Annotated in this window: 50 protein-coding genes and 1 pseudogene (2 of these 51 cut by a window edge); 42 read left to right on the forward strand and 9 right to left on the reverse strand. The window is 45.7% G+C overall.

The features are described from left to right. From B5G11_RS05280 to B5G11_RS05295, 4 genes are all read left to right on the forward strand, one after another. Positions 1 to 653, forward strand: partial view of a glutamine synthetase family protein gene (locus B5G11_RS05280; RefSeq protein WP_087252433.1) — the 3' portion only. Its footprint begins 637 nt before the window's first position; the window shows 653 of its 1,290 coding nt (coding positions 638-1,290); the start codon falls outside the window, past its left edge; its stop codon occupies positions 651 to 653. A gap of 21 nt (positions 654 to 674) precedes the next feature. Continuing rightward, positions 675 to 1,229 (forward strand): ANTAR domain-containing protein, encoded by a 555-nt coding sequence (locus tag B5G11_RS05285; protein ID WP_087168132.1) that lies wholly within the window; start codon positions 675 to 677, stop codon positions 1,227 to 1,229. Positions 1,230 to 1,321: 92 nt separating this feature from the next. After that, entirely contained in the window at positions 1,322 to 2,557 is a 1,236-nt protein-coding gene (locus B5G11_RS05290) for a 6-phosphofructokinase (RefSeq protein WP_087168131.1), read from the forward strand. Between the two features lie 18 nt (positions 2,558 to 2,575). Further along, positions 2,576 to 3,436, forward strand: coding sequence for a sugar nucleotide-binding protein (locus tag B5G11_RS05295; protein ID WP_087252434.1), 861 nt, complete (start codon positions 2,576 to 2,578; stop codon positions 3,434 to 3,436). Between the two features lie 253 nt (positions 3,437 to 3,689). Here B5G11_RS05295 and B5G11_RS05305 read toward each other — a convergent pair whose 3' ends face one another. Beyond that, the gene (locus tag B5G11_RS05305) at positions 3,690 to 4,910 is read right to left on the reverse strand and encodes a 6-phosphofructokinase (RefSeq protein ID WP_087252436.1); all 1,221 of its coding nucleotides are present in this window, start codon (positions 4,908 to 4,910) and stop codon (positions 3,690 to 3,692) included. A 143-nt stretch (positions 4,911 to 5,053) separates the two neighbouring features. Between B5G11_RS05305 and B5G11_RS05310 the strand changes: the two genes are divergently transcribed. The 4 genes from B5G11_RS05310 to B5G11_RS05325 all read left to right on the forward strand — a co-directional run bounded on the left by B5G11_RS05310 (position 5,054) and on the right by B5G11_RS05325 (position 9,731). Then, positions 5,054 to 6,070 carry a glycosyltransferase family 2 protein gene (locus B5G11_RS05310; RefSeq protein WP_087252437.1) on the forward strand — a complete coding sequence of 339 codons (1,017 nt, stop codon included), beginning with the start codon at positions 5,054 to 5,056 and terminating at the stop codon, positions 6,068 to 6,070. Positions 6,071 to 6,137: 67 nt separating this feature from the next. Continuing rightward, entirely contained in the window at positions 6,138 to 6,749 is a 612-nt protein-coding gene (gene rbr / locus B5G11_RS05315) for a rubrerythrin (RefSeq protein ID WP_087252438.1), read from the forward strand. Positions 6,750 to 6,768: 19 nt separating this feature from the next. Continuing rightward, positions 6,769 to 8,511: a S8 family peptidase gene (locus tag B5G11_RS05320; RefSeq protein ID WP_087252439.1), complete on the forward strand. Its 1,743-nt coding sequence runs from the start codon at positions 6,769 to 6,771 to the stop codon at positions 8,509 to 8,511. 182 nt (positions 8,512 to 8,693) lie between these two features. Continuing rightward, entirely contained in the window at positions 8,694 to 9,731 is a 1,038-nt protein-coding gene (locus B5G11_RS05325; RefSeq protein ID WP_242958947.1) for a PTS sugar transporter subunit IIC, read from the forward strand. 68 nt (positions 9,732 to 9,799) lie between these two features. On the opposite strand, the gene B5G11_RS05330 is transcribed toward B5G11_RS05325, so the two are convergent. Continuing rightward, a complete protein-coding gene (locus B5G11_RS05330; protein ID WP_087168120.1) occupies positions 9,800 to 10,651 on the reverse strand; it encodes a response regulator in 852 nt (283 codons plus the stop codon). Positions 10,652 to 10,653: 2 nt separating this feature from the next. Beyond that, on the reverse strand, positions 10,654 to 11,925 hold the full coding sequence (locus B5G11_RS05335; RefSeq protein ID WP_087252441.1) for a sensor histidine kinase: 1,272 nt from the start codon (positions 11,923 to 11,925) through the stop codon (positions 10,654 to 10,656). A gap of 92 nt (positions 11,926 to 12,017) precedes the next feature. Here B5G11_RS05335 and B5G11_RS05340 point away from each other — a divergent pair, with 92 nt between their 5' ends. Beyond that, on the forward strand, positions 12,018 to 12,266 hold the full coding sequence (locus B5G11_RS05340; RefSeq protein ID WP_087252442.1) for a hypothetical protein: 249 nt from the start codon (positions 12,018 to 12,020) through the stop codon (positions 12,264 to 12,266). Between the two features lie 70 nt (positions 12,267 to 12,336). After that, positions 12,337 to 12,924: an adenylyltransferase/cytidyltransferase family protein gene (locus B5G11_RS05345; protein ID WP_087168117.1), complete on the forward strand. Its 588-nt coding sequence runs from the start codon at positions 12,337 to 12,339 to the stop codon at positions 12,922 to 12,924. Positions 12,925 to 13,014: 90 nt separating this feature from the next. Here the strand turns inward: B5G11_RS05345 and arcC are convergent, their stop codons facing one another. Further along, a complete protein-coding gene (gene arcC, locus B5G11_RS05350; protein ID WP_087252443.1) occupies positions 13,015 to 13,950 on the reverse strand; it encodes a carbamate kinase in 936 nt (311 codons plus the stop codon). Positions 13,951 to 14,230: 280 nt separating this feature from the next. Between arcC and nrdD the strand changes: the two genes are divergently transcribed. From nrdD to B5G11_RS05370, 4 genes are all read left to right on the forward strand, one after another. Then, positions 14,231 to 16,357 carry an anaerobic ribonucleoside-triphosphate reductase gene (gene nrdD / locus B5G11_RS05355; RefSeq protein WP_087252444.1) on the forward strand — a complete coding sequence of 709 codons (2,127 nt, stop codon included), beginning with the start codon at positions 14,231 to 14,233 and terminating at the stop codon, positions 16,355 to 16,357. A 29-nt stretch (positions 16,358 to 16,386) separates the two neighbouring features. After that, positions 16,387 to 16,980, forward strand: coding sequence for an anaerobic ribonucleoside-triphosphate reductase activating protein (gene nrdG / locus B5G11_RS05360; protein ID WP_087168114.1), 594 nt, complete (start codon positions 16,387 to 16,389; stop codon positions 16,978 to 16,980). Positions 16,981 to 17,355: 375 nt separating this feature from the next. Beyond that, positions 17,356 to 17,796 carry a MarR family transcriptional regulator gene (locus B5G11_RS05365; RefSeq protein WP_087168113.1) on the forward strand — a complete coding sequence of 147 codons (441 nt, stop codon included), beginning with the start codon at positions 17,356 to 17,358 and terminating at the stop codon, positions 17,794 to 17,796. Next, positions 17,786 to 19,099 (forward strand): MATE family efflux transporter, encoded by a 1,314-nt coding sequence (locus tag B5G11_RS05370; protein ID WP_087252445.1) that lies wholly within the window; start codon positions 17,786 to 17,788, stop codon positions 19,097 to 19,099. The genes B5G11_RS05365 and B5G11_RS05370 overlap by 11 nt, the downstream gene beginning before the upstream one ends. 26 nt (positions 19,100 to 19,125) lie before the next feature. On the opposite strand, the pseudogene B5G11_RS05375 reads toward B5G11_RS05370, so the two are convergent. Then, positions 19,126 to 20,114: pseudogene (locus B5G11_RS05375) on the reverse strand (hypothetical protein). Positions 20,115 to 20,192: 78 nt separating this feature from the next. On the opposite strand from B5G11_RS05375, the gene B5G11_RS05380 reads away from it, so the two are divergent. From B5G11_RS05380 to B5G11_RS05400, 5 genes are all read left to right on the forward strand, one after another. Next, the gene (locus tag B5G11_RS05380; RefSeq protein WP_255396394.1) at positions 20,193 to 20,462 is read left to right on the forward strand and encodes a UTRA domain-containing protein; all 270 of its coding nucleotides are present in this window, start codon (positions 20,193 to 20,195) and stop codon (positions 20,460 to 20,462) included. A gap of 129 nt (positions 20,463 to 20,591) precedes the next feature. Next, positions 20,592 to 21,131, forward strand: coding sequence for an RNA polymerase sigma factor (locus B5G11_RS05385; protein WP_255396392.1), 540 nt, complete (start codon positions 20,592 to 20,594; stop codon positions 21,129 to 21,131). Continuing rightward, complete coding sequence (locus tag B5G11_RS05390; protein ID WP_087252448.1) at positions 21,119 to 21,892, forward strand: hypothetical protein; 774 nt, start codon at positions 21,119 to 21,121, stop codon at positions 21,890 to 21,892. The genes B5G11_RS05385 and B5G11_RS05390 overlap by 13 nt, the downstream gene beginning before the upstream one ends. Before the next feature lie 12 nt (positions 21,893 to 21,904). After that, positions 21,905 to 22,777, forward strand: a complete 873-nt coding sequence (locus tag B5G11_RS05395) for an ABC transporter ATP-binding protein (RefSeq protein ID WP_087252449.1) — start codon at positions 21,905 to 21,907, stop codon at positions 22,775 to 22,777. Then, a complete protein-coding gene (locus B5G11_RS05400; RefSeq protein ID WP_087252450.1) occupies positions 22,774 to 23,892 on the forward strand; it encodes an ABC transporter permease subunit in 1,119 nt (372 codons plus the stop codon). Before B5G11_RS05395 ends, B5G11_RS05400 begins: the two co-directional genes overlap by 4 nt. 54 nt (positions 23,893 to 23,946) lie before the next feature. Here B5G11_RS05400 and B5G11_RS05405 read toward each other — a convergent pair whose 3' ends face one another. Both B5G11_RS05405 and B5G11_RS05410 read right to left on the reverse strand, forming a co-directional pair. Further along, entirely contained in the window at positions 23,947 to 25,128 is a 1,182-nt protein-coding gene (locus tag B5G11_RS05405) for a metallophosphoesterase (protein WP_087168106.1), read from the reverse strand. A gap of 54 nt (positions 25,129 to 25,182) precedes the next feature. Then, positions 25,183 to 25,731 (reverse strand): prolyl-tRNA synthetase associated domain-containing protein, encoded by a 549-nt coding sequence (locus B5G11_RS05410; protein ID WP_087252451.1) that lies wholly within the window; start codon positions 25,729 to 25,731, stop codon positions 25,183 to 25,185. A 165-nt stretch (positions 25,732 to 25,896) separates the two neighbouring features. On the opposite strand from B5G11_RS05410, the gene B5G11_RS05415 reads away from it, so the two are divergent. The 8 genes from B5G11_RS05415 (at position 25,897) to truA (ending at position 34,053) form a co-directional block, all read left to right on the forward strand. Continuing rightward, positions 25,897 to 27,654, forward strand: coding sequence for an ABC transporter ATP-binding protein (locus B5G11_RS05415; RefSeq protein WP_087168104.1), 1,758 nt, complete (start codon positions 25,897 to 25,899; stop codon positions 27,652 to 27,654). Further along, entirely contained in the window at positions 27,647 to 29,383 is a 1,737-nt protein-coding gene (locus tag B5G11_RS05420) for an ABC transporter ATP-binding protein (protein ID WP_087252452.1), read from the forward strand. Before B5G11_RS05415 ends, B5G11_RS05420 begins: the two co-directional genes overlap by 8 nt. Positions 29,384 to 29,677: 294 nt before the next feature. Beyond that, positions 29,678 to 30,466: an ABC transporter ATP-binding protein gene (locus B5G11_RS05425; RefSeq protein ID WP_087252453.1), complete on the forward strand. Its 789-nt coding sequence runs from the start codon at positions 29,678 to 29,680 to the stop codon at positions 30,464 to 30,466. 1 nt (position 30,467) lies between these two features. After that, positions 30,468 to 31,661 (forward strand): ABC transporter permease, encoded by a 1,194-nt coding sequence (locus tag B5G11_RS05430; RefSeq protein WP_087252454.1) that lies wholly within the window; start codon positions 30,468 to 30,470, stop codon positions 31,659 to 31,661. A 132-nt stretch (positions 31,662 to 31,793) separates the two neighbouring features. Continuing rightward, positions 31,794 to 32,051, forward strand: coding sequence for a YlmC/YmxH family sporulation protein (locus B5G11_RS05435; RefSeq protein WP_087168100.1), 258 nt, complete (start codon positions 31,794 to 31,796; stop codon positions 32,049 to 32,051). Between the two features lie 76 nt (positions 32,052 to 32,127). Continuing rightward, positions 32,128 to 32,583 (forward strand): transcriptional regulator NrdR, encoded by a 456-nt coding sequence (gene nrdR / locus B5G11_RS05440; RefSeq protein ID WP_087168175.1) that lies wholly within the window; start codon positions 32,128 to 32,130, stop codon positions 32,581 to 32,583. Between the two features lie 160 nt (positions 32,584 to 32,743). Next, positions 32,744 to 33,307, forward strand: coding sequence for a TetR/AcrR family transcriptional regulator (locus tag B5G11_RS05445; RefSeq protein WP_087252455.1), 564 nt, complete (start codon positions 32,744 to 32,746; stop codon positions 33,305 to 33,307). Beyond that, positions 33,304 to 34,053, forward strand: a complete 750-nt coding sequence (truA, locus tag B5G11_RS05450; RefSeq protein ID WP_087252456.1) for a tRNA pseudouridine(38-40) synthase TruA — start codon at positions 33,304 to 33,306, stop codon at positions 34,051 to 34,053. Before B5G11_RS05445 ends, truA begins: the two co-directional genes overlap by 4 nt. A gap of 43 nt (positions 34,054 to 34,096) precedes the next feature. On the opposite strand, the gene B5G11_RS05455 is transcribed toward truA, so the two are convergent. Further along, positions 34,097 to 34,540 (reverse strand): GNAT family N-acetyltransferase, encoded by a 444-nt coding sequence (locus B5G11_RS05455; RefSeq protein ID WP_087252457.1) that lies wholly within the window; start codon positions 34,538 to 34,540, stop codon positions 34,097 to 34,099. Between the two features lie 117 nt (positions 34,541 to 34,657). On the opposite strand from B5G11_RS05455, the gene B5G11_RS05460 reads away from it, so the two are divergent. From B5G11_RS05460 to B5G11_RS05510, 11 genes are all read left to right on the forward strand, one after another. Continuing rightward, the gene (locus tag B5G11_RS05460) at positions 34,658 to 35,413 is read left to right on the forward strand and encodes an exodeoxyribonuclease III (RefSeq protein WP_087252458.1); all 756 of its coding nucleotides are present in this window, start codon (positions 34,658 to 34,660) and stop codon (positions 35,411 to 35,413) included. 9 nt (positions 35,414 to 35,422) lie between these two features. Next, complete coding sequence (locus B5G11_RS05465) at positions 35,423 to 37,180, forward strand: DUF4037 domain-containing protein (RefSeq protein ID WP_087252459.1); 1,758 nt, start codon at positions 35,423 to 35,425, stop codon at positions 37,178 to 37,180. Then, positions 37,155 to 37,769 (forward strand): DUF4125 family protein, encoded by a 615-nt coding sequence (locus B5G11_RS05470; protein ID WP_204229570.1) that lies wholly within the window; start codon positions 37,155 to 37,157, stop codon positions 37,767 to 37,769. The genes B5G11_RS05465 and B5G11_RS05470 overlap by 26 nt, the downstream gene beginning before the upstream one ends. A gap of 41 nt (positions 37,770 to 37,810) precedes the next feature. Then, positions 37,811 to 38,341 carry an isochorismatase family protein gene (locus B5G11_RS05475; protein WP_087168094.1) on the forward strand — a complete coding sequence of 177 codons (531 nt, stop codon included), beginning with the start codon at positions 37,811 to 37,813 and terminating at the stop codon, positions 38,339 to 38,341. A gap of 213 nt (positions 38,342 to 38,554) precedes the next feature. Continuing rightward, positions 38,555 to 39,442 (forward strand): sugar ABC transporter permease, encoded by an 888-nt coding sequence (locus B5G11_RS05480; protein WP_330677477.1) that lies wholly within the window; start codon positions 38,555 to 38,557, stop codon positions 39,440 to 39,442. Positions 39,443 to 39,445: 3 nt separating this feature from the next. Further along, positions 39,446 to 40,321 (forward strand): sugar ABC transporter permease, encoded by an 876-nt coding sequence (locus tag B5G11_RS05485; protein WP_087168093.1) that lies wholly within the window; start codon positions 39,446 to 39,448, stop codon positions 40,319 to 40,321. Positions 40,322 to 40,351: 30 nt separating this feature from the next. Then, on the forward strand, positions 40,352 to 42,289 hold the full coding sequence (gene pulA, locus B5G11_RS05490) for a type I pullulanase (protein WP_087252460.1): 1,938 nt from the start codon (positions 40,352 to 40,354) through the stop codon (positions 42,287 to 42,289). Positions 42,290 to 42,299: 10 nt separating this feature from the next. After that, positions 42,300 to 44,228: an amylo-alpha-1,6-glucosidase gene (locus B5G11_RS05495; protein WP_087252511.1), complete on the forward strand. Its 1,929-nt coding sequence runs from the start codon at positions 42,300 to 42,302 to the stop codon at positions 44,226 to 44,228. Positions 44,229 to 44,254: 26 nt separating this feature from the next. Next, a complete protein-coding gene (locus B5G11_RS05500; protein WP_087252461.1) occupies positions 44,255 to 46,513 on the forward strand; it encodes a glycogen/starch/alpha-glucan phosphorylase in 2,259 nt (752 codons plus the stop codon). Positions 46,514 to 46,542: 29 nt separating this feature from the next. Beyond that, positions 46,543 to 47,997: a 4-alpha-glucanotransferase gene (gene malQ, locus B5G11_RS05505; RefSeq protein ID WP_087168089.1), complete on the forward strand. Its 1,455-nt coding sequence runs from the start codon at positions 46,543 to 46,545 to the stop codon at positions 47,995 to 47,997. 6 nt (positions 47,998 to 48,003) lie between these two features. Further along, a complete protein-coding gene (locus tag B5G11_RS05510) occupies positions 48,004 to 49,764 on the forward strand; it encodes a glycoside hydrolase family 13 protein (RefSeq protein WP_087252462.1) in 1,761 nt (586 codons plus the stop codon). Positions 49,765 to 50,000: 236 nt separating this feature from the next. Here B5G11_RS05510 and B5G11_RS05515 read toward each other — a convergent pair whose 3' ends face one another. After that, a complete protein-coding gene (locus B5G11_RS05515; protein WP_087252463.1) occupies positions 50,001 to 51,452 on the reverse strand; it encodes a hypothetical protein in 1,452 nt (483 codons plus the stop codon). Between the two features lie 195 nt (positions 51,453 to 51,647). Here B5G11_RS05515 and B5G11_RS05520 point away from each other — a divergent pair, with 195 nt between their 5' ends. The 4 genes from B5G11_RS05520 to B5G11_RS05535 all read left to right on the forward strand — a co-directional run. Beyond that, a complete protein-coding gene (locus tag B5G11_RS05520) occupies positions 51,648 to 53,903 on the forward strand; it encodes an Ig-like domain-containing protein (protein ID WP_087252464.1) in 2,256 nt (751 codons plus the stop codon). A 77-nt stretch (positions 53,904 to 53,980) separates the two neighbouring features. Next, a complete protein-coding gene (locus tag B5G11_RS05525; RefSeq protein WP_087252465.1) occupies positions 53,981 to 55,345 on the forward strand; it encodes a dockerin type I repeat-containing protein in 1,365 nt (454 codons plus the stop codon). Positions 55,346 to 55,377: 32 nt separating this feature from the next. Beyond that, a complete protein-coding gene (locus B5G11_RS05530; RefSeq protein WP_087252466.1) occupies positions 55,378 to 57,108 on the forward strand; it encodes a leucine-rich repeat protein in 1,731 nt (576 codons plus the stop codon). 239 nt (positions 57,109 to 57,347) lie between these two features. Next, positions 57,348 to 57,671: the start of a leucine-rich repeat protein gene (locus tag B5G11_RS05535; protein WP_158099218.1), read on the forward strand. Its footprint extends 807 nt past the window's final position; 324 of the gene's 1,131 nt are visible here — the first part of the coding sequence; the start codon lies at positions 57,348 to 57,350; the stop codon falls past the right edge of the window.

Genomic DNA, 57,671 nt, shown 5'->3' on the forward strand with positions numbered 1-57,671 from the left:
TCCGCTCCACGGTACGAACGATTGCCCAGAGACACGGCCTGCACGCGACATTTATGCCAAAGCCGAGGACAGACCTTCCGGGCTCCGCATTGTCTTTAAATATTTCCGGATTCCGGGACGGAAAAAACATGTTTGCGGATCCTCAGGCGGAGAACGGATTGAGTCAGGAAGCCTACTCTTTTATTGCCGGACTTCTGTCACATATGAATGGAATGGCTGCAATCGCCAATCCGATTGTCAATTCATATAAGAGACTGAAACCGGGATTTCATGCCCCGACCGAGTTGTTCTGGTCCCTCAATGATTACCGTGCCCCGATCCGGGTAGTGAAAGGGAAAGAAGGAGACACGCACATTGAGTGGACGCTGCCGGACGGAGCGGCAAATCCGTATCTTCTGATTGCGATGGTTGTCGCGTCCGGCCTGAACGGGATTCAGGAAAAGATGATTCCACTGAAAGCGGATGAAAAGGCAGGGGCTCTTCCGGGTACCTTGAAGGAATCTTTGACCGCGCTGGAAAAAGATGAATTTTTAAGAAATGTCTGCGGAGAGAACTACGTCAGAACCTATTTAAAGGAAAAGACAAAAGAATGGGAACTCTATACACAGGAAGTCACTGACTGGGAGCTGAAAGAGTATTTACACAGATTTTAACAGACAGCAGGGGGAAAGAAAATGGGAAGTATTATCATCGCACTTCCGCGGCAGGAAACCGCGAGAAAAATCAAAGAAATACTTCTGCGCCATGGTTTCGGAGATACCATTGTCGTATCAACGGCGGCAGCGGCGCTTCAGGAAATCGGGCGTCTTTCCCACGGAATTGTGATCAGCGGGACGAAGCTTCCGGATATGGATTATACCGATTTGCTGGACTGCCTGCCACGGTATTTTGATCTGCTTCTGCTGGATACGACACAGAATGTCAGTCACAGAAGGCAGCCGGGGCTGGTGGCCGTGACTATGCCGGTGAAAGCATATGAATTTATCGATACGGTCAACATGATGCTCCAGAATCTGGACCGGCAGGTAGTAAAGCGGAAAGATAAGAAGCCAAAACGGACGGAAAAGGAGGAAAACTATATCCGGAATGCCAAGTACGTCCTGATGGAACGGAACCATATGACGGAGGAGGAAGCATTCCGCTACATTCAGAAAAGCAGTATGGATACCGGAAGAAATATGGTAGAGACAGCGCAGATGATACTGACACTGATCTATAATGAGATTTAAAAATGACGAAAAAACGGAAAAAACATAGACAATTATATACAAATGTACTAAAATAAACGTATTGGCATTATGACAAATACGGAGGTAGTAATATGAAAGGAAATGTAATTGTTGGACAGTCAGGAGGTCCGACAGCGGCGATCAATTCAAGTCTGGCTGGTGTTTACCGTACGGCAAAGGACAGAGGGGCAAACAAAGTGTATGGAATGCTTCATGGAATTCAGGGGCTGATGGAGGAGAAATACATTGACCTGTCAGAACATATCACAAACGATCTTGATGCGGAGCTTTTAAAGAGAACTCCGGCTGCATATCTGGGATCCTGCCGGTACAAACTTCCGGAAATTCATGAAAACAGAGAAGTATATGAAAAGATCTTTGAAATTCTGGACAAGCTGGATATTGAAGCATTTATCTATATCGGAGGAAATGACTCCATGGATACGATCAAAAAGCTTTCCGACTACGCGATTGTGATGGGATATCCGACAAGATTTATCGGATGCCCGAAAACAATTGACAATGACCTTGCTCTGACGGATCACACACCGGGATACGGAAGCGCGGCAAAATATATTGGAACATCTGTAAAAGAGATTATCCGTGACAGCTTCTGTCTGGAGTACAGCAAGGGACTTGTCACGATCGTTGAGATCATGGGAAGAAATGCCGGATGGCTTACCGGAGCGGCGGCTCTTGCGAAAGGAGAGGACTGTTCGGGACCGGATCTGATTTATCTTCCGGAGCTGACATTTGATCTTGACAATTTCATGGAAAGAATCAAAGATCTGCTGAAAAAGAAAACTTCTGTTGTTGTAGCGGTTTCCGAAGGAATCCATCTGGAAGATGGAAGATATGTCTGTGAACTTGGAGCAAATGTAGATTTTGTAGATGCGTTTGGACATAAGCAGCTCACTGGAACAGCAGCTTATCTTGCACAGTATGTAGCAAATGAGATCGGATGCAAGACCCGCGCCATCGAATTGAGTACGCTGCAGAGATCCGCGTCTCACTGCGCGTCCAGAGTAGATATTCTGGAAGCGTCTCAGGTAGGCGGTGCTGCAGTAAAGGCGGCGGATGAGGGAGATAACGGAAAGATGGTTGTGCTCAAGAGAATTTCCGATGATCCGTATCAGTGCAGCACAGAAGTAAAAGATGTGCACAAGATTGCAAATGACGAAAAACTTGTGCCGAGAGAATGGGTCAATGAAGACGGTACTTATGTAACAGATGAGTTTGTTGCATATGTTAAACCGCTGATTCAGGGAGATGTATCTCCGGTTATGGTGGATGGTATTCCAAGACATCTGTATAAACCACATCATTAATATTTGAAGAAGGGATCAATGGTGAAGATCGGTGTAACAGGAGCGGACGGATTTCTCGGAAGCAGAATTCTCCGCTTCTATCAGGATAAATTTGATATGACGGGATACCGTCATACGGACATGGACTTTACGGATCCGGAAGAGGCAGAGGCGGTCCTGAAAAAGGACCGCCCTGATATTTTGATCCATACAGCAGCGGTCTCTGATGTGGGCGCATGTGAACAGGATTCGGAACGGTCGGAAAAAGTCAATGTGGACGGAGTCAGAATTCTGGCAAAGATCTGCCGGGAGATCGGGGCGCGGCTGATTTTCTGCAGCTCCGATCAGGTTTATGTGGGAAATGGAGAAAGAGAGCCCCACAGAGAAGAAGAGAGGATCGCTCCACCGACTGTGTACGGCAGGCAGAAGATCCGGGCGGAAGAGCTTGCGCTTAAAGCCCAGCCGGACACGGTGGCACTGCGCTTAAGCTGGATGTTTGCTGTCGACTTCCGGGAGGGACAAGAGCATGGGAATCTGATTTCGACGGTCTGCAAGGCCAGGGAATCAGGAGACCGGATCAGGTATCCGGTCTACGATCTCCGGAGTATCACGGATGTATGGGAAGTAGTTGAAAATCTGGAAATCATGTTTCATGCACCGGCAGGAATCTACAACTTCGGAAGTGAAAACGACAGGAGTACGTATGAAGTGGTGAAAGAGTTTCTGGAAAGTGCCGGAGCGGGATCAGAAAATCTGGAAAAGAATGAGGAAGCCTTCCGGGATCATCCAAGAAATCTGCGGATGAATATCGAAAAAGTGAAAAAACTGGGAGTCCGGTTCCTTACGACAGAAGAAGCATTGAAAAAGGCAGGAACGCGGTGGAAACACGATCCTGCATAAAAAGAAAATCCCCCGTAAAAGGGAGGATGCCGGGTGATCATCGGCTGATCCCCGGCATTTATTATGAAAAAGTTTATTCAAAAAGTATTTACTTGACAGCGTCTTTATCAGTTCTGTTTTGTTTTCTTTTTGATGATTTTAGTATACCTGTTATTCGTGAAAAAAAAGTGTTCTACAAATCAACATTTAAAAAACAAAAAATGAACAAAATATGAACGTAAAGACGGATGTTGTGCAGATTGTACACTTTCTCTTATTTTCTATAGATGAAATGTGGCAGGCCGTCTTTCTGAGGCACTTCCACCTGTCCCTGAATCAGCGGACGGACATAGTTCAGGAACGATTCTGTAACATCGGATCCATCTGCAGTGATCCAGTCGGAAGGAACAACTTTCTCTTCATTGCAGATCTGATTGACATCAGCAGTCCCTGGAACCATCTCGTAGGAATCCCCAGCCTGTCTCTCAAAGGTGATCATAACGCCGGTTTTCCCATCCATGGCACAGTCAACTCCATAAGAACCTGCACAGACTGCTTCTTCCAGATCAGTGCCAGACAGGCAGGAAGAAGAGCAGCGCTGGGAGACATTGAGTTCCACAGAGCGTACTTTAATACCAAGTGTATCTTTTACAAGGTTTTCCAGATATTTTCCGGAACCTGTCAACATTTTGTGACCAAAGGTATCGGTGCCGACTTCGCTTGCGTATTCACAGATAAAGGTGCCTTCGGCATCGTGAATTCCTTCGGAAATACAAACGACAAGGTTCGTAGTCTTCTTCAGGGCATCCTGTACCTGGGAAAGGAAACGGTCTTTGTCAAATGCAGTTTCCGGCAGGTAAATCAGTACCGGATTGTCTCCTTCAAACTTTCTTGCAAGAGCAGAAGCGGCAGTCAGCCATCCCGCATGTCGTCCCATAATCTCTACGATCGTAACGGAAGGCTTGTTGTCATATACTGATGCATCGACAGCGATTTCACGGACTGTGGATGCCACATATTTTGCAGCGCTTCCAAAGCCTGGTGTATGGTCTGTCATGACGAGATCATTGTCGATGGTTTTCGGAATACCGATAAAGCGGATGCTGCTTTCATTTTTGGCTGCATAGCGTGAGAGCTTGCTGACCGTATCCATGGAATCATTTCCGCCGATATAGAAGACGGACTGAATCTCATATTCCGCAAATTTTGCAAACAGCTGCGGATAAACCGGATCGAAGAGATCTTCCGGAAGCTTGTAACGGCAGGAGCCAAGATAGGCACCCGGTGTTGTCTTCAAAAGAGGAAGCGTGCCGTTTTCTTCCAGAGTACGCATATCCATCATGTTTCCATTTAAAAATCCCTCAATTCCATTGACCATTCCGTAAATATTGTCAATCTGCGGTGTCTCCAACCCTCTCTTAACGACGCCGTAGAGACTTCCGTTGATAACAGCGGTCGGCCCTCCGGACTGTCCTACCAGTATGTTATGTTTCATATTTCATATCCTCCAGTTTTTTTCTCATTTTGTAATTTAGTATAACGAAAAAATGGAAGAGAAGCAAATTTTCCTTGGAAAATCAGTAAAAAAAGATTATACTGTAAGCAGTAACTGCAAAAAAGCAGGAACGGGGGAAGAACATGAAGTATATAACATTTGCAATACCATGCTATAACTCACAGGACTACATGGAGCGCGCGATAGAGTCTGTCCTCAAGGGAGGAAAGGACATCGAGGTCATCATTGTCAATGACGGATCCAAAGACGGAACCGAGGAGATCGCGAGACGGTACGAGCGGGAATACCCGGATATCGTACGAGTGGTCAGTCAGGAGAACGGCGGACATGGAGAAGCGGTCAACAGCGGTCTTCTGCATGCCCAGGGAAAGTATTTTAAGGTAGTGGACAGCGATGACTGGCTGGATGAAGAAGCGCTTCTGAAGATCATGGAGACGTTGCGGAGATTCGAGGAGAACGGCGAAGAAGTGGACATGCTGATTTCCAATTATGTATATGAGAAAGTCGGAGCCTCCCACAAGAAAGTGATTCATTACAGGAACTGCCTTCCTCAGGATCAGGTGTTCGGATGGAGTGATCTCGGGCATTTCCGGATAGATCAGTATATTCTGATGCATTCGGTTATTTACAGGACAGAACTTTTGAAGCTTTGTCAGCTGCATCTTCCGAAGCATACGTTTTATGTGGACAATATTTATGTCTATTATCCGCTGCCGCATGTCAGAACGATTTACTATCTGGATGTGAATCTGTATCGCTATTATATCGGGCGGGATGATCAGTCTGTCAATGAGAAAAACATGATCAAGAGGATTGATCAGCAGTTGTATGTCAACCAGTCCATGATTGATATGTACCAGATGAAGATGATCTCGAATAAAAAGCTTCGGAGCTATATGATCAAATATCTGGCGATCATGATGACTGTTTCGTCCATTATCTGTATCCGGTCCAAGAAAGAGGAAAATCTGAAAAAGAAAAAGGAACTGTGGACCTATCTGAAAAGGAAAGATTATAAAACCTATTTCAAAATTCGATATGGAATTTTAGGACAGACCATGAATCTTCCGGGAAGATCAGGAAGAAAGATCTCGTCCATGGGATACTCTGTGATGAGAAGAATCATCGGATTTAATTAAATACGAATAAAAAGACGGCCATGGTGCATACTACTCTTTAAAAGAATGGAAAGGAGCAGTAAGTAACATGGCTGTTGAATTTTCACAGAGCAGAACAAAAGAAAATCTGATGAAAGCATTTGCCGGAGAAAGCCAGGCGAGAAACCGGTATACAATTGCGGCAGAGGAAGCGTGCCGGAAAGGTTTTTTCGCGCTCAAGGAGATCTTTCTTTTTACGGCGGATCAGGAGAGAGCGCATGCGGCCCGGTTTTATGAGCTTCTGAAGACGGAAGCGGGAGAGAACATCCGGATCGAAGGAGGATATCCGGTGGATCAGTCGGAAAGTCTGGTTGAACTTCTGATGATGGCAGCGCATAATGAGCAGGAGGAACATCAGGAGGTGTATCCGGCCTTTGCAAAGACAGCGGAGGAGGAAGGCTTCCCGGAAGTAGCATATGCATTCTCACAGATTGCGGAAGTGGAAAAAATTCACGGGGAGCGTTTTGCAAAGATTGCAGAAATGTTAAAGAAGGAGACTTATTATGAGTCTTCGGGACAGGGAGAATGGATGTGTCTGAACTGCGGCCATATTTTTAAAGGAGAAAAAGTCCCTCCGGTCTGTCCGGTGTGCAGACATGAACGGGGATATTTTATTCCGGCATGCATGGCTCCGTATCTTGGATTTTCAGCATGCAGGTAATACGAGGAAAGGGGAAAGAATGACCAGCCAGAAAATAGAAAATCTTTTAAATCTTGCACTGGACGCGACCGGGACAGAACGGCTTCGATCTGTAAATCTTCAGGTGGGATATAATGAAATGACAAACACGTGGGACGTCATTATTCTGTATTCTGGTACGCTGGAACGTGTGTCGGAGACTGCGGAGTCGGTGACGCCGCTTTTGAAAAATTTTGCTATTGTGCGGATACGGGAGGAAAATATTGAGAAGCTTGCTTCGCTGGAAGAAGTAATCTATATTGAAAAACCAAAAAGACTTTTCTTTGAAGTGGCAGACGGAAGAAGGGTGTCCTGCATCGATGCGGTGCAGACACCCCGTTTTCGTCTGACAGGAAAAGGGGTTTTGATCGGAGTGATTGATTCCGGGATCGAATATGCAAATGCAGACTTCAGACAGGAAGATGGCGCGACGAGAATCCGTTTCCTCTGGGATCAGACCGTGGAAGGGACACCGCCGGAAGGGTACCGGATCGGTTCGGAATTCTCGGCAGAGCAGATCAATGAGGCTCTGCAGCAGCCGAACAGGACGATGCGTCTGCAGAAGGTGCCAAGTGTTGATATCTCCGGTCACGGGACTGCCGTTGCCGGTGTGGCCGCAGGAAATGGAAGAAACAGCGGCGGACGTTACCGGGGAACGGCTCCCGACGCGGAATTAATCATTGTCAAACTGGGGAATCCGGGAGGTGTGGGATTTCCGCGGACAGCGGAGCTGATGCAGGCAGTAGACTATATTGTACAAAAGGCGGAAATGCTTCAAATGCCGGTATCGGTCAACATCAGCTTTGGGAATACATATGGCGCTCATAACGGAACATCACTGCCGGAGCGTTTTCTGGATGCGGCTGCGCAGATCGGCAGGACTTTAATCAGTGTGGGAACAGGAAATGAAGGGGCAGAGGCCGGACATACATCCGGATTTGTAAGAGAAGGAGAAGAAACAAGTGTACCGCTTGGAGTACAGGAACGTCAGGGAGCATTCAGTCTTCAGATCTGGACGGATTACACGGATGTGATCGGCGTGACGATTAAGACGCCGTCAGGAGAACGAGTCGGTCCGATTCGGGAAGTGATGGGTACCCAGCGTTTTCTGACCGGAAAAACGGAGATTCTGCTGTATTACGGGGAGCCGAGCCCCTACAGTGGTCTGAACGAGATTTTTCTGGAATTCCTGCCGGTGGCTGATTATGTAAACAGTGGAGAATGGAATATTATTCTCGTGCCGGAGCAGATTGTCACAGGGCGGTTTGAAATGTGGCTTCCTGTCAGCTACACGCTGAATGAAGGGACGGCCTTTTTTTACCCGACCGAAGAGCTTACGCTCACGATCCCTTCGACAGCATCCAGAGTACTGACAGTGGCAGCATATGATGCGGACACCATGTCCTACGCTGATTTTTCAGGACGGGGCCGAAAAAATCAGAATAATCAGAAACCGGATCTTGCCGCACCGGGAGTCAATGTCGTTTCTGTACAGGGAGAGGAAGGGTATGCATCTTTTACCGGAACATCCTTTGCGGCTCCGTTTGCATCAGGCGGAGCCGCACTTTTGATGGAGTGGGGAATTACAGAAAAAAATGATCTGTTTTTATATGGGGAGAAGGCAAAGGCGTTTCTGAGAAGAGGAGCCAGAGAACTTCCGGGATATGATTCGTGGCCGAATAATCAGCTTGGATATGGAGCCTTATGTATCAGGGACAGCATCCCGGAAACAAGAGTTTCGTGATTATAGACAGTTTTTTAACAAATATTTTATATATAGTAGACAAAAAACTCCTTGATAAGAAAAAAATATTATCCATTTTGATACCTGCTGTAGGATTTTGAAACTTATAGGTTATATTTATGACAGATAAAAAAAGAGGAAAAACATCTATAAGACGGCATGTAAAGGAGGAAAACATTATGATGACAATCTTATCAGGAGTTGGGATGCTTTTGCTTACACTGGCAATCTTCTCTCTCTTCAGCATGAAAATGCCGAAAGGGTCTTTGGCCATGAGCGGTATGGCAAATGCAGCAGTAGCAACGTTCCTTGTGGAGGCCATTCATAAGTACATTTCAGGGGATCTCTTTGGTATCTCCTTTTTCAAATCAGTTGGGGAAAATGCAGGCGGATTCGGCGGTGTGGCAGCAGCGATTGCGGTACCGCTCAGCATGGGGACCAATCCGGTACTGGCAATTGCAGCCGGTGTCGTTCTGGGACAGTTCGGTATCCTTCCGGGATTTATCGCGGGCTATGTAGTAGGGCTGCTTTCTCAGTTGATTGAAAAATATCTTCCGGAAGGTGTCGATGTCATAGCAGGAGCACTGATCGTAGCACCGATCTCCCTGCTCGTAGCTACAGCGGCAGACCCGCTTGTTAATATGACGCTTGCAAGAATCGGTGGTACTATTACGGCGGCGGCAGAGCAGTCTCCGCTTGTTATGGGATTCCTCCTTGGAGGAATCATGAAGATGATCTGTACATCACCGCTCAGTTCCATGGCACTGACAGCCATGATCGGACTGGACGGACTTGCGATGGGTATCGCGGCAATCGCATGTGTGGGCGGATCATTCACAAACGGTATTGTATTCAAACGTCTGAAGCTTGGTGATAAGAGTAATATCATTGCGGTTATGATGGAACCTCTGACGCAGGCACCGATCATTACGGCAAATCCGATTCCGATTTATTGTTCCAACTTCTTCGGAGGAGGACTTGCAGGTGTATCCGCAGCAGTATTCCATATTATCAATAACGCGCCGGGTACCGCATCCCCGATTCCGGGCCTTCTGGCACCGTTCGCGTTTAATGATCCGGTCAAAGTCGTGCTGGCAGTAATCTTCGCAGCGGTTGGCGGATCTTTGGCAGGATATGTAGGAAGCCAGGTTTTCAAGAAGAGTTATGAGAAAAAAGCAGAAGCAAGGCAGAATCTGACTATCGAACCGGCAGCAGAATAAAGCAGATAAAAAGGATCCCTGGGGCATTTTGAGCCCGGGATCCTTTTTGATTGATCATCGATACACGGTTACACGTTCTCGCAGTAACAAAGCAGTGCATTGAGAAAGTTGCGGATTTTTACATTGCCGTGCCGGTCGGATTTTCCGCGGATATAATCCATTTCACGTCTGACCTGTTCAAAATTATAAAGCGTGTTGGAAAACTCGTTAAACACATCGTTCGAATAATCTTCCAGACCCAGATGGGCAAGATTGACCAGTCCGGTTGAGGCGGCCCGGCGGATTCGCTGCTCTACAGATTTCGGATTTTCGCTGAAACGCGAGAGAAGACTGCCAAGAGTCTGCTGCTCGAGAGTCTCATCCTGATCGTGCAGAAAGGTGATCAATGAAATGATATCCTTGCTGCCCAGCTCGCCGATGATGCCCAGTTTCTGAAGAACACCGGTAAGTCTGCCCTGAAAACTTTCAGACTGTGAAGAGGAGTCTGACGTTTTTCCCCGGGTGGAAAATTCCGCCTCAAAGAGAGTCTGAACCTTTCCGATTTTGCGGTGCATGGAAAGGCTTTTGATGACATTACGGATTACAGCCTCGACCTCGATGGCGTTGATTGGTTTCTGGATGAAAAATTCCACGCCTGCCTCATAGGCTTTGGCTATGAGATCCTTGGAAGCGACCTGGGAAATCATGATGCAGACAGAATCAGGAGAGATATCTCTTACTTTTTCCACAAAACTGATTCCGTCCATATCCGGCATGAGAAGGTCGACAAGGATGATGTCAGGATGAAGGGCTTCCACATCTTCCAGAGCGTCGTAGCCGTTGCCGGATGAACCGCAGCATTTGCCGAGCTGTCTGTCAGTCACAAGAATTTTCAGTATGTTTCGTACATTCTTATCATCATCTACAAAATAAAAGTTCATTTTTAACCCTCCAGTGTTTCTTTTGGCAGACGGATGGAAAAACAGGTATTCCCCGGACGGGAGTCTGCATGGATGCGTCCGCCAAGATTTTCTTCCACAATCCCTTTTACGATATTGAGGCCCAGTCCGCGGCTGATTTCCCCGGTCTCATAGTTGATTTTTGTGGAAAACCCCGCGTCAAAGATCTGTGAGAGCGCATCCGGGGGGATTCCCTGTCCATGATCTGTGACCGTACAGAGAATTTCGTCTGTTGTTTCTTCTAGTGTAACCTGAATAAAAACCTGATCATTTTTCGAAGCTTCTACCGCATTTGTAAAAAGATTCCGAAAAACAGAAAGCAATTCGTACACATGTCCGGTGCGGAATGAGGAGCGCCCTTTCACTTCAAAAGAAAGCGTCTTGTGAGCGGCTGAGGCAATCTGCTCAACCGGGCTGCGCAGAAGGGAAAACAGTTCACCGAATTCCAGGCGGAGAGGGCCATCTTCTGTCTGCAGCGCATCGGAAAGTCCACGCAGGATCAGATAGTATTCTTTCTTGATTTCATGAATATCATTCGCGATAATCAGGGCATCTTTGGCTGCATCCTTTGTACTTGAATCCGAACGAAGACGCTCAAAGAGCTGATATGCAGAATGCATGGTCGACTCTACCAGGGAGGTGTTTTTCTCCATCCAGATGACTTCCTCCTGAAGGCGGGCTGTCAACAGAGAAAGATTCCGGTAGTAGTCCTGCTGCTCCTTTTTCAGAAGTACCAAATGGTATCTGCGGAACACCGTCATGAAAATCAGAATCAAAGCAGTCCGGAACATAGCGGTCATCAAGATTCCGGATTGCGAAGAAAGGGAAAATGCATTAATATTAAGACGTAGCATCAGTTCCCCGAAATTTGCCGCATAGTCACAGAAAAGCAAAGCGGCGGTGTCCATCAGGACCGAGGATTTTCGGATTTTCACGATATAGACAGTCAGAAGGACACCATAAAAAAGATAAAAAAACAGTTCCGGGACTGCCAAAGAAAAGGAAATATTGAAAGATGATTCCCTGAAGCTGCCCAGAAAAGCCCGTGAAAACAGTACAAGGACGCCTGAAAGAGCAGACACCGGGAGAACCGGAAAATCCGGGGCAAGCATGGCAAAGGATGCCAGAAAGACGATTCCCAGTGAAACGCTGAATTCAGGAGAAAAAATATTGATGTAAAACTGTGCTGCCGCCACCGTGATCAGGCTGTAAAACAAGGTGTGCAGAAAAAGATCAAAATATTTCGGAGATTTCATTGATGCTTTTCCTCCGTTTCGTTATTCTGTCATAATTGACAGGATCAATGATTGGCATGAAAATATTCTATCATAAAAAGGGAGAAAAGAACATGGTAAAACGGGAAGATTTGTATGGAATCGCATATTATAAAAAAGCTGTGTATTACGGAAGTACCAAACCGGATCTTCGATTCCGGATCGCCTGGAACAAAAAGGACGATACACTGGAGGCGGCGGTATGGAAGGAGCCGTACTGTTATGATGTGACGCCGGAAGAAGAGATCGAAAGAAAAGTGTTTTCCGCAAATGACGAAGGACTGTGTCAGATTACAGACTGGATCAACGAAAAAGCAAACTAAAGGCTTTACTTTTCGGAAAGCTGTGATATAGTAAAAAAGATGTGAAATGAGCGTAAAGGAAGTTTGAAAGATGGCAGAGAAAACAGGAGTAATCCACGGCAGGTTTCAATGCCTGCATCTGAAACATATGGAGTATCTGCTTGCGGCAAAAAAGCAGTGCGACAGACTGATTATCGGAATATCCAATCCGGATGCAGGTTTTATCAGAACCAATATTCATGATACAAACCGTTCCAGACCGGAGAATAATCCGTTTACGTATTTTGAACGGTACGAAATGATTCGTGAGGCAATGCTGGAGTTTCACGTTCCGCGGGAAGAGTTTGAGATTGTTCCGTTCCCGATCAATACGCCGGAGCTGATTTTCCAGTATGCGCCGAAAGATGCAGTGTACTATATGAGTATCTGCGACGGATGGGGCGAGGACAAGTACCGGACACTGACCGGACTGGGACTTCAGGTGGAAGTTCTATGGAACCGCCCGCTTGAAGAAAAAGGAACGACCGGAACGGAAGTGAGGCATCTTATTATTGAAGGAAAGCCATGGGCACATCTGGTTCCAAAGAGTGTGTATCGGTATATTACGGAACATCATCTGGATGAACGGATCATCCGCCTGGCCAGGGAAGCGGAAGAAAAACAGAATAAAACGAAATAGTACAAGCCGGACGGGCAATGCAGAGAATGCATTCCTTCCGGCTTGTTGCAGTTTACGGACAAAACCGTCCGTGATTACGTGATGAATTTTCTAATCCTGACAGATCACGGTTCCGGTGCGGCCTTTCAGAGCATCGCGGAGAGATTCCTGGCAGGTGATAAAGGCACGGCGTCCTTCTCCCTTCTCGATGAAAGAGACAGAAGCACGGAATTTCGGAAGCATATTGTAGATGCCGAAATGTCCCTCTTCCATATACTGTTTTGCCTGGGAAACCGTAATTTCTCCAAGCTGTTCTTCCTGGTCAGTTCCCCGGTTGATAAATACCTTTTCCACGCTCGTCAGAATGATCAGAGCATCGGCACCGAGTTCTTCCGCAAGCTTTCCGGCAGTCAGGTCCTTCTCAATTACGGCACTTGCACCTTTCAGATGATGATCCTGTTCCAGAACCGGAATACCGCCGCCGCCGCAGGCAATAACTACCTGATCTGCGTCGGAGAGAGTGCGGATCGCATCCATCTCTACAATCTTTACCGGATTCGGGGCAGATACGACACGGCGGAAACCTTTTCCAGGCTCCTCTACAACGTAATTGCCTTTTTTACGCTCAATGGCGGCATCTTCCGCGGACATGTAACGTCCGAGTACCTTGGTAGGAGTATAGAACGCCTCATCGTACGGGTCTACCGTTACCTGGGTCAGTACTGTGCTGACCGTGCGGTAGATTCCACGTGTCAGAAGCTCCTCGCGGATGGCATTTTGAAGGTCAAAACCGATATATCCCTGTGTCATTGCAGAGCAGACTGACATCGGGGCCGGTGTATAGTCCGGATGATTCTTGCCGAATTCGTTCATGGCAGTGTGGATCATGCCAAGCTGAGGGGCATTGCTGTGTGTGATGACAACCTGATAGCCGTCCTGTACAAGATCCGCGACGGACTTTGCCGTTTGCTTGACCGCAACCTGTTGCTCCGGCAGAGTCGTTCCCAGTGCCCGGTGTCCCAATGCTACAACCACTTTCTTTTTCATACGCATTACCTCTATTTCTCTATGATGTTTCGTGTCTGTGATACAGAAATTATATAATTTTTCCATGGAAATTGCAACCTTCAAAGGGGCCGCAGACCTTGATTTTACAGGGAAAAAGAAATAGTTAGAAAATTGTATGAAATACCATATATAGTGGAATAATAGAAAAATCACAAGATATGGTAGAAAAAACGGTTGCACTCTGCTATAATGTGGATTGTTGCTGAAAAGATGAAAAAGGCAGCTTTGAGAAATTTACTGATACAGCGAGGTATAAGATATGAAAGTGATAAAAAGAGACGGACGGGAAGCTGAGTACGACAGAAACAAAATCGTCCATGCAATACAGAAAGCGAATAATGAGGTGGAGAAAGAGGACCGGATTTCCGAAGAAAAAATTTACGACATTGTTGCGTCCATCGAAAACAGAAAGCTGGAGAGTATGGCTGTGGAGGATATCCAGGATATCATTGAGCAGAAGCTGATGGAAGAGGAAAAATATCATCTGGCCAAGAAATATATCATTTACCGTTATACAAGAGCCATGGTGAGAAAGTCCAATACAACGGACGATTCCATCCTCCGGCTGATCCGCGGAGAGAATTCTGAATTAAAGACAGAGAATTCAAACAAGAATTCCACGCTGGCATCCACCCAGAGAGATTATATTGCAGGGGAAGTGTCCAAAGACCTGACAAAGAGGGTGCTTCTTCCGGAGAAAATTGTAAAGGCTCATGAGGACGGTGTGATCCATTTCCATGATATGGATTACTTCCTTCAGCCGATTTTCAACTGCTGTCTGGTCAATATCGGCGATATGCTGGACAATGGCACAGTTATGAACGGCAAACTGATTGAGTCTCCAAAAAGCTTCCATGTCGCATGTACTGTTATGACGCAGATTATCGCGTCTGTTGCGAGCAGCCAGTATGGCGGACAGTCTGTCGATATCCGCCATCTTGGAAAATATCTGCACAGAAGCTATGAAAAATATATGAGAAAATACAGAGAAAAATATACAGGCATCATTTCCGAGGAAATGATGGAACAGCTGGCCAACGACAGACTTCAGGATGAGCTGAGATCCGGTGTACAGACGATACAGTATCAGATCAATACCCTGATGACAACAAACGGACAGTCTCCGTTCGTGACCTTGTTCCTGAACCCGGATAAGTCCCATCCGTACGCAAAGGAAAATGCCATGATTATTCAGGAGATTCTGCGCCAGAGAATCGAGGGAATCAAAAATGAATCCGGCGTCTATGTGACACCTGCATTCCCGAAGCTTGTCTATGTTCTGAATGAAGATAACAATTTAAGCGGCGGCGAGTATGATGATCTGACAAGGCTGGCAGTGAAATGCTCAGCCAAGAGAATGTATCCGGACTATATTTCCGCAAAGAAGATGAAAGAAAACTACGAAGGAAATGTATTCTCACCGATGGGATGCCGCTCCTTCCTCTCACCGTGGAAAGATGAGAACGGAAATTACAAATGGGAAGGACGCTTCAATCAGGGCGTTGTCAGCCTTAACCTTCCTCAGATCGGAATTCTGGCCGAAGGAGACCAGGAGAAGTTCTGGCAGATTCTCGATGAAAGGCTTTCCCTTTGCTTTGAGGCTCTGATGTGCCGTCATAAAGCGCTGGAAGGAACAAGTTCCGATGTCAGCCCGGTACACTGGCAGTACGGAGCGATCGCCCGTCTGGAAAAAGGCGAAAAGATCGACAAATATCTGCATGGAGGATACTCTACATTAAGCCTTGGATATATCGGACTTTATGAAGTGACAAAACTGGTGACAGGAGAAAGCCAGACGACAGAAGAAGGACAGAAGTTTGCTCTGAAGGTGATGAAGAGACTCCGTAATGCGACCGATACATGGAAAGAGACAACAGGACTTGGATTCGGACTTTACGGAACACCGGCAGAGAGTCTGTGCTACCGTTTTGCCGAGATTGACAAGAAAAAATTCGGAAGCATCACAGATGTGACCGACAAAGGATACTATACGAACTCCTATCATGTGGATGTACGTGAAAAGATCGATGCGTTCGACAAATTTACATTTGAAAGCCAGTTCCAGACAATCAGCACCGGAGGATGTATTTCTTATGTAGAGATTCCGAACCTGAATAATAATCTGGAAGCGGTGGCGGAAGTTGTGAAGTTTATCTATGACAACATCCAGTATGCAGAGTTTAATACGAAGTCTGACTACTGTCAGGAATGCGGATACGATGGAGAAATCATGATCAATGATGATTATGAGTGGGAATGTCCGGTCTGCCACAATAAAGATCAGGCAAAGATGAATGTCACAAGAAGGACCTGCGGATATCTGGGAGAAAATTTCTGGAATCCGGGAAAGACAAAAGAGATTAAAAGCAGGGTAATGCATCTGTAAGAATCAGGCGGTAAAGGAGTATTTGCGGTATGTATTATGCAGATATAAAAAAATGGGATGTGGCAAACGGACCCGGTGTAAGAGTATCCCTTTTTGTCAGCGGATGCACGCACCGGTGTAAAGGCTGCTTTAATGAGGAGGCGTGGGATTTCCATTATGGAAATCCCTTTACCGGAGAAACAGAAGACGAAATTTTGAAAGAGCTGGAAAAAAGTTATTATCACGGATTTACCCTTCTTGGAGGGGAACCTTTTGAGCACGAAAATCAGAAGGTTCTGGCACCGTTTTTAAAACGGGTCAGAGAAAAGTTCCCGGGGATCTCCATCTGGTGCTATTCCGGGTATGTCTTTGACAAAGAGATTCTTGCGGACATGCTCCCGAAATGGGAAGAGACAAAAGAAATGCTCCGCTATATTGATGTCCTTGTGGATGGAAGATTTGTGGAGGAGTTAAAACAGGTCAATCTTTTGTTCCGGGGTTCCGCAAACCAGCGCCTGATCGATGTGAAGAAGTCTATGGAGAAAGGCAGCGTGGTTCTCTGGGAACAGCCGGAATATGTTCATGTGGAAGTGAAGGAAAATCCGAATGCTGTAGGAATTCCGCCGGAAGTCAGCGGGAAATAACAGAAGATAAAATACAAAGAAAACAGGGGATGTCATCCGGACGGTTCACGGAGAACCGGGGAGCATCCCCTGTAGTGCGTAGGAAACAAATCCTATCAGGATGCGTATTTCAAAAGAGAGTATTTTTACCGGACTGAACAATTTGAAGGTACACACGATTTCAGATCCCCGATATGATGAGTACTTCGGATTCACCAGTTCGGATGTAAAATCACCTTACCACGCACACACAGGACAAAGATCGAGGACAGGAAGTGAGATGTGATATTGTTTCTTGACATCCTCTTTTTTTACTCTTATAATAGTCTGTGGACATACTATTATGGTATAAAAAACGAATGATTAAAAATAAATGTTTTGAACGGAGGGAATGCTATGAATGTCAATGCGCAGTATTACGCAGCCTGGGCCAAGGGGAACGGGCTCTATGTACAGTGGGCGGCCAGAGAGGGGATCGGTTATCCGGAAATGATTGTCCTGTATTCCCTGTACACCATGGGACGTCTGACTCAGAAGCAGATCCGGGAGGATTTTGGGCTGCAGAAGCAGACGGTGAATACTGTGATCCATGATCTGAAAGAGAGGGAGCTGGTGATGCTGACAGCCAGTGAGATGGATCGAAGAGAGAAATGGGTGGATCTGACAGAGAGCGGCAGACGGTACGCCGGGGAGAAAATCGATCCGCTCCTTCATACGGAGGAGGAGATTTACCGTAAAATCGGGATAGAACGGATCCGGCAGATCAGTGAGACGATGGAGCTGTTTAATCTCATGTTTGAAAGGAAGTTGAAGGAGGACAGGAAACATGAGCGATAGAAGAGTTTTTCTCAAGTATGTCATTCCGGCGGTACTGTCCTTTGCCCTGTCCGGCGTCTATTCTATCGTGGACGGCTTTTTTGTCGGGAACAGTATCGGTGATATGGGACTTTCGGCCATTAATGTGGCCTATCCGATCGTGGCAGTTATTCAGGCGGCCGGAACAGGGATCGGCATGGGCGGTGCGGTGTATTATTCGATCTATATGGCGGAAAAGAAAGAAAAACGTGCGCGTGAGTTCAGTGCCTGTGCGCTTTGGATGCTGATTCTGGGAAGTATCCTTCTGACGGCCCTGACATTTCTGCTGACAACGCCGCTTCTCAGGCTTCTGGGTGCGCAGGGGGAACTGTTAAGACTTGGTGAGGACTATATTTCTGTCATTGCACTGGGAGCGGCTTTTCAGGTGCTTGGTACGGGGCTGGTACCGTTTATCCGCAATCATGGAGGACCGTTCTATGCGATGATTTCCATGGTTGCAGGATTCGGAAGCAATATTGTACTGGATTATCTTCTTGTATGGGTTTGGAATGGAGGCATCACAGGGGCGGCGCTTGCGACCGTCATAAGTCAGGGCGTGACGATGCTGATTGCGCTGATCTACCTGATCCGGAAGAAGAAGCTTACGGTAAAAATATCCCGTTCAGGTGCGGGGTCTGCAGCCGCAGCCATAGTGAAAATCGGGATTGCTCCGTTCGGACTTTCCATGACGCCGAATATTTCTCTGATCATCATAAACCGGTTTTCCATCCATTATGGCGGGGACGAAGCAGTGGCAGTGTATGCCTGTATCGCCTATATCATCTGTATTATTTATCTGATTTTACAGGGAGTCGGTGACGGAAGCCAGCCATTGTTCAGCCGTTATTATGGAGAAGGAAACAGGGAAAAGATGAAAAAGATGCGGAGATACGCCTACGGATTTGCCATGCTGCTGGCGCTGGCAGGCTGTGTGGTCATGTTTGCTGTCAGGGGGAGTGTTGGAAATATGTTTGGATCTTCCCGGGAAGTAAACCAGGAGATTGCGAAGATTATGCCGGTCTTTCTTGTTTCGGTCCCGTTTGTGGCGGTCAGCCGGATTACCACGGCTTATTTTTATGCAACGGAAAAGACGGGAATGTCTTATGTGCTGACGTTTATGGAGCCGGCGCTGATGCTTGTACTGATGCTGATTCTTCCGCCGCTGCTGGGAGGGCAGATCATGATCTGGTGGAGCACAGTATTTGCAAGAGTGCTGTCCGCATGTCTTGCGCTGCTGATGAAGCAGCATGAAGATCAAAGAAACATGCCGCCTCAGATGTTTTGAGGCGGCATGTTTCGATGAAAAGGTATTTATCGAAAAGATGTCTGGTTTTTGAAAAACTGCGGAAGATATTCTTTGTGTGCCTCCAGAAGTTCATCCACAACGATATTTGCGAGTTCATCACTCGGACAGAGCGGATTTAAGTTCAGGGCAGCAACAGCAAGGTTCCGGTCACCTTTTACGGCGGCTTCAATCGTCATGCGTTCGAACGCTTTAATCATATGCACATAACCGCTGATGGAAACTTTCAGTTTCCCGGTTGCAAGCGGTTTTGGTCCGTCCGCTGTGATACGGCATGCAACTTCAACTGCGGAATCAGCAGGGAGATCCAGGATTGCTCCGTTGTTTCTGACGTTGACATACTGGATATCTCCGGTGTCATTGTAGATAGACTGAATCAGGTTGCATGCTGCATCGGAGTATTTTGCGCCGCCGCGCATTTCAAGCTGTTTCGGCTTTTCGGCAAGTTCTTCATGGCTGTAGAGTTCGAACAGCTCTTTTTCTGTCTCACTTACGACTTCGCCCCGGACCGTTCCGGTCTTAAATTGCTCCAGTTCTTCCTCCAGCTGCTCTTTGGTAAAGAAGTAGTAGTTGTGGTACGGACACGGAATGGCTCCAAGACCTTCAATAAATGACGGAGAGTACGGAATGCCTTGAACATGCCGCCTGCGCCGTTTGTCTCCTGCCCGATCATGCCGTGGCTTAACGGAATTCTCTCATCAAGAATCCGGGCCGGAAGACGTCCGATCCTCATCTGGGTAGTAACAAAATCTGCATCCTTTAATGCTTCCCGTCTGTCATAGCTTAAAATGATTTTCATAGGAACGCCGGCTTTTGCAACCATACGTTTGGCGAGAGCACCGACAGTTTCCAGTTTCTCACGTCCTGCTTCAATATCCACGAGCCAGAGTTCGCGAACCGGCAGTGTATCATAACGTTTAATAAATCCTTCAACCAGCTCCGGAGTATAGCTTGAGCCGCCTCCGATTGTAACGATTTTTACGGAATCTTTTTTCATAAGAGAAGAACACCTCCAAAATTCTGAAATCATAGAAAGCGGTTAGACCATATTGTAGACCATTCCAATATAGAGGAAATCTACTATCCGTATGCCAGAGTCCATACGATGGAGATGAAAGATCTGGATGAAATGCTTGATATGACCGGTTATATAGAAGAAGGTACTGTAACACAGAGGTTTATTCCGATGATGGTACCGCCGGAATACAGCAATCTTCTGAATCTGGAGATGGGAACTCCGATTATTATGGTAGAGTGTACGATACGTGATATGGTAGGAAAACTGGTTGCGATTGCCAAAATGTACCACAATCCCAAAGAAAAGATTATTGAAATGACACTATAACTACAAATGGAAGAAGAAAAATTTCAGATGCCGGTCAGGCGGAGAAATTTTTCTTCTTTTTTTAATCTTTTTTCTCTTCTGATTCGTTATACAATATGTAAGACGTTTTATAAAAATGAGGCTATAACCATGACAGACAGAGAACGAATACGGCGTATTCAATCCGGGGAACCGGAGCAGATGAACGAGTTGATTGAAGCATATTATCAGGAAATATTTCAATATTGTTATTCCAGAACAGGACGGGAAAGCGCGGCATATGACTGCGCGCAGGAAACGTTTCTACGTGTCATCCGGTACCTGAACCGCTATGTGGAGCAGAAGAAATTCCGGGCGTATTTATTTGGAATCGCAAGGAGTGTCTGCATTGATTTTTTCCGGAAAAAGGCGGAGGCTGAATTAGGATATGAGGACGGTTACGAAGAACGGCTCCGGGAGGAAGACTTTGCCGACCAGGTATCAGAGCAGGTGATGCTGCAAAAGGCAATGCAGTGTCTGAAGCCGGAACAGAGAGAAGTGCTGGATCTTTCGTATTTCCATGGGCTGAAAGCAAGAGAGATTGCCTATGTGACGGGAGAAAAGACAGCAACCGTGAAGAGCAGGATCCGCCAGGGACTGAAAAATCTGAAAACTATTCTGGAAGAGGAGGGATACAGATGGAACGGATAAAAGAAGTAGAGAGGCTTCTGAGACAACAGAAAAAACCGGAGCCGGAAAGGGAAGCACTTGAAGCGTGCAAGATGCAGATGGCAGAAGAGTTAAGGCAGAATGTAATTCTGCCGTCCCGTCCGATTCTTGTGAGACTTTGTGAGACGGCCGCATATTGTTCCAGGTGGACATGGGGAGCGTTGCTCTTTTTCTGTGCGGCGGCGGTCTTTCTGATGTTTGAGGTACCATATGAGAATGCCCTTGTGGTATGCTCCCTTCTGACTCCGCTTCTGGGAGCGCTTCTTGTGCCGGAACTGGCAAGGAGCTTTTCGGAAGGAATGTGGGAGATGGAGCAGGTATGTTTTTACAACCTGGGCGAGATCATGGCGTTTAAAATGGTAATTCTCGGAGGGGTATCCGGAATACTGATTGCATTCGGTGCAGCGGCAACCCGGATGGAAACCGGAAGCTTTCTGGACTTTGAACTGTGGATCTGTCTTCCGTTTCTGACAGTCAGCTCTCTGAGCTTTTTTCTGCTTCGGAAAATCAGGAACAGACAGGCAGAGTACGGGATTATTGGAATCGACATTATGGCAGCAGGGATCATTGTCTGTATGTGGAGCGCGAAAGAAGATATTTACCGTCTGATGGAAAAACAGCAGACAGGGATGATTTTACTTTTGATTCTGGCGGCTCTTTTTGGGAGTCTGATTATAAATGGAATGAAATTTTTCCGGTCAGTACAAAACGGTGAACTGTTGTGGGAAGAAAAGATTGGTTAGAAGGGAGAAGGCATGGAACTGAAATTACAGCATGTGACAAAACGATATGGGACAAAAACAGCAGTGGATGACATAAACATGACGCTGCGGGAGGGGATCTATGGTCTCCTTGGAGCAAACGGAGCGGGCAAGACTTCTTTGATGCGTCTGATCTGCCTGATTCAGAACCGGAGCGGCGGGGAGATTACCCTTGACGGAAAAGAAATCATGGAACTGAAAGAAGAATACCGGAGCTTTCTTGGCTATCTCCCGCAGAATTTCGGCTATTATCCGGAATTTACCGCACAGAAGTTTTTGCTTTATATGTCTGCTCTGAAAGGACTGAACAAACATGCGGCAAAGCGGAGAATAGAAGAACTGCTGGACGTGACGAGCCTTGAGGGAGATCGAAATAAAAAGATCAAAACCTTTTCCGGCGGTATGAAGAGAAGGCTTGGAATTGCCCAGGCAATGCTGAACAATCCGAAAATCCTGATTCTTGATGAGCCAACAGCAGGGCTGGATCCAAAGGAACGGGTGCATTTCCGAAATCTGATCAGTTCTTTTTCAAAGGATAAGATTGTTCTTTTGTCTACTCATATTGTGTCGGATATCGAATATATTGCGGATGAGATACTGGTGATGAGAGAAGGAAAATTGATCCGAAACGGAGAGCCGGGAAGATTGCTTGCGGATCTGCGAGGGAAAGTCTGGGAGTGCCTTGTGCCGTTTGAAGAGGCAGCAGAGATGGAACGGCGCTTTACGGTAGGGAATCTGAAAAATGAGGAGAATGGCTGTCTCCTTCGGATTGTGTCGGAGACGTGCCCGGTTAATGGCGCGAAAGAAGTGACGCCGTCACTGGAAGATATTTACCTTTATGATTTTCAGAGGGAGGAAGAAAAATGATTTCGATTGTGAGTCTGGAAATACAGAAAATACTGAAGCGTAAGTTTATTTTGATTCTGCTTGCTATTTACAGTGCTATCCTGCTTTTTATGGCGTATGCAGGACATCCGGACCGTTATACACCGATTCTGACGTCGGATGGGAAGGTGCTGGAAGGAACGGAAGCTGTGCAGTATGAAAAGAAACTTGCGGAAAAATACGACACGCTTTCTGATGCGGATGTGCAGGAAATTCTGGCGGAGAATGCAAGAATTCTCGCAGAATACACGGATGAAAATCAGATGATAGGCGATGACTACTATCGGTACGCCAACGGATTTTACGGCGCTGTGGCGTCTGTTTTTACCGATGAAAATGGAAACTACAATCACCTTCCGGCGGATCAGGTCTATCCGGGCCAGGACGGGCTGATGCTGGGCGGTTTTACAAATGGAATGGATATGCTGCTGAGCTTTCTGGCAAGCTTTCTTCTGCTGGCCCCGCTCCTTTTGATTGTTATGATTTCTCCGGTGTTTGCGGAAGAATATACATCGGGAATGGATTCGCTTATTTTGTCCTCGCGTTTTGGGAAAACACGGTGCGCAAGAGCGAAGATCCTGGCGTCTTTTCTCTGCTCTGCCGGGATCTTTGCAGTGACAAGTCTGTATTTGACGCTGCTTACGATTGGCTATTTTGGAACGGACGGACTTTTTGTGGACGCGCATCTTTGTGCAACCGGAATGATCGGAAATGCACCGTTTGATCTGCCTTACTGGAAAGCAGTTCTGATTCTTGCGGTTATGGGATTTGCAGGCCTTCTGATGATCACCGGATTTGCGCTTGCGGCATCGGCGCTTGGAACGTCTTCTTTTGTCAGCGTTCTTGTCACTCTCGCGTTTTTTGCGCTTCCAATGTTTTTGTGGGGCGTATGGGATATTCCGTGGCTTAACCACATTCTGGAAATGTGTCCGGTTAATCTTCTGTCTCCGGCCAAGATTTTCAATCTCCCGGCCTATGAGATCGGAACAACGAAGATACAGGTTTATCAGATGGGAATAATTGCTGCTGTCTGCTTTACGCCGGTCTGTGCAGTCTGTTCCTATTTCGGATTTCAAAAACATCAGGTGCGCTCCTAGGAGACACCTGATGTTTTTTGTTTTAACAGGAAACGTCGTTCCCTGTAAAAAATGTTAAGACTGAAAACGGACATCAATCATACAGATTTCGCTTTTGGTAGCAACCCGCATGTTCGGACCAAAGACTCCCACACCGGAAGTTACAATATTATGCATGGAGCCTTTTTGAAGGTAACCACAGGAATTTTCCCATACAAGGTTTGTGATCAGATTGACCGGAAAGATCTGGCCGTCATGAGTATGGCCGCACAGATCCAGATCAACACCGGCATCCGAAAGCTCAGACAGTTCCCGCGGTTCATGATCGATGACGATAACCGGCTTATTCGTATTCAGATCCCGTGTAATCTCTTCCGGTGTTTTCCGGCTGGTTATACCGCGCCCGGGACGTTCATAATCCGGTCTGCCATAAAGATAAAAGGCATCATCAATCAGAACACTCTCATCCCGAAGCAGGGTGATCCCGGCTTTTTCAAGAAAAACATCCATTTGAGGATCGCTCATTTTTTTACCATCCTGAGGAAAGGTAAATCCGGCCAGAATCGGCTCCTGAATATCGTGGTTTCCGTAGCAGGCATAGGTGCCGTAAGTACTCTGAAGTCCGGAAAGGATTTCAGCCAGTTTTTCCGGCTTGTCAAGCGCTTCATATTCGTTGTCAAAAATATCCCCTGCAATGACAACCAGATCCGGATTCTGGGCATTGATTTTGTCAACCATCTGACGCATCTGGGAAGTGCCGACACTGTATCCGAGATGCAGATCTGCCACAAGGGCGATCTTAAGAGAATCCAGATTCCCGGCCTTCTTATCAATCGTCACCTCATACGGAGTGATCCGGATGAAACGTGCATTGAACATTCCATAAATGCTGATCGCGGCAATCAGAAAAAAGCAGATCGTTCCGGCAAGTGCAGGGCGGAGACGGTGAAATGTTTTTTTTCGTACTTTTCTGACAATGAGACGTATCAGGTCGGCTGCAATGACAATCAGAGCCGTATAGAGCATGATGCCCATCCAGTAGTAACCGAGCCCTTTTAGAATTCTCTGAGCTGTTCCGGCAGGAACAAGGAATCCGATCCCCGGAGAAAACGCGACAAAGAAGTAGCAGATCCCAAGTACGATCCGCACCGCGCGTTTTTCAAAAAATGGATGGATATCGGTAAGCCATGTAAAGATCCGGTGCAGAAGGTACAAATTGACTGCAAGGTAGAGGGGGCTTAAATAAACTGCAAGCATAAAAACTTCTCCATTCTTTTGTAAAATCCCTTTTCATAATCGCGAAACATGTGGCTAAAGGCGCACAAGTGTCGGGCGGTGTCCGGTATGCTTCAGAAAAACATTCAGAATATCGGCTGTCCGGATTTTGAGTGTCGAGGTGTTGATACACGGGTGACATCCGATATATTCGTCTTTGAGAAGATCCTCATCGATCAAAAGATTGACTTCCCGATCCGGATCATTCATCAGTCCAAGGACACTTGCAGATCCCGGTGTCAGGTCCAGATACTCCTCCATGAATTCCGGCTCCGCGAAGGAAAGACGGGAGATTCCAAGCTGTCCGGAAAGATCCTTTGTTACAAATTTCTTATCTCCCGGCATCATGAGAAGATAGAAAGTCGTCTTCTGACGGTTTCGCAGGAACAGATTTTTACAGATCTTCACACCAAGCTCCGCCTCAACTGCCTCACAGTCTTCGATCGTATTGGCAGTATCGTGGTCAACTCCTTCGAAGGAAATGTGGAGCTGCTCCAGCAGATCATAGACACGCTGCTCCTTTTCAAGCCGTCCGGTGCAGTCCGGCCGTTCGGTAAAATGGGTTGTATGTACAGTAATACTCATTGTAAAACCTCCTGAAAATGATTTCTTATAGTATAAAAAGAATTGAAAAAAAAGACAAGAAGGTTCAAAAAGAATTAAGAGAATACATAGAAAACTGTGTTCATACTTGCGGGGACAGATCCAAGACCTTATAATAAAGAAAGCATCGAATAGGAGATCAAAGAAATGAGAAAATTGTTGAAGTATCTGAATGATTACAAAAAGGAGAGTGTCATCGGTCCGTTGTTTAAGCTTCTGGAGGCCTGCTTTGAGCTGGTGGTGCCGCTCATTATGGCGAACATGATAGACATTGGAATCCGAAATCAGGACACAGGATACATCCTGCGGATGGGGAGCATTTTGATTCTGTTTGCGGTACTTGGACTGGCATGTTCGCTGACAGCCCAGTATTTTGCAGCAAAGGCATCCGTCGGATTCGGAACGGCCCTGCGACATGATATGTTCCGGCATATCCAGAGCCTTTCCTATGCGGAAATTGACCGGGCAGGGAGCGCGACTCTGGTAACAAGGATCACGAGTGATATCAACCAGGTGCAGTCCGGGGTCAATCTGGTTCTGCGGCTCTTCCTTCGTTCCCCGTTTATCGTTGTCGGTGCGCTGATTATGGCGTTTACCATCAGTGTGAAGCTTGCGTTGATTTTTGTAGTTGCGGTGCCGCTTCTGGCGCTGGTGATCTACGGGATCATGGTGGTATCGATTCCGCTTTACCGGAAGGTACAGAAACTGCTTGACCGGATTTTACTTTCTACAAGAGAAAATCTGGAAGGAATCCGCGTCATCCGGGCTTTTGGCATGCAGGGAAGAGAACGGGATGAATTCAAGGCGGAGAATGCAAAATTTCTGGCAGCACAGATGCTGGTCGGAAAAATTTCGGCTCTTTTAAATCCGGCAACCTACATTATCGTCAACGTGGCGACCATAGCCATTGTCTGGTTTGGAGGCCGGGAAACATACGCGGGCGGCATTACACAGGGAGAGGTCATCGCCCTTGTAAACTACATGACACAGATTCTCACTGCGCTGGTGGCGTTGTCCAATCTGATTGTCAGCTTTACAAAAGCGCTTGCCTGTGCCAACCGTATCAATGAAGTATTTGCACTGGAACCGTCCATTCAGGATGGAGACGGAGTTAAGAAAGTGACAGATAAAGAGGGGGCAGAGCAGGAGCAGACAAGGGAAGCGGCAGCATTCCATCAGGTGTCATTTGCCTATCCGGAGAGTAAGGTCTATGCGGTCACCGGTCTGGATTTCTCTGTGAAAAAGGGAGAGATGATCGGGGTAATCGGAGGAACCGGTTCCGGAAAGTCTACGCTTGTACAGATGATTCCGCGCTTTTATGACGTGGCGGAAGGAAGTGTGACCGTAGACGGAGAGGATGTCCGTAATTATAAGATTGAAGAACTAAGAAAGAAGATCGGTATGGTTCCGCAAAGGGCAGTTCTTTTCCGCGGAACGATCCGTGACAATATGAAAGTTGGAAATGAAGATGCAGATGATGAGCAGATCATGGAAGCGATCCGCACTGCCCAGGCACTGGAGGTTGTGGAAGGAAAGCCGGACGGTCTGGACACACTGATTAATGAGGGAGGAAAAAATCTTTCCGGCGGACAGAAACAGAGACTGACGATTGCCCGTGCTCTTGTACGAAAGCCGCAGATCCTGATCCTGGATGACAGTGCATCTGCACTGGATTTTGCAACGGATGCCAGGCTTCGGAAAGCTGTCAAAGGCCTGAAAGATATGACGGTCTTTGTTGTATCACAAAGAGCGGCATCTGTCATGCAGGCGGACCGGATCATTGTCATGGATGATGGAAAGATTGCCGGAATCGGCACACATGATGAACTGATGAAATCATGCGAGGTTTACAGAGAAATCTGTCTCTCTCAGCTTTCAGAAAAGGAGGTGGGCCAGCATGCATAAGCAGGACAGTACATGGAAAAAGGTACTTTTTTATATCAGACCATATTCGTTTTATGTGATTTTATCGCTCCTTTTCGCAGTCTTGACAGGAGTGCTGACCCTGTATGCACCGATTCTGGTTGGTGATGCTATTGATTTTATTCTAGGAAAAGATCAGGTACTGTTTGACCGGATTCTTGATATTCTGAAAAAACTTGCCGTTATCATTGCGATTACAGGTGTGGGACAGTGGCTGATGAATCTGTGCAATAATCAGATTACCTACCGGGTAGTAAGAGACGTACGGCTAAAAGCATTTAAAAAACTGGAAAGACTGCCCCTTTCTTATGTGGACAGCCATGCAAATGGAGATACCATCAGCAGGATCATCACAGACGTGGAGCAGTTTTCGGACGGACTTTTGATGGGATTTACCCAGTTTTTCTCCGGAGTAGTAACAATTGTTACGACATTGATTTTCATGCTGACCATTGATGTGAAAATTACTCTGGTTGTCGTGCTGCTCACACCATTGTCCTTCTTTGTTGCGGGATTCATTGCAAAACGGACATACCAGATGTTTAAAAAACAGTCGGAAGCAAGGGCGGATATGACATCGCTCGTTAACGAGATGGTAGGAAATCAGAAAGTAGTACAGGCATTCGGATACGGAAGCACCGCTTCCGAACGGTTTGACGAAATCAATGGAAAACTGAAAACCTACAGCCTGAAAGCGATTTTCTTTTCGTCCATTACGAACCCGAGTACTCGGTTTGTCAATAACCTTGTCTATATGGGGGTTGGAATCACGGGGGCGTTAAGCGCGATGTCCGGGATCATCAGCGTCGGACAGCTTTCCTGCTTTCTGACCTATGCGAATCAGTATACAAAACCGTTTAATGAGATTTCCGGTGTCGTGACGGAACTCCAAAATGCACTTGCCTGCGCAAAAAGGGTGTTTGATTTTATCGAAGAAGAACCGGAGCCGAAAGATGATAAGGACGCCGTGGTACTGATAGATGCAAAAGGAAACCTGGATCTGGAACACGTAAGCTTTTCTTATAAGAAAGAAGTACCGCTTCTGAAAGATCTGAATCTGAACGTAAAGCCGGGGCAGAAGATTGCGATTGTCGGTCCGACAGGATGCGGAAAGACGACTCTCATCAATCTTCTCATGCGTTTCTATGATGTAGATGCAGGGGTTATCCGTATGGAAGGTGAGGATATCCGGCATATTACAAGGGATAGCCTGAGAGAAAATTATGGAATGGTACTTCAGGAGACCTGGCTGAAATCCGCGACGATTGCAGAAAATATTGCCTACGGAAATCCGGATGCAACGAGAGAAGAGATCATTCATGCGGCGAAAGAAGCGCATGCCCACGGATTTATCACAAGAATGCCGGATGGATACGATACGGTAATCTCTGAAGAAGGCGGCAATCTTTCACAGGGACAGAAACAGCTTTTATGTATTGCCAGAGTCATGCTCAGACTGCCTCCGGTACTGATTCTTGATGAGGCCACCTCTTCCATCGATACACGGACTGAGATCCGGGTGCAGCAGGCTTTTGAGAAGCTTATGGATGGACGAACCAGTTTCATCGTGGCACACCGCTTATCCACGATCCGCACGGCGGACCGGATCCTCGTCATGAAAGACGGAAATATCATTGAGCAGGGAACACACGAAGAACTGCTGGCGAAAAATGGATTTTATAAGCAGCTGTACGAAAGTCAGTTTGCATAAAATATGTGAAAACAAATCAATTACTCCCGGTTGACAGAAGATCAGAATCTCTGTAAACTGGGAGTATCATTTCATAGACCGCAAAATTATAATCAGCGGTCAAACACATTTCTGAACAAAATCAGGGCTGATCAGCCGGAGAATCCAGAAAATGAATGAAAATACTTGACAAAAAATTATCGGGGGAGGGTAAAATTGTCATAAGATTTTACTTGACAGAAGGCAAAAGAGATGCAATTATGATAAAGAGTCAAGAAAATTCATGACATTGAATGACAGATGGAGGAAAAGGCTATGAATGAGAGTGTTCAAATTGAGATTCATGACCTGACAAAGATTTACAAGCTGAATAAAAAGCAGATGCAGGAATCTCACACAAAGAATCCGAAAAAGACAGCGGTGGATCACCTGACGCTGACTGCAAAATCAGGGGAGATCTATGGGCTGCTCGGTCCGAACGGAGCGGGGAAAACGACGACGCTCCGGTGTATTGCGACGATTATCAAACCGTCGTCGGGAGAGATTTATGTAAATGGCAATGAGGTACAGAAGAACTCAGAAGCAGTCAGAAAGAGTATTGGATTCCTGACAAGCGATATTAAGCTGGATCCGCAGTTCTCGGTAGATTATCTGTTTGATTTTTTCGGAGAACTCAGAGGGATTGCACCGGATCAGATTAAAAAGAGAAAAGAAGAGTTATTTACATATTTTGGAATTAATGACTTTGCGCATAAAAAGATCAAAGAGCTTTCCACGGGTATGAAACAGAAAGCGGCCATTGCAGTCAGCTTGATTCATGATCCGGAAGTGGTGATTTTTGACGAGCCGACGAACGGACTTGATATCATCACAGCGAGAAGTGTAACTGACTATCTGAGAAAACTGAAAGAAGAAGGAAAGCTTGTTATAATCTCTACCCATATTATGTCCGAGGCAGAAAAGCTCTGCGACCGGATCGGGATTATTATTGACGGGAAAAAGAGAGCAGAGGGAACGCTTGCCGAAATTCTGGAGGAGACAGGTACTCACGATCTGGAAGATGCTTTCTTCGAATACTTTAAAAGTGTAAAGGGGGAAGCGTAAGATGAAAACGATATACAAAAAAGAACTTGCACGTATTTTCAAAGATAAAAAGATGATTTTTTCTGTTTTTCTGCTTCCGGTCCTGATTATGGTAGGAATTATGGCACTTGTGGGAAATCTTGCAACACGTCAGGCAGAGGATATCCAGAGCCATAAGTCGATTGTATACATGATCAATAAGCCGGACAGTTTCAGCGCATTTCTGGAAGCTGCTGATCTGAATATGGAGGTCAATACCATAAAAACAGACAGTGAAAGAGAAAATGTTATGGATCTTCTGCGGAACGGAGATGCGGATCTCCTGATTGAATTCCCGGAAAATTTTGATTCCATAATTCAGGAATATCAGACAGGAGATGAAGTGCCGCAGATCAAGACATACTACAATCCGTCCGAGGACTACTCCTCAAGTGCTTATGAACTGATTTCCAATCAGACGCTGGAAGCATACCGTCAGACCTTGCTGTCCCAGAGAGTGGCAGATATGAACGGGCTTCAGATCTTTACTGTCAACAGCGACAATAAAGATATGATTGTCCAGGATGACCAGAAGGCAAGCGGCAAAGCACTCGGCATGATGCTTCCGTATTTCATCACGATCCTGCTTTTTGCAGGCGCAATGGGAATCGGAACTGACATGATTGCGGGGGAAAAAGAGAGGGGAACGATGGCAAGTCTTCTCGTGACTCCGGTCAAAAGAAAATCCATCGTACTCGGAAAAGTATTTGCCTTGATGACAATTTCCGGAATATCTTCGGTCATCTATATTGTTGTGATGGGTGCGACATTCCCGAAGATTCTGGGAGGAGACAGCGGGCTGGATATTGAAATTACACCGGAACAGATTGCCATGATCGGTGTACTTCTGGTGGCAATTTCGTTCCTTTACTCGGCGATTGTCATTCTGATCTCTGTGTTTGCGAGAGACCTGAAAGAGGCCAGCACCTATATAACGCCGGCATACATGGTGGTTCTTGTGATTGGTATGATGACCATGTTCACGACAAGCGAGGCCGGAATGAAAGATTATCTGATACCATTTTATAATACTGCGCTCGCTTTAAAAGGGATTCTGACATCGGAAGTGACGATGGCACAGTACGGTGTGACTCTTGTTATGACATTAGTGCTTGGCGGCATTTTGACGGCAGTGATCGCAAAAGCATTTGAAAGCGAAAAAGTAATGAATCTGTAATAGATTTTGATATGTAGCAAAAGAAGAATGGACGCATATGCTGGTGATAAGACCGGTGTATGCGTCTTTTTTGTCCGAAAAGGCGATAGACGTTCTGCGCCGCAGGATTCCGGGTAACGGGAGGGAAATAAAATGAGGCTTTGTGATCTGAGAGAAAAAGAGGTCATCAACACAGTGAACTGCAGACGCCTTGGCTGTGTGGCAGATCTGGTGGTGGATATGAAAAAAGGCTGTGTCCAGGCGATTGTTGTACCGGGGCCTGGAAGACTGGGAGGCCTGTTTGGATATGACAGTGAATATGTGATTCCATTTGAATGTATCTGCAAAGTGGGGCCGGATATCATTCTGGTGGATATTTGCGAGGAAAAATTCTTGTGTGAGTGCAGATAAAACGGAGAATATGTTGACCGCCTAAAATGGTAATGGTATACTGATACCAGATTTTGGAGAAAGGATGGTACATGAGATGAAATGTCCATACTGCGGCAATCCGGATACAAGAGTGATTGATTCCCGCCCTGCTGAGGATGGATCTTCAATACGCAGGCGACGCTCCTGCGATTCCTGTGGAAAGCGGTTTACGACCTACGAGAAAGTAGAGACAATCCCTCTGATTGTCATTAAAAAGGACAATAACAGAGAGCAGTACGACCGGGAAAAGATCGAAAAGGGCATTCTTCAGGCGTGCTATAAAAGACCGGTTCCGGCTGAAGTGATTGAAAAGACGGTTGAGCAGATCGAGAATGAGATTTTCAATCGCGAGGAAAAAGAGATTCCGAGCAAGGTGATCGGTGAGATTGTTATGAGAAGACTCAAAGATCTGGATGAGGTTGCCTATGTGCGCTTCGCATCTGTTTATCGTGAATTTAAGGACGTCAATACGTTCATGGAAGAATTGAAAAGTATACTGGATAAAAAATAGGAGGATCCGAAAGGATTCTCCTGTTTGCGTTATGGAAAGAGTGTGAGCAGCAACATCCAATGACAGAAATTACGGAAAATACTTGACGAAAAAAGAAAACACCCTTATAATAACTAATGTTATATAACGTATGATATTAAAAAGAAGGGAGGAACTTTTCATGCCGCCGAAAAAGAGAATTACAAAGGAACTGATTTTGCAGAAGGCATTTGAGATCATTCACGAGGAAGGGATTGAAAGTCTGAATGCCAGATATCTCGCGAAACAGCTGAACTGCTCCACAATGCCGATTTTTCAGTCTTTTCAGGATATGAATGAACTGAAAGCGGAGGTAAAGCTCAGAATCGACGAGTACTACACTGAGTTTATCAATCAATATATTGATAAGGCAGACTATCTGTTTACGATCAGTTTTGCCTATATCAATTTTGCCAGAAAAGAGCGGAATTTCTTTGGAGCTCTCTTCGTAAATCCGCTTCTTGGGTCTCGTACAGTCCGGGAGGTCATTGATTCTCCGTGGAACCGGGAGACAATCGAGTGTACAGCCGAACAGTTTAAAATTTCCATTCAAGAAAGCGAAGGCTTGTACCGGGATGTCCGTTTTTATGCCCACGGAATTGCGACGCAGCTTTATGGAGGGAACATGAGACTTTCTGAGGAGGAAATTCAGACACTTCTCAGAAATGTGATGGAGAAGTTCTTGAAAGGAGAGTCAAGGATATGAGAACATATAAACTGACAATCTCCTATGACGGTACCCGTTACCAGGGATGGCAGCGGCAGCCGGGAGCAGAGAATACGATCCAGAATGTGATAGAAGATGCCATTTGCAAATTGACCGGATATGAAGTGAAAATCCAGGGATCCGGGAGAACGGATGCCGGAGTCCACGCCAGAGGACAGGTGGCAAGCCTGAGGCTTTCAGGGAAAGTGGAGGAAAGAGAATTCTTAAGAAAACTCAATGCAGGTCTTCCGGAGGACATTCGGATCCGCAGCATGGAACTGGTCCCGAATACCTTTCACGGACGCCGGAGCGCCAAAGGGAAATGTTACGAATATCATGTAGACTTGCGGGAAAAGCAGCAGGTATTTTCCAGAAGGTATACGTGTCATTATCCGGAAGAACTGGATATCGAGGAAATGGAACGGGCCGCAGGATATCTGCTCGGAAGACATGATTTTTCCAGTTTTACCGACCGGAAAGATGAGAAGGGCTGCACGAGGCGGATCGATGAGATCCAGATAGAAAAAAGAGGAGACTCCCTTTGTATGTCCTTTCGGGGAAACGGATTTATGTACCATATGGTGCGGATTCTAAGCGGGACTCTTCTGGAAGTGGGAAGCGGAAAGAAGAGTGCCAGGGACATACCGGAGATTCTGAAAGCGAAAAGCCGGGCCTGCGCCGGATTTCTGGCTCCGGCACAGGGACTGTTTTTAAAAGAAGTTTATTATCAGGAAGAACAGAGATAATGGGAAGGAGGCTCATGCCGCACGGCAGGATCCTCCTGTGTTTTTACAGTTCTTTTTTCAAATAGACCATATCCACGAGTTGAATTCCGCATTCGAAAATCGGATGGTCGTAGTTGTCGGTAAAGAAGTTTTTCACCCGGTGAGACTCGGTGAAGCCGCATTTTTTATAAAACGGAACAGTCAGCGGGCTGTCTCCGGTTCCGACATACATGGTATGATACTTTCCGGAATAAAGTCCGCAGACATAATCGATCATCTTCCTGCCATATCCAGATCCCTGACAATGTTCGTAAACCGCGATATTTTTCAGCTCGCAGGTGCCGTCATCACTGCATGTCACGACACAGACGCCTTTGAGATCTTCATCATAAAGCGCATACATGTCGCCGGCTTCCAGATAACGGTCAATCATGCTTTCCTGCTCATCTGCAAGCAGAAGCAGATCCAGAAACTGCTTTTTGTTTTCTGTGATTTTTTTGATTTTCATGATAACTTTCCTTTCCTGACAGAAGTAGTTATAGTTTACCACATGGATTCATGGTATACTAGTCTGGTAATGATGAATTTAAAATGAAAATCAGATAAGATACAGGAGGAAAGTTACATGAAGTTTATATCATGGAATGTAAATGGAATCCGCGCATGTGTGCAGAAAGGATTTCTGGATTTCTTTCAGGAGGCGGATGCAGATATTTTCTGTATTCAGGAGACAAAGATGCAGGAGGGACAGTTGGATCTGGAGCTTCCAGGATATCATCAGTACTGGAACTATGCGGTACGGAAAGGATACTCCGGAACTGCTATTTTTACGAAACGGGAGCCGGTTTCGGTACAGTACGGCATCGGCATCGAAGAGCACGATCAGGAAGGGCGTGTGATTACTCTGGAGTTTGAGGACTTTTATTTTGTCACGGTTTATACACCGAATTCCCAGAGTGAACTTGCAAGACTGGATTACCGGATGCAATGGGAGACGGATTTTCTTGCATATTTGAAGCGTCTGGAAGAGAAAAAACCGGTTGTTTTCTGCGGAGACCTGAACGTCGCAGCCGAAGAGATTGACCTTAAGAACCCGAAGACCAACCGGAAAAATGCCGGATTTACCGATGAAGAGCGGGACAAATTCCGGACGCTGAAAGCTGCTGGCTTTATCGATACTTTCCGGTATTTTTATCCGGATCAGGAAGGAATTTATTCCTGGTGGTCCTACCGGTTCAGCGCAAGAAAGAAGAACGCAGGCTGGCGTATTGACTACTTCGTAGTGTCAGAAGCGTTGAAAGACCGTCTGGAAGATGCGAAGATTCTGACGGAGGTCATGGGAAGCGATCACTGTCCGGTGGAACTGGATATGAAAGGATAGGAAGAAGCGATGTTTGATCTACAGCGATTTTTAGAAGGACTGGATCTGCTCTATGCATCCGGGAAAGGCCGTGAAGCAGAAGGGTACCTGAAACGGGGACTGAAAGAGGCGGCATCCTGCGGGGATGACGGAGCGATCCTTGCAATTTTGAATGAACTGATGGGATATTACCGGGCGGCAGGAAGATATGAGGAATGTCTGCTCTGCACCAGACAGGCCATGGAGCTTGCGGACGAGCTGGGGCTTGACGGCACGATGCAGTATGGCACGATGCTGTTAAATGCTGCGACGGGATACCGTGCCGCAGGGAAATATCAGGAGGCGGAAACGCTCTACGGACAGGCATACGAAATTTACCGGAGGTATATTACAGGGCCGGACTACCATATGGCATCGCTTCATAATAATCTGAGTCTTCTGTACAGTGAAACGGGACGTCTGAAAGAGGCGAAACGGGAGCTGGAGCGGGCAATGGAGATTGTCAGAAAGCTGGATGATGCAGACGTAGAAGTGGCAATTACCCATACGAACCTGGGAAATCTCTGTTTCCAGATGAACGAGACGGCCGAAGGAAAAGCGCATATGGAACAGGCGGTCCGGATTTTTGAAAAGATGCCGGACGGGAAGGATTCTCACTATGCGTCAGCGCTGTCCGGACTTGGCGAAGCGTATTTCCATGAAGGAAATCTGGAGGCATCTCAGGCATGCTATCAGAAAGCCCTGGATGAAATTTTCCGGTTCTACGGTGAAAATGAGTACTATCAGGTGACAAAACGGAATCTGGAAATTGTCTCGGATCTGCTGAGAAGACGGCAGGCGGCCGAGAAGAGCCAGATGAAAGGTCTGGAACTTGCAAAAGCTTATTATGAGGAATATGGAAAAACGATGATCGAAGAGCAGTTCCCGGAATATGCCGGGCGGATTGCGGCCGGGCTTGTAGGAGAAGGCTCGGAATGTCTGGGGTACGACGATGCCTGGTCCACGGATCACGATTTCGGTCCGGGATTTTGTCTGTGGCTGACGAAAAAAGATTATCGGAAAATCGGGCAGAAGTTGCAGGAAGCCTATGACGCGCTTCCAAAAGAATTTATGGGCTATGCGGCAAGAAATACGACGGAGCAGGGAAAGCAGCGTGTCGGCGTCTTTGAGATCGGGACATTTTTCCGGAATCTGACCGGATATAAAAAAGCACCGAAGGAAGACAAAGACTGGCTTCCCATTTCTCAGGAATCTCTGCGGACCGCAGTAAGCGGCGAGATCTTTGATGATCCGCTCGGGAAATTTACGAAGAGAAGAGCGGCGTTTTCCATGGAACCGGAGAGCGTCCGCTTGAAACGGCTCTATGTTTCACTTGGAAAAATGGCTCAGGCGGGACAGTATAATTTCCCGCGTGCCAAAAAGAGAAATGCTCTTGGAGCCATGTATTTTTCCCTGTCAGAGTTCCTCTCTGCGGCGGTGGAGACGGCATATCTTCTGAACAAAACCTACATGCCGTTTTACAAATGGAAAATAAAAGGCATGGAGGAATTTCAGAGGGTTCCGGAGATCAGGGGGCTGCTGGAAGAACTGATGGAAAAAGAGACGACGGACAAAGATATAGAAGAGAAAATCGAACAGATCTGCCGGATTGTGGCAGGCGAGCTGAACGGGCAGGGGATTTCCGACAGGGAGGATGATTTTCTGGAAGTCCACAAGGCGTCAGTGCTGGAAAAGTTGATGGAAATAGAAAAGGACAAGGGACATGATGGACAAAAACCAGTTGATTAAAGAGATTGTGGAAATGGAATGGCAGCAGTTCCAGAATGTTCACAATGAGGGCGGCAGGGCCTCCTGCCAGGATGACAAAGAGACCTTTGAGATTATGAGAAACAGCCAGTTCCTTGTGTGGAATGAGGAAGTATTGAAGAGTTATCTTGCGGATCTTCAGGATGCATGGGCGGACGGCTGGAATCTGCTGACGGAAAAGTACGCCAGAATGATGGAAAGTACAGCGCCAAAAGAATATGAAGCTTTCCGGGATATTCTTCCAAAGCGGAGTGAAGAACGGATTTGTCTGCAGGAAGAAGTGATCCGGCAGGAAATTGCGTGGGCGGAGGACTTCGCCCGGAGATATCCGAAGCTTGGCAGTACCGGAAGAAAGATCCATACCTCGGAAGACACACCATGGGATACTTCCCAGGAGACTTATTTAAGAGGTGAAATCGGCACCTTTTCGGACCGGACCATCAAACTGTATGCACGGATGATTCGGGAGATGGCCGAAAAAGGGGAAAACCTGACGGAGAAGAATCTCGGATTCATGGTCCGTTTCTATGGATACCAGTCTCTGGAAGAAGCGGAGCAAATGCAAAAATAACAAATAGAACCATAAAGACAGAAGAAAAGGAGACAGAGCAGATGTTGATGAAACGGGAAGATATGGCGGCAGTAGCGGTAGACTATCAGGAACGGCTCATGCCGGTTATGTATGAAAAAGAGGAACTGCTGGCACATTCAGTGATTCTCCTGAATGGACTAAGAGAACTTGGAATTCCGATTTATATCACGCAGCAGTATACAAGAGGACTTGGAATGACAGTGCCGGAGATTACAGAAGCGGCAGGAACCGGTGACTATCTGGAAAAGATCAGCTACAGTGCGGCTGAGGAAGTCATTCCGAAACTTGGAGAGAAGCGCACGGTAATTATCTGTGGAATCGAATCACACATCTGCGTGCTGCAGACGGTGATCGATCTGAAGGCAAAAGGATATACGCCGGTTCTGGTGACGGACTGCATTTCCAGCAGAAAGCCGCGGGATATGGAGATGGCTCTGGAGCGGGCAAAGATGGAAGGTGCCGTTCTGACCACCTACGAAGCGCTGCTGTTTGAGATTCTTGGAAAAGCAGGAACGCCGGAGGCAAAAAAAATACAAAAACTGATTAAATAAAAAACGATGCTTTTGGCAGACTGAAAAACTCCCCGCAGAAATGCATGGTACATAGTAGTACGGTGATTTCTGTGAGGAGTTTTTTGTTAGAAGTTCTTTTCCGATGCCTTTCCTGTAGAATTTCTCACCATCAGCTTTGCGTGAAGCAGCAGCGTTCCGATGGAAACATCGTTCATCAGGCTGTCCAGTGCATAGTAGCCGCATTTTCCGCCGATGATCTTTATCGGTGCGCTGACGATTCTGCCGTTGATCTTTATGATCTGTATGGCATTTACGAACTACAGTAAAATCGACAATCATCTGATGCTGTTTGACTGGGTGGGACTTGACAACTTCAAAGCGCTGTTTGATTCCAGCAGTATCCTGGGAAGCACGTTCTGGTCTGTACTTGGATGGACACTTGTGTGGGCGTTCTTCGCAACATTCAGCAACTATATTTTCGGTATGATTCTTTCTATTGTAATCAACCGGAAAGATACAAAGGCAAAGGGATTCTGGAGATTCTGCTTCGTACTCTCCTGTGCGGTTCCGATGTTCGTTTCTCTTCTGATTATGAGAACAATGCTTCAGCCGGAAGGCGCGGTCAATGTCCTGCTTCGTAATCTGGGACTGATTGCGCAGGATGCAAGCCTCCCGTTCTTTACGGATCCAACGTGGGCAAGAGTAACGGTTATTGTAATCAATATCTGGGTTGGTGTACCATATACACTGCTTCAGCTGACCGGAGTCCTTCAGAATATTCCGGGTGAACTTTACGAGGCCGCCAGAGTGGACGGCGCCAATGCAGTGCAGATCTTCTTTAAGATCACACTTCCGTACATGCTGTATGTGACGACACCATACCTGATTACAACATTTACAGGAAACGTCAACAACTTCAACGTTATCTACCTGTTGTCGGGAGGAGATCCGGTTACCAATCTGGAATCCACGGCAGGAAGCACTGACCTGCTTGTAACATGGCTGTACAAACTGACCGTAGACAAACAGTACTACAACATCGGTGCGGTTATCGGTATCCTGACATTTATCATTCTGGCGATTGCGGCGCTCCTTACTTACCGCAACAGTAAATCATATAAAGAAGAAGGGGGATTCTAGATCATGGCTGCGAAAACAAAAGTACGCTCAGCTAAAAAGAGACGTTTTATCAATAATACGATCGTTCATGTCGTACTTGCCATACTGGCGTTTATCTGGGTATTCCCGATTATCTGGGTAATACTGACGAGCTTCCGGGCGGAAAAAGGATCCTATGTTTCCACCTTCTTCCCGCAAAGCTTCACACTTGACAACTATGTGAAACTGTTTACGGATACATCAATCCTGAACTTTCCGCAGATGTTCATGAACACGCTGTTCATCGCAGTATGTTCCTGTATCTTATCTACCTTTTATGTTCTGGCAGTTTCCTACTGTCTGTCCAGACTGAAATTTAAACTGCGGAAACCATACATGAACATGGCGATGATTCTTGGTCTGTTTCCTGGATTCATGTCAATGATTGCGGTGTACTTCATCCTGAAGGCAATTGGCCTTACAGAAGGCAATCTGATCAAACTGGCTTTGATCCTGTGTTATTCAGGAGGAGCAGGCTTAAGCTTCCAGATCGCAAAAGGATTCTTTGATACGGTTCCGATTGCGGTGGACGAGGCGGCGCTTCTCGATGGATGTACAAGGTGGCAGATTTTTACGAAGATTACACTGCCGCTTAGTAAACCGATCGTTATTTACACGGTACTGACATCTTTCATGTCACCATGGCTGGATTTCATTTTCGCAAAGGTAATCTGCCGTGCAAACTCCGACCAGTATACAGTTGCGATCGGACTTTGGAATATGCTTCAGAAAGAATATATTGACAGCTGGTACACAAGTTTCGCTGCAGGAGCGGTGCTGATTTCAATTCCGATCGCGATCCTCTTCCTGTTCATGCAGAGATACTACGTGGACGGTATGTCCGGTGCTGTAAAGGGCTAAAACAATCAGATTTGAATGAGGGACAGACAGATGAGAAAGACAGCAAAAGAATGGAAAACATTTTATTCAGATCCGGAATTTGAACAGAACTATACCTATGAAGGGCATGACCTCGGGGCAGCCTGCACGGAGGATGGAACTTCCATCCTCCTGTGGAGCCCGGTGGCCGAGTCTGTAACAGTCCGCTTCTATCATGATGGAGAATCAGAAGATTCATACCGGACGGAAGCGATGGTAAAAGAGGGCAAAGGTGTCTGGGCATACCGGACAAAAGAAGTGCTTCACAAAGTATACTATGATTTTGAACTTTCCATAGAGGGAAAGATGATATGCTCGGCGGATCCTTATGCGAAAGCCTGCGGGATCAACGGAAAGAGGAGCATGATTGTAGATTTAAAAAGAACAGATCCTAAAGGATGGGAGGAAGATGTTTCCCCCGCTTATCAGCAGGAACAGATTATTTATGAGCTGCATATCGGGGAATATTCCTGGGATCCGTCCGGAGGATTCCCGGCAGCTTTCCGGGGGAAGTATAAGGCATTTACCTGTGAGAATACGACACTAGACCACGACGGCGTGCATCCCACGGGCTTTTCTTATATGAAGAAACTCGGTATCACCCACGTGCAGCTGATGCCGGCCTACGATTATGGATCTGTGGATGAAAGCAAGACAGAAGGGGAGTTCAACTGGGGATACGATCCGGTGAACTATAACGTTCCGGAAGGCTCCTACTCGACGGACCCAAGAAACGGAGAGGTCCGGATCAAAGAATTCAAGGAGATGATCCAGTTTCTGCATAAAAACGGGTTCCGGGTCATCATGGATGTGGTTTATAATCATACCTATTCCCTTGATGCCTGGTTCCAGAAAACGGTGCCGTGGTACTATTACCGTGTCCACGAAAACGGGGAGACCGCAAACGGTTCTGCCTGCGGGAACGATGTGGCGAGCGAGCGGAGCATGTGCGCAAACTACATTCTGGACTCCGTTCTTTACTGGGCTGAAGAATACCACATCGACGGCTTCCGGTTTGACCTGATGGGGCTTCTGGATACGGGACTGATGAACCGGATTGAGAAGGAACTTGCGCTCCGGTATGGTAAAGGGGAAAAGATGGTATTCGGAGAACCGTGGTCTGCAGATGAAACTCCGATGGAAAAACAGGCGGTTCCGGCACTGAAATGCCATGTGGACCAGCTGGATCCGCATGTAGGCTTCTTCTGTGATGATACACGGGATGCGGTAAAAGGTCATACATTCGAAGGGGAGGAGCCGGGATTTGTCAATGGGGGAGAAGGCCTGGAGGAGGAAATTCTTGCTTCCGTCCGCGCCTGGTGCGGCCCGGAATCGAAGGTGAAAGCACCTTCTCAGGTCATCACCTATGTATCTGCCCATGACAACTGGACATTGTGGGATAAACTCTCCCTGACAATCCCGGATGAGAAAGAACGGATGCAGGCCAACCGCATGGCAGCGGCCATCTACATGACCTGCCAGGGAAATCTGTTCTTCCTATCCGGAGAGGAATTTGCCCGCACGAAAGACGGACTGGAAAATTCCTACAATGCGCCGATTGAGATCAACCGGCTGGACTGGAAACGGGCTTATGAACAGTATGAACTTACAGAGTATTACAGCGGACTGATTCATCTGAGAAAACAGCTTCCGGGACTTTGCGACAAATCCAGGAACGCATGGAAAAGGATTCAGAACCGGTGGAAAACAGACGGAGCAGTTGGGTTTACGGTGGATAATCGAAACGAAAGAGCACCGTCAAGATGGGAAACGTTATGTATTATTTATAATAGTAGAAATGAAAAATTTGCGGTTGAGCTTCCGGAAGGAAAATGGGAAGTCCTTCTGGATGGATACAGCAGCAATCTGTGGAGAGATCCATTTGTTACAGAAGGAACGGTAAAGGTGGACAGCCACAGTGTATTAGTACTTGGACAAACAGGAAAGTGAAGACAGATTTATGAAATGGATATACGGAAAACAGGATTTTAAAACACTTTCAAGAGGACAGGAAAACTGTTATCTTCTGACAAACGGACTGGGAGGGTTTTCCTCTCTGACGACGACCGGTTCGGTTACGAGAAATGACCATGCGCTATTGATGGCATGTACGAAGGCACCGAATCATCGATACAATCTGATCCATCGTATGAAAGAAGAGATCCGGATCGGAGAAGAGAAACAGATTCTCTCGGCGCAGGAGTTTGCGGACGGGACAAAAGAAGAAGGATATCAGCATCTGTCCGCATTCTCCTTTGAGGATACTCCGGTCTGGCGCTGGGAGACAAAAGGTGTCCGGATCCGGAAAGAAATTGGTATGACCCAGCAGGAAAATACGGTGGCAGTTGTCTATGAGATGAAAAATCAAAGCCTGTTTGATGCAGAGCTTGTCGTTACACCTTTTTTACAGTTTGTAAGAAAGGGAGAGGATCTGGTGGAGGAGCAGGTGTTTGAACGAAAAGGGAATACCGTTTCTTCAGACGGATTGACTCTCTATTTCGAGACGAACGGGGAAATCCTCCCGGAGGAGCAGACAGAGACGTATTATTACAGCTATGATGCCTGCGACGGCAGAAGGGAGAGCGGAACGGCAAAAGCGGTGCTGAAGATCCGGATGCAGGTTCCGGCAGGAGAAAGAAGGACACTTTCTATCGTCTGCTCGATGGAACAAGGCAGAACCGATGCGCAGGCAGTGATTGCGGAGACAAAGAAGTACAGAAAAGCGCTGGAGGAAAAAGCCGGATTTGCGGATCCGATGGCAAAGGTTCTTGTAAAGAGTGCGGCACAGTTTGTAGCAGACCGGGAATCTACAGGAGGAAAAACGATTCTTGCAGGCTTCCCGTTCTTTGAGGACTGGGGCCGGGATACGATGATTGCTCTTCCGGGTGTCTGCATTTCCACCGGGCAGTATGAGACGGCAAAAGAGATCCTGAGGACCTTTGCAGCAAACGAGCGTGACGGTCTGATGCCGAATCTGTTCCCGGAAGGAAAGAATGAGCCTAGGTACAATACAGTGGATGCAGCTCTTTTGTTTATCAACTGTGTGTATCTGTATTATCAGGCATCGGGGGATATGGACTTTGTCAAGGAAGTCTGGCCTGTGATGGAACGGATCATCACAAAATACCGGGAGGGAACGAGACACGGCATCCGGATGGAAGAAGACGGCCTGATCCGGGCAGGAGAAGGCCTGGACCAGGTGACCTGGATGGATGTCCGGGTGGGAGAAATCCTTCCGACGCCAAGACATGGCAAACCGGTGGAGATCAATGCCTACTGGTATAATGCACTTCGGATTATGGAAATATTTGCATCTGAACTTGGATTGGAATATACTAGGTATGGGGTGCTTGCGGACAGGACACGCACTTCTTTCCGGGAACAGTTCTGGAATGAAGAGAGAGGATGCCTGAAAGATCTCGTATCCGGAACAAAGGCGGACATGCAGATCCGGTGCAACCAGATCTGGGCCGTATCCATGCCGTTTACCATGCTGGAAAAAGATCAGGAACGGCAGGTGGTGCGCACCGTCTATGAAAAACTGTACACCCCTTACGGACTGCGCACGCTGGAAGAAGGGGACGAAGAGTTCCACCCGTTTTACGGGGGAGAGATGATAGAACGTGACCTGGCATATCATCAGGGAACGGTCTGGACCTTCCCGCTTGGCGCTTATTATCTGGCATATCTGAAGGTATGCGGATACAGCGAAGAGGCGAAAGAAGAAGTCAAAGAACAGCTGGAAGTCATGGAAAGCGCCATGAGGGAGGGCTGTATCGGACAGCTTCCGGAGATTTACGACGGAGGAAATCCATCCTCGTCTAAGGGATGCTTCGCCCAGGCGTGGAGCGTAGGAGAAATTCTGCGTGTATATGAAGCAGTCAAATAAGAACACACATCGAAAGGAGAACAAAGATGGAACAGTTATTACAGGAGATGTTACAGAAGAACTATGGAAAAAGCATCAGCGATGCGTCCAATGAAGAAATTTATACAGCGCTTTTATGCATTACAAAAGAGAAAATGGCAGGAATGAAGAGGAATGAAGGAAATAAAAAACTCTATTATATTTCCGCGGAATTCCTGATTGGAAAACTGTTATCCAACAACCTGATTAACCTTGGCCTGTTTGATGAGACAAGAGAGGTACTGAAAAATCACGGCAAAGATATTACAGAAATCGAGGAGGCCGAGCTGGAGCCGTCCCTTGGAAACGGAGGACTTGGACGTCTGGCAGCGTGTTTTCTGGATTCCATCGCGACACTGGGACTGCCGGGAGACGGCGTGGGCTTAAACTACCACGACGGATTGTTCCGTCAGACCTTTGTTGACAACAAGCAGAGAGAAGAGAAAAACCCGTGGATCACAGACAACAGCTGGCTGACAAAGACGGAACGCCATTTTGAAGTGCCGTTTAAAGATTTCACTCTGACTTCCACAATGTACGATATTGATGTGCCGGGTTATAAAAACGGCTGCAACAAGCTGCATCTGTTTGATCTGGATTCTGTGGACGAGTCCATCATCCATGACGGTATCCAGTTTGACAAAGAGGATATCAAGAAGAACCTGACACTCTTCCTCTATCCGGATGACAGTGACGAGGCAGGACAGCTGTTAAGAATCTATCAGCAGTATTTCATGGTCAGCAACGCGGCACAGCTGATCCTTGCAGAGGCGGAGGAGAAAGGATACAACCTCTATCAGCTGTATGATCATGTGGCAATCCAGATCAACGATACCCATCCGACGATGGTCATTCCGGAGCTGATCCGTCTCCTGATGCAGAGAGGATTTAACATGGATACCGCTGTGGATGTTGTAAGAAAAACCTGTGCGTACACGAACCACACAATTCTGGCAGAGGCACTGGAAAAATGGCCGATCCATTATCTGGAGAAGGTCGTTCCGCACCTGATGCCGATCATCCGGGATCTGGACGCACGTGTCAGAAGAGACTTCCACGATGAAAGAGTGTACATCATCGATAATCATGACCGGGTACACATGGCGCACATTGACATTCACTTTGGCTACGCAGTCAATGGAGTAGCGGCTCTTCATACCGAGATTCTGAAAGAATCCGAGTTAAAGCCGTTCTACGACATTTATCCGGAAAAATTCAACAATAAGACGAACGGAATCACGTTCCGCAGATGGCTCGTACACTGCAACCATGAGCTGTCTGATTATCTGGCAGACCTGATCGGACCGGAATTCATGGATGACGCTTCCAATCTGGAAAAGCTTCTCGTATACAAGGACGATGAGAAAGTGCTTGGTGATCTGAGAGCGATCAAGAAAAACGCAAAAACTGCACTGAAGAATTATCTGATGCAGACACAGGGAGTGGAAATCGATGAGAATTCCATCTTTGATATCCAGATCAAACGTCTCCATGAGTACAAGAGACAGCAGATGAACGCACTGTATGCAATTTACAAATACAAAGAAATCAAGAAAGGCAATCTGCCAAAACGCCCGATTACAATGATCTTCGGTGCAAAGGCAGCGCCGGCTTATACGATTGCAAAGGATATCATCCATCTGATCCTCTGCCTGCAGAAACTGATCGAAAACGATCCGGCGGTACGTCCGTACATGCGGATTGTCATGGTAGAAAACTACAATGTTACCAAGGCGGAAAAACTGATCCCGGCATGTGACATTTCCGAGCAGATTTCCCTTGCTTCCAAGGAAGCATCCGGAACCGGAAACATGAAATTCATGCTTAACGGTGCCGTGACACTGGGAACGGAAGATGGAGCAAACGTGGAGATTCACGAGCTGGTAGGAGATGAGAACATCTACATCTTCGGCGCAAAATCAGAAGAAGTCATCAAACTTTACGATACAGCAGGATACAACTCCGGCGAGATTTATGACAACGATCCGATGATCGAGGAGCTGGTAGACTTTATCATCAGCAAAGACCTGATCCGCATCGGTGATCCGGTGAGTCTTGCAAGACTGTACAAAGAGATTGTATCCAAAGACTGGTTCATGACCCTTCTGGATGTGAAAGATTACATTCAGACAAAAGAGCAGATGCTCGAAGATTATGAGGATGAGAAGACATGGGCAAAGAAAGCGCTTGTCAACATTGCGAAAGCCGGATTCTTCTCTTCTGACCGGACTATCCGGGAATACAATGAGGACATCTGGCATCTGTAGGCCGGATGTGGTATGAAAGGGGATCAATCATGAGAGAAACAGGAATATTGATGCCGGTATCCGCACTCCCGTCCCGTACGGGAGTGGGGGAACTGGGTGCATACGCATATGAGTTTGTCGATGCCCTGAAGGAAAACGGTGTGAAGATCTGGCAGATTCTTCCGCTCAATCCGGTGGGATACGGGAACTCTCCGTATCAGCCGTATTCCTCCTGCGCAGGAGACGAGCTTTACATCAGTCTGGACCTGCTTTATGAGGGGGGGCTGTTGAAAGAGAAGGCGCCTTCCTTCAGGGAAAACGCAAAAACCGTTGACTATGATGCAGTCCGGGCATTCAAAGAGCCGTATCTGAAAGAAGCGTTCGCCAATTTTCAGGAGACGGAAGAGTACCGGGAATTTACAAGACAGACGTGGGTGTACGAATACGCGGTATTCCGTGCCCTGAAAAAGGCAAACGGCAATGCCTGCTGGAATGAATGGAAAGCAGAAGACAAAGCCTGGCCGGAAGTGCCTGCACCGCTCGCAAAGGAGCAGGAAGACGAGGCGGCCTATCAGATGTTCCTTCAGTATGAATTTTTCACTCAGTGGATGGCAGTGAAAAAGCATGCCAACGAAAACGGCATCCAGATCATGGGAGATGTGCCGTTCTATGTGGGTGTGGACTCGGTAGATGTCTGGGGCGGAAAGGATAACTTCCTTCTGGACACAGACGGACGGCCGATCTTCATCGCCGGAGTACCGCCTGATTATTTCAGCGCTACCGGACAGCGGTGGGGCAACCCGATCTATAACTGGGACTATATGAAGGAGCATGGATATCAGTTCTGGACCGACCGGATCGGATACAACCAGAAGCTGTTTGACATCATCCGGATTGACCATTTCCGGGCGTTTGACACTTTCTGGAAGATTCCGGCAGAGTGTCCGACAGCCATTGAAGGAGAATGGATCGAAGCTCCGGGATACGAAGTCATCGACACACTGAAAGCAAAGATTGACGGACTCAATCTGGTGGCTGAAGACCTTGGGGAACTCCGCCCGGAAGTACTGGAATTAAAAGACCATTATCATTTGAAAGGGATGAAAATCCTTGTCTTTTCCATCGAAACAGGTGGAAAATATGCCTACGACAGTTTCCACGATGTGGAAAACATGATCATTTATACCGGAACCCACGACAACGATACGCTGATGCAGTGGTATGAGGGATTAAGCGTGGCAGCAAAAAGAAAGGTACGCCGCTTCCTCAAACGTCAGGGCATCAAACAGGGCTCCGTGAAAGGCCGGCTCCTTACCTATACATTCCGGAGCAGGGCAGAGTACGCGATCATTCCGATGGCGGACATTCTGGGACTTGGAGAAGAAGGGCATATCAATACGCCGGGAACAGTCGGCTCTCCGAACTGGGAATGGAGAATTACGGATTTTACACAGGCAAAGAAGGAACTGAAACACTACCGGAAAACAATGACAGAAAGGGCCTGATGACAGATGGATTTTACAGGAGTTTACCATAGAACAACCGAGCAGATGAGCTACTCGTTAAATGAATCGGAACTGATTGTCAATCTGAAGACAGGATATGATGTGAAGCGGGTGTTCCTCTATTATGGAGATCCCTTTGAAGCGGGAATTCTTGGAGGAAACGAAAAGTGGACCGGAGTCCGGGAAGAGATTGTCTACAAAAAACGGCTGAAACATCAGATCTGGTGGACTACGACTCTCGTACCGAAATACAAGCGCTGCAAGTATTATTTTGAACTGCACACAGATGATGAGGTCTGGTATTATTTTGAAGACGGATTTCTGACAAAAGAGCAGATGGAGATGGACGGCCGGATGCTTCAGTGCTTTACGGTTCCATGGATGAATCCGGCTGATGTGAACCGGACGCCGGACTGGGTAAATGATACGATCTGGTATCAGATTTTCCCGGACCGTTTCTGCAACGGGACGCCGGGAGACGACCGGGAGGGAATTCTTCCGTGGAAAAATGAGGGAGAAGTCAAAAACGAAGAGCGTTACGGCGGAAACCTGGAAGGAATCCGTCAGAAGCTTCCTTATCTGAAAGAACTCGGCATCACCGGAATTTACCTGAATCCGATTATGGAGGCAGACTCCAACCATAAATACGACACAAAAGATTATACAAAAATCGATCCGCAGTTCGGAGACTCCGAGACGATGAAACGCCTGGTAGCAGAGGCGCACGAACATGGAATCCGTGTGATGGTGGACGCAGTCTTTAATCATTGTGGAAAAGACTTTGCGCCATGGCTGGACGTGAAGAAAAACGGGAAAGATTCCGCCTACGCAGACTGGTTCATGGTCAACGACTGGACGATGCTGAACAAAGAAGCAAGTACGAGAGACGGGCGGTATTATTCCTTCGCCTTTGCGGACAAGATGCCGAAACTCAATACGAACAGCGAGTCCGTGATCCGATATTTCCAGGATGTCTGCGAAAGCTGGATCCGGGACTATGATATTGACGGCATCCGTTTTGATGTGGGAAATGAAGTGTCCCACCGGTTCCTGAAACGGATCCGGGATCATGTGAAAGCCATCAAACCGGATATCTATCTTCTGGGAGAAATCTGGCATGACGCCAGCCAGTGGCTGATGGGAGACGAATACGACTCCGTCATGAACTATCCGCTCATGAGCGGTATCCACGATTTCTTCATCGATCCGACAATGAAAAAGGAAGACTTCGAGTACATGATCAACCACTGCTACACGATGTATATGCAGCAGTCCAACAATGTACTGTTCAATCTTCTGGATTCCCACGATACGGAGCGTCTTATGAACCGCTTCCACGATCTGGACCTGTTCTACCAGCAGCTGGCGATTCTCTTTACCATGCCGGGAAGTCCGTGCATCTATTACGGCACGGAAATTGCCATGGAAGGAAGTTTCGATCCGGACTGCCGCAGATGTATGCCGTGGGATCAGATTCAGACCGAAGAAAACCAGCAGAAGATTCATGAAATCCAGAAGCTGATTCATCTTCGGAAGACGGAACCGGCGCTGCGAAGTCTGTATTTCCACTTCCCGGAAGCATATGACGAGCCGCGTCTGGTACAGTATATTAAACTTGATCAGGAGCAGAATAAGATCGAAATCCTTCTGAACTGCACGGAAGAACCGGTGACAGTGAAAGGAGAAGGAGAGATCCTGTTCCAGAGACAATATCAGGATGGACGCCTGGAACCGAAAGGAGTACTGATTCGGAGAATCGGGCGGTAAGAAAATGTCAGTAGCCGGACAATATTTTACTGTAATATCAGGGGAGGTAGTGACTCATATGAGCCATTACCTCCCCTGAGTTTATGTTAAATTGGTTTTTGTATGATGTAAAAACCTAAGGGAAAACAGAGTGGAAACCATATGTAGAAAAAATGTTTTCCAAATAGATCTAAAATACTTTTGCGGTCTCTTACTCAATATAGCGCATAGATGACTAAACATACATGGTGAGCCAATTATTGATATTCCAGAAGAATATTTTCTAGTCGTCCAATGGCATCTTTATAGCTGTAACAACAGTCATCCTTTAGATAGGAACAAAAATCATAAAAATCTGTCAAAAGCCCTGGCTCTGATAAATCAAGAAAGATCTGGCTGTATTCCAGACTCTCATTTGCGACAGGAATCATCAGATATCCATTATTCGGTGTTATATAAATATAGATACCGTTTCGAGCGGGAAAGGAATGATCTCGGAGCAGATACATCTGGGAAGGATCGCATGTTTTCATAAAAAGCCGTATAAGATATAGTCTGTCCTTCGTGGAAAATGGAGCGTAAATATTAGAAGGATATTCTTCAATACGTCCTGTTTCCAGAAAATTACGTATCCCCTGTTCTGTAAATATAAAACTTGTTTTACTGTTTTTGAAATTTTCCTTTGCCTGCGAAAAGAAGAGCGTGAGTAGTTCCAAGGTAGAGGATCGAAAATCAGAATCCTTATAAACATATTTTTCAAGGAAGGATTCTGGCATAAAATACGTCATGCATGGAACAGGTTCAAACATCAAAGTATTTTTTGTTTTTAAATCTAGCTTCTGTAGGTAACAAAGCTGAGACATTACATCAGGAATTTTTGTTGCAAGTGGCAAAACAGTCTGTATACATTTCTGGAAAACCTCCTGATATAAACTGACTGAAGCAGTATTATGAAACAAAATCCCCTTCATTAGTGATTCTGAAAAAATAAGGGCATTTTCGGAGGTCAAAACCAGATATGGAAATAAGCTCAGCAAAGATTCGTCGGGAGGCGAATCCTTGTAATAATAGTATGAATTATAAGAGCAGCCGCATACATACAATGGCAGGATTTTACGGAGGCACTCCAGATTATAAGGCTGTTCATGGTGAAAAGACTGCTCTGCGTTGTTCAGACAAAAAATATGTTCAATTTTCAATGTATGCTCATGGTATCCCAGAGATACGAGGTATTCAATAACAGCTGGAAAATCCGGGGGCATTAAAAGTCGAACATATCCATTTTTCTTTGAGGATTCCAGCATCAGGATATCAAATATATACTGGAGAAGCTTTGTCTGACCGTTTAATACGGTGACTTCCGCTAATGGGATAGAACGAGAAGGAGGAACAGTGGTTAAAGAAGACTCCGAAATCGTATAATTTTCAAAATTCGTAAGTAGATTTAGAATTGCTTTTCTACGGTAATATGTTTTTGCTCCTACGGAAGCAATATTATAGGCTTCGAGCAGGGAATCACATTCATTAGGGGTAAGTTGCATGAAAGCAGACATTTTCCGAACAAGTTCGAGTGACGGAGGTTTGCGATCTCCGCTTATATATTTGTACATATTTGCACGGTCAGCTCCGCAGAATTGTGCCATAGAATATACATTGATATCTTTGCTATGAATATATTTTGTCAATAATTGTGAAAAAACAGTTTCCATAACATCCCTCCAGATAAAATTATAGCTATATTATTATAAGAAATTATGGGCAAAAAAACTATATAAAAAGTAGAAAATAAATTGACTACAAACGATGACACATATTGATGAAAAACGATAGAGTGAATAGACTGAAAATGTATATGTTGGAATATATAATATATACAAAAAAGGCAAGGAGGAAAACAAAGGGTAATGAAAAGAAAAGTCAGAAAAATTCTGGCGTTTGTCATGGCACTGACCCTACTTGTAGGAGCCGGATTCAACATGCAAATGGTAAAAGCTGCAGATGTGCCAAAGCCTGCTTTTCAGGTGACAACGGACAAAACGTCAGTAAAACCAGGGGAGGAACTAAATGTAACTGTAAAACTGAAAAGTGATTCAAACTTATCCAGTTTTATGATAACAATGCCGTACGATACAACATCGTTGGAATGTAAAACAGTTGCACGTGGAGATGTCGAAAATAACGGTGGCATCATGGAAACAGCAGATGTGGATGGTAAAATCAGAGCAGGATACATGGGAACAAGAGGAATCGAGAAAGAAGCTACGATTTTTACTGTTACATTTAAGGTAAAATCGGATTATAAAAATTCGACTTTAAATTTTGTGCCTGAATTTTCAGATTTTGTATTCGGATATGGTGATGATGAAGTAGAGATTGACAATCCAACTGAAAGTCAGGTAAGTGTAAATAAACTGACAGTAAATGTTACGGTTGATTTGGACAGTATTTCTTTAAACAAGACAGAATTGAATTTGGAAAAGGGTGTTTCTGAAACATTAAAAGTAACATATAATCCGGAAGCAGCAGGAAAAGGAAAGACAGTGACATGGTCCTCATCAGATGCAAAAGTTGCTACGGTATCAAAAGATGGAAAAGTTACCGCAATGGCTCCGGGAACAGCCAAAATTACGGCCTCTGTTGATGGAAAGACGGCTGTATGTACAGTAAATGTAACTGCTACATTGAAAGGAATTTCTTTAAATAAGTCAGAATTAAACTTAAAGAAAGGACAAAGTGAAAAATTAGTTGTTTCTTATGATCCGGCGGATACAACAGACAAAAAAGATGTTGTATGGGCAAGCAGTGATACATCTGTCGTATCAGTAGCAGCAGATGGTACAGTGAACGCATTAAAAGGGGGAACTGCAGAAATCACTGCAAAGGTTAGTGATAAAACAGCAGTTTGCAAAGTAACTGTAAAGGAAATCCATCTTAATGAAATTTCTCTTAGTAAAGCAGAAACAACGATTGCTAAAGGGGAAACAGAAACATTAAAGGTTATTTACAATCCAGAGGATACAACAGACGACAAAACTGTTATATGGAGCAGCAGTAACCCTGAAATTGCATCTGTGAAAGATGGTGTTGTTACGGCAATCAAAGCGGGAACAACTGAAATTACTGCAAAAGTTGGAGACAAAACAGCGGTTTGTAAGGTTACAGTTAATATTCCGCTCGAAAGTATTACGATTTCACCTTCGGAAATGAGACTGGAATCTGGTGAGACGAAATCATTTAAGGTTACATATAATCCAGAAGATACAACGGATGATAAGACAATCAGATGGAATGTAGAGGATAATACAATCGCCTCTGTTGATGAAAATGGTAATGTGACTGGATTAAAGGGAGGAGTTACAACTGTATCTGCAACCTCGGCAAACGGTTTGACTGTATCAGCACAAGTAAAAGTTCTGATTCACACAACAGGACTTGAAATGAGTGCAAAGGAGGCAGAAGTCAATAGAGGAGAAGAAATTCAGCTTGGTGTGAATTTTATTCCGGCCAATACAGATGACTCAAAGGACGTAATCTGGTATTCAACCGATCAGGAAGTTGCAGTAGTCAATCAGAATGGCCTTGTAACTGGTAAAAAAGCAGGAACAGCTGTTATTCGAGCTGTCGCAAAAGATGGAGGCTTTACGGCAGAATGTACAGTAACAGTAAAAGAAATTCCTTTGGAAGGGATCAAATTTGAAGAAATGTTCCCTGAGATGCAGGAGGGGGATAGTGTACACCTGTATATAGTATACATTCCGGAAAATACAACAGATGTAAAAGACGTGGAATGGAGCAGCTCAGACGAAAAAGTAGCGACAATCGAAGATGGAATTGTAAAAGCGGTAAAGGCAGGAAAGACAACGATTACAGCAAAGGTTGGAGAATTTGAGATTTCCTATGAGCTGACAGTTATGCCGAAGGAAGAAAACTCATCTGATATGGATAACAACAGTCAGCCTGCAAAACCAGGACAGAACAACAATGACACAAATGGTACAGTTCAGACTAATCAGTCAGTAAAAAAACCGGGAAAACGTCCTGTAAATTCAGCAAGTTCTAAGGCGGTTAAGACAGGAGATACTGCAAATGTAGCAGGATATTTTGGGTTAAGCGTGGCAATGCTTGGAGTTATTGGAGTTTTCATCCGAAAGAGAAAATAAGTGTAAAGAATGAGGAATGAGCAGAAGAGGCTTTTACAGGAAACGCTGTAAAGCCTTTTCTGTTTTTGGAGGAAATTATGAAGGGAAAGTATAAGCAGATAATTAAATCAGGAATGATAGTAGTTCTTATGATTCTGACATGTGGTAGCTTTTCGGTTTCGGCAAAAGAAAATCAAGGGTTCCATTTTGAACAGATCAATATGAATGAAAACGCAGAATCTTATGAGGCGGTATTGACGGATGGGAAAGGAAATTTATGGCAATTATATCCGAATACAAAGAAGCTGGCGGATCATGTTCAGAAATACGGAAGAGAGGGGGATGAAGGAAGCTTTTTCATAGATACAGACGGAGCGCTCTATATGTATGGGAAAAAATGGATGGAGAATGTATCGGAATGTATTTGGAATGGAGAATATACTTATATTTTGAAAAAGGACGGAGTACTTCTGGAAAAAACAGCAGGAGATAACAGTAACTATAGACAGGTTAAGACAGGAATTCGTGAAATAGATACACAACGTTACCTGACGCAAAGCGGAGAGTTGTATTCTTACTATGGAAATATAGAAACAGGAGAAAAAGAGGCAGAAAGGGTAGCAGAACTATCGGATAGTGAATGGATTTCATCGGTCCGCTTTATAGAAGCGGGATATCAGGATGAGGACGGATACTATCATAGTGAGGTATTAGATGGAGAAAAGATCGGTGATCAGCCAATGCGTGTAAAAGAAGTATATGAACCGTCTTCATGGGAAAGTGAAGAACATTACATTTATCTTTTTACAGAAGATGATGAACTATGGAAAGCAAAAGAAGAAAAAACATCAGAGTATCCGTATCGGACTTTTCCAAAAGCGGAACTGGTTTCCAGGCAAGTGGTATCCTGCAACTGGATGGGGGAATTGTTCAGAACCGAAAATGGAAAATATTATACGTTGGACGGATCGGAAATAAAAGCACCATCTGAAGAAAATCCGATTGCGGTAAAAGACCTTGATTTTCAAGGACTGGGCGCCAATCTGCCATCTTATCAGCTGATTGATACAGGCAGCGAAAGTCTGAAAGCAGTAAAAGATGGAATGGAAGTATTGGATCATGTGTCAGATATTTACGTGTTGCTGGATTATTCATATACACTAAATCCGCCATACCGTGTTTACGCATTGGATGAATACAATAAGGTGTGGGAGATTACAGAAAGTCCAAAGCAAATTTTGAATTTAAATGAAAATGCACCTTCCGGGGGCTTCGGAGATATCAACGAGGATGGAAAAATTAATATGAAAGATGCCAGAATTGCGCTGAAAGCGGCAGTTGGGAGTGAGACACTAAATGAAGAACAGCAAAAGCTTGGTGACGTGGACAATGATGGAAAAGTAGGAATGAAAGATGCTCGGCTGATTTTGAAATATGCAGTTGGAAGTATTACAGAATTTTAAAGTAAAAATTATCAAGAAAAGGAGAAGAGAGTATGAGAAAAAGAATGACTTATATTGCAGCAGCGGCAGTTGGGGCAGGAGTACTGTTATCGGCTGGAAGCATGAAACATGGAGAAATGACCGTGCATGCGGCGGAAACACAGAGTGTCCAGGCGGAAAATCCAGAAGGGAGTGTAGAAGACGGACGCCTTATTGAATCCGGACATGATTCTGGAGGGACTGTTCATTTCAAAATATATGAAAATGGTCGAATGTATGTATATGGATACGGAGAAATGGACTATTTAAAAGAATGGATAGGAGAAACTGATATCGGTATAGATGGGGAATCATTGGTAAAAGAAATCATTGTTCAGGACGGAATAACAAAAATCAGTGATTTTGGATGGTTTGAAAATCTAGAAAAAGTTGTATTACCAGAAAGTTTAAAAGAAATTGGAGAAACTACATTTTACGGATGTGAAAAATTAAAGGAAATTTCCTTGCCAAAGAATCTGAAAGAAATTGGTGAAGGAGCTTTTGGAGAATGCATAAGTTTAAGCAAAATTGTTATTCCAGAAGGGATTACAAGTTTAGGAAGAGAAAAAGAAAAGGACAATCCAGCTATGGGAATCTTTCAATATTGTACGAATCTTTCAGAGGTTGTGTTACCAGACAGTTTGGAGATGATAGGAAACAATACTTTTTTAGGGTGTTCAAATTTGAATAATATAGATATGCCTAATTCAATCAAGAAGATTGAAGATGGTGCATTTGCAGAAAGTGGCCTTGAAACAATTAAACTACCAGAGGGCATAACGAAACTTAGTCCACGTACATTTGCAGAATGCAAAAATTTAACACAAGTCTCTTTGCCGGCCAGCTTAAGAGAAATTAAGCATGCAGCATTTTCTAAATGTACAAATTTAAAAAAGATTGTGATTCCAGAAGGTGTAGAGAGACTGGGAGAAGAAGAGAATACGGTAGAGGGAGTCTTTTATCAGTGCAAAAATCTTTCAGATGTTACATTACCGGAAACATTACAATTCATAGGATGTGACGCATTTAGCGAATGTACAAGTTTATCCCAAATAGAGATACCGGATAGCGTTACTTATATCGCTTATGATGCTTTTTCAATAAGTGGGATTGTGGATATAAAATTGTCAAAAAATATTACGGAAATTAATGGTGGAACATTTTATTGGTGTACGAAATTAAAAAAGATTGAAATACCGGAAGGAGTAACCAAAATTGGAAGCAGAGCCTTTTATGCTTCTTCACTGGAAGAGGTAAGCTTACCGGACAGTGTAACAAGTATTGAATTTGGTGCATTTGAATGTAACTTGAAATCTCTTGAACTTCCAAAGGGATTGCAGGAAATTGGAAGAGATGCGTTTGTTGGTAATACGTTGTTAGGAGAAGTAACCATGAATGGGGATGCACCAAAATGTGAAGAAGGCGGTATGTTTGAAAATGGACCATTTAGTGAATGTGCTGAGAATTTAACAATTTATGTTCCGGAAAATGCTAAAGGGTATGATGTAAAACCTTGGACAAATTATAACATTATTTATCAGGAAAGTTATGCATTGGGAGACATCAATAAAGATTCTAAAGTGAATATGAAAGATGCCAGAACTGCACTGAAGGCAGCGGTTGGAAGCGAGACATTAAATGAAGAACAGCAAAAGCTTGGAGACGTGGACAATGATGGAAAAGTAGGAATGAAAGATGCCCGGCTCATTTTGAAATATGCGGTTGGAAGTATCACAGAATTTTAGAGTAACAATTATCAGGAGAAGAGAGTATGAGAAAAAGAAGGATCTATATTGCGGCAGTGGCAGTTGGAGCAGGCGTACTACTGTCGGCTGGCAACATGAATCATAGAGAAATGACGGTACATGCGTCAGAAACGAGTGTACAGGCGGAAAATATGGAAAGAAGCGCAGAGGACGGGCAAGTGATCTCAACCGGGCAGGCAGGAAAAACAGCGCAGTATACACTGTATGAAAACGGGAAAATGTATGTTGTCGGAAGCGGAAGAGCAGAAGGAGCCTATATTGATATAGCAGACCGGGGAAAAACAAAAGAAATCATTTTCCAGAAAGGAATTACGAAAATTGAAGGTTTCGGAGGCTATGAAATAGATGAAAACGGCGAAATTGTTTATTATTGGGCCAATCTGAAGAAAGTTGTATTTCCAGAAGGGATAACAGAAATTGGTACAATTGATGAAAGTTCTTTTGAGAGAGTTTTTGACAGTTGCCCGAATCTGGAAGAAGTTATTTTCCCGGAAGGACTGAAAACAATAGGGGGATATGCATTTCAAAACTGTTGGAAGCTG

This window comes from Drancourtella sp. An57, from assembly GCF_002161525.1.
GTDB classification, from domain to species: domain Bacteria; phylum Bacillota; class Clostridia; order Lachnospirales; family Lachnospiraceae; genus Sellimonas; species Sellimonas catena.

Coding starts and splice junctions, on each gene's coding strand:
- B5G11_RS05525 (WP_087252465.1), top strand. CDS start 53,981: ATGAAGGGAAAGTATAAGCAGATAATTAAATCAGGAATGATAGTAGTT.
- B5G11_RS05520 (WP_087252464.1), top strand. CDS start 51,648: ATGAAAAGAAAAGTCAGAAAAATTCTGGCGTTTGTCATGGCACTGACC.
- B5G11_RS05460 (WP_087252458.1), top strand. CDS start 34,658: ATGAAGTTTATATCATGGAATGTAAATGGAATCCGCGCATGTGTGCAG.
- B5G11_RS05340 (WP_087252442.1), top strand. CDS start 12,018: ATGGTAAAACGGGAAGATTTGTATGGAATCGCATATTATAAAAAAGCT.
- B5G11_RS05420 (WP_087252452.1), top strand. CDS start 27,647: ATGCATAAGCAGGACAGTACATGGAAAAAGGTACTTTTTTATATCAGA.
- B5G11_RS05465 (WP_087252459.1), top strand. CDS start 35,423: ATGTTTGATCTACAGCGATTTTTAGAAGGACTGGATCTGCTCTATGCA.
- B5G11_RS05405 (WP_087168106.1), bottom strand. CDS start 25,128: ATGCTTGCAGTTTATTTAAGCCCCCTCTACCTTGCAGTCAATTTGTAC.
- B5G11_RS05515 (WP_087252463.1), bottom strand. CDS start 51,452: ATGGAAACTGTTTTTTCACAATTATTGACAAAATATATTCATAGCAAA.
- B5G11_RS05390 (WP_087252448.1), top strand. CDS start 21,119: ATGGAACGGATAAAAGAAGTAGAGAGGCTTCTGAGACAACAGAAAAAA.
- B5G11_RS05400 (WP_087252450.1), top strand. CDS start 22,774: ATGATTTCGATTGTGAGTCTGGAAATACAGAAAATACTGAAGCGTAAG.
- B5G11_RS05445 (WP_087252455.1), top strand. CDS start 32,744: ATGCCGCCGAAAAAGAGAATTACAAAGGAACTGATTTTGCAGAAGGCA.
- B5G11_RS05455 (WP_087252457.1), bottom strand. CDS start 34,540: ATGAAAATCAAAAAAATCACAGAAAACAAAAAGCAGTTTCTGGATCTG.
- B5G11_RS05435 (WP_087168100.1), top strand. CDS start 31,794: ATGAGGCTTTGTGATCTGAGAGAAAAAGAGGTCATCAACACAGTGAAC.
- B5G11_RS05320 (WP_087252439.1), top strand. CDS start 6,769: ATGACCAGCCAGAAAATAGAAAATCTTTTAAATCTTGCACTGGACGCG.
- B5G11_RS05430 (WP_087252454.1), top strand. CDS start 30,468: ATGAAAACGATATACAAAAAAGAACTTGCACGTATTTTCAAAGATAAA.
- B5G11_RS05365 (WP_087168113.1), top strand. CDS start 17,356: ATGAATGTCAATGCGCAGTATTACGCAGCCTGGGCCAAGGGGAACGGG.
- nrdR (WP_087168175.1), top strand. CDS start 32,128: ATGAAATGTCCATACTGCGGCAATCCGGATACAAGAGTGATTGATTCC.
- B5G11_RS05325 (WP_242958947.1), top strand. CDS start 8,694: ATGACAATCTTATCAGGAGTTGGGATGCTTTTGCTTACACTGGCAATC.
- B5G11_RS05510 (WP_087252462.1), top strand. CDS start 48,004: ATGGATTTTACAGGAGTTTACCATAGAACAACCGAGCAGATGAGCTAC.
- B5G11_RS05415 (WP_087168104.1), top strand. CDS start 25,897: ATGAGAAAATTGTTGAAGTATCTGAATGATTACAAAAAGGAGAGTGTC.
- B5G11_RS05310 (WP_087252437.1), top strand. CDS start 5,054: ATGAAGTATATAACATTTGCAATACCATGCTATAACTCACAGGACTAC.
- pulA (WP_087252460.1), top strand. CDS start 40,352: ATGAGAAAGACAGCAAAAGAATGGAAAACATTTTATTCAGATCCGGAA.
- B5G11_RS05480 (WP_330677477.1), top strand. CDS start 38,555: ATGATCTTTATCGGTGCGCTGACGATTCTGCCGTTGATCTTTATGATC.
- B5G11_RS05410 (WP_087252451.1), bottom strand. CDS start 25,731: ATGAGTATTACTGTACATACAACCCATTTTACCGAACGGCCGGACTGC.
- B5G11_RS05470 (WP_204229570.1), top strand. CDS start 37,155: ATGATGGACAAAAACCAGTTGATTAAAGAGATTGTGGAAATGGAATGG.
- B5G11_RS05285 (WP_087168132.1), top strand. CDS start 675: ATGGGAAGTATTATCATCGCACTTCCGCGGCAGGAAACCGCGAGAAAA.
- malQ (WP_087168089.1), top strand. CDS start 46,543: ATGAGAGAAACAGGAATATTGATGCCGGTATCCGCACTCCCGTCCCGT.
- rbr (WP_087252438.1), top strand. CDS start 6,138: ATGGCTGTTGAATTTTCACAGAGCAGAACAAAAGAAAATCTGATGAAA.
- B5G11_RS05385 (WP_255396392.1), top strand. CDS start 20,592: ATGACAGACAGAGAACGAATACGGCGTATTCAATCCGGGGAACCGGAG.
- B5G11_RS05330 (WP_087168120.1), bottom strand. CDS start 10,651: ATGAACTTTTATTTTGTAGATGATGATAAGAATGTACGAAACATACTG.
- B5G11_RS05475 (WP_087168094.1), top strand. CDS start 37,811: ATGTTGATGAAACGGGAAGATATGGCGGCAGTAGCGGTAGACTATCAG.
- nrdG (WP_087168114.1), top strand. CDS start 16,387: ATGTATTATGCAGATATAAAAAAATGGGATGTGGCAAACGGACCCGGT.
- B5G11_RS05500 (WP_087252461.1), top strand. CDS start 44,255: ATGGAACAGTTATTACAGGAGATGTTACAGAAGAACTATGGAAAAAGC.
- B5G11_RS05370 (WP_087252445.1), top strand. CDS start 17,786: ATGAGCGATAGAAGAGTTTTTCTCAAGTATGTCATTCCGGCGGTACTG.
- truA (WP_087252456.1), top strand. CDS start 33,304: ATGAGAACATATAAACTGACAATCTCCTATGACGGTACCCGTTACCAG.
- B5G11_RS05290 (WP_087168131.1), top strand. CDS start 1,322: ATGAAAGGAAATGTAATTGTTGGACAGTCAGGAGGTCCGACAGCGGCG.
- B5G11_RS05395 (WP_087252449.1), top strand. CDS start 21,905: ATGGAACTGAAATTACAGCATGTGACAAAACGATATGGGACAAAAACA.
- B5G11_RS05305 (WP_087252436.1), bottom strand. CDS start 4,910: ATGAAACATAACATACTGGTAGGACAGTCCGGAGGGCCGACCGCTGTT.
- B5G11_RS05495 (WP_087252511.1), top strand. CDS start 42,300: ATGAAATGGATATACGGAAAACAGGATTTTAAAACACTTTCAAGAGGA.
- B5G11_RS05345 (WP_087168117.1), top strand. CDS start 12,337: ATGGCAGAGAAAACAGGAGTAATCCACGGCAGGTTTCAATGCCTGCAT.
- arcC (WP_087252443.1), bottom strand. CDS start 13,950: ATGAAAAAGAAAGTGGTTGTAGCATTGGGACACCGGGCACTGGGAACG.
- B5G11_RS05485 (WP_087168093.1), top strand. CDS start 39,446: ATGGCTGCGAAAACAAAAGTACGCTCAGCTAAAAAGAGACGTTTTATC.
- B5G11_RS05295 (WP_087252434.1), top strand. CDS start 2,576: ATGGTGAAGATCGGTGTAACAGGAGCGGACGGATTTCTCGGAAGCAGA.
- B5G11_RS05530 (WP_087252466.1), top strand. CDS start 55,378: ATGAGAAAAAGAATGACTTATATTGCAGCAGCGGCAGTTGGGGCAGGA.
- nrdD (WP_087252444.1), top strand. CDS start 14,231: ATGAAAGTGATAAAAAGAGACGGACGGGAAGCTGAGTACGACAGAAAC.
- B5G11_RS05335 (WP_087252441.1), bottom strand. CDS start 11,925: ATGAAATCTCCGAAATATTTTGATCTTTTTCTGCACACCTTGTTTTAC.
- B5G11_RS05425 (WP_087252453.1), top strand. CDS start 29,678: ATGAATGAGAGTGTTCAAATTGAGATTCATGACCTGACAAAGATTTAC.